The 55,642-nt window shown below is 66.1% G+C and carries 54 protein-coding genes (1 of these 54 cut by a window edge); 24 read left to right on the forward strand and 30 right to left on the reverse strand.

The annotated features are described in order from the left end of the window. Window positions 1-28 precede the first annotated feature (28 nt). Entirely contained in the window at window positions 29-916 is an 888-nt protein-coding gene (locus AC1VNY_RS29035) for a metallophosphoesterase family protein (protein ID WP_028338622.1), read from the reverse strand. A 147-nt stretch (window positions 917-1,063) separates the two neighbouring features. Between AC1VNY_RS29035 and AC1VNY_RS29040 the strand changes: the two genes are divergently transcribed. The 3 genes from AC1VNY_RS29040 (at window position 1,064) to AC1VNY_RS29050 (ending at window position 2,535) form a co-directional block, all read left to right on the forward strand. After that, window positions 1,064-1,552 (forward strand): NUDIX domain-containing protein, encoded by a 489-nt coding sequence (locus AC1VNY_RS29040; RefSeq protein WP_482407758.1) that lies wholly within the window; start codon window positions 1,064-1,066, stop codon window positions 1,550-1,552. Window positions 1,553-1,591: 39 nt separating this feature from the next. After that, window positions 1,592-2,104: a GNAT family N-acetyltransferase gene (locus AC1VNY_RS29045; RefSeq protein WP_028338623.1), complete on the forward strand. Its 513-nt coding sequence runs from the start codon at window positions 1,592-1,594 to the stop codon at window positions 2,102-2,104. A gap of 113 nt (window positions 2,105-2,217) precedes the next feature. Then, a complete protein-coding gene (locus tag AC1VNY_RS29050) occupies window positions 2,218-2,535 on the forward strand; it encodes an EthD family reductase (protein ID WP_038386021.1) in 318 nt (105 codons plus the stop codon). A 180-nt stretch (window positions 2,536-2,715) separates the two neighbouring features. Here AC1VNY_RS29050 and AC1VNY_RS29055 read toward each other — a convergent pair whose 3' ends face one another. The 6 genes from AC1VNY_RS29055 to AC1VNY_RS29080 form a co-directional block, all read right to left on the reverse strand. Next, window positions 2,716-5,082: a TonB-dependent receptor gene (locus AC1VNY_RS29055; protein WP_482407759.1), complete on the reverse strand. Its 2,367-nt coding sequence runs from the start codon at window positions 5,080-5,082 to the stop codon at window positions 2,716-2,718. Between the two features lie 111 nt (window positions 5,083-5,193). Beyond that, window positions 5,194-5,646 carry a DUF2946 family protein gene (locus AC1VNY_RS29060; protein WP_304494580.1) on the reverse strand — a complete coding sequence of 151 codons (453 nt, stop codon included), beginning with the start codon at window positions 5,644-5,646 and terminating at the stop codon, window positions 5,194-5,196. 131 nt (window positions 5,647-5,777) lie between these two features. Continuing rightward, complete coding sequence (locus AC1VNY_RS29065; protein WP_482407760.1) at window positions 5,778-7,841, reverse strand: hypothetical protein; 2,064 nt, start codon at window positions 7,839-7,841, stop codon at window positions 5,778-5,780. 1 nt (window position 7,842) lies between these two features. Then, the gene (locus AC1VNY_RS29070) at window positions 7,843-10,653 is read right to left on the reverse strand and encodes a DUF4159 domain-containing protein (protein ID WP_482407788.1); all 2,811 of its coding nucleotides are present in this window, start codon (window positions 10,651-10,653) and stop codon (window positions 7,843-7,845) included. Continuing rightward, on the reverse strand, window positions 10,653-11,594 hold the full coding sequence (locus tag AC1VNY_RS29075; RefSeq protein ID WP_482407761.1) for a DUF58 domain-containing protein: 942 nt from the start codon (window positions 11,592-11,594) through the stop codon (window positions 10,653-10,655). The genes AC1VNY_RS29070 and AC1VNY_RS29075 overlap by 1 nt, the downstream gene beginning before the upstream one ends. Beyond that, a complete protein-coding gene (locus tag AC1VNY_RS29080; protein WP_038386028.1) occupies window positions 11,594-12,598 on the reverse strand; it encodes an AAA family ATPase in 1,005 nt (334 codons plus the stop codon). Before AC1VNY_RS29080 ends, AC1VNY_RS29075 begins: the two co-directional genes overlap by 1 nt. A gap of 251 nt (window positions 12,599-12,849) precedes the next feature. Here AC1VNY_RS29080 and AC1VNY_RS29085 point away from each other — a divergent pair, with 251 nt between their 5' ends. Genes AC1VNY_RS29085 through AC1VNY_RS29105 form a run of 5 tightly spaced genes read left to right on the forward strand, consistent with a single transcriptional unit; the run spans window position 12,850 to window position 16,433 of the window. Continuing rightward, on the forward strand, window positions 12,850-13,491 hold the full coding sequence (locus tag AC1VNY_RS29085; RefSeq protein WP_016839726.1) for a DUF1285 domain-containing protein: 642 nt from the start codon (window positions 12,850-12,852) through the stop codon (window positions 13,489-13,491). A 32-nt stretch (window positions 13,492-13,523) separates the two neighbouring features. Then, on the forward strand, window positions 13,524-14,159 hold the full coding sequence (locus AC1VNY_RS29090; RefSeq protein WP_371852161.1) for a CoA pyrophosphatase: 636 nt from the start codon (window positions 13,524-13,526) through the stop codon (window positions 14,157-14,159). Then, window positions 14,156-14,419 (forward strand): DUF6111 family protein, encoded by a 264-nt coding sequence (locus AC1VNY_RS29095; protein WP_028338631.1) that lies wholly within the window; start codon window positions 14,156-14,158, stop codon window positions 14,417-14,419. The genes AC1VNY_RS29090 and AC1VNY_RS29095 overlap by 4 nt, the downstream gene beginning before the upstream one ends. Further along, on the forward strand, window positions 14,416-15,672 hold the full coding sequence (locus AC1VNY_RS29100; protein ID WP_482407762.1) for a CCA tRNA nucleotidyltransferase: 1,257 nt from the start codon (window positions 14,416-14,418) through the stop codon (window positions 15,670-15,672). Before AC1VNY_RS29095 ends, AC1VNY_RS29100 begins: the two co-directional genes overlap by 4 nt. Further along, window positions 15,669-16,433, forward strand: coding sequence for a TSUP family transporter (locus AC1VNY_RS29105; protein ID WP_482407763.1), 765 nt, complete (start codon window positions 15,669-15,671; stop codon window positions 16,431-16,433). Before AC1VNY_RS29100 ends, AC1VNY_RS29105 begins: the two co-directional genes overlap by 4 nt. 56 nt (window positions 16,434-16,489) lie before the next feature. On the opposite strand, the gene AC1VNY_RS29110 is transcribed toward AC1VNY_RS29105, so the two are convergent. The 6 genes from AC1VNY_RS29110 to AC1VNY_RS29135 all read right to left on the reverse strand — a co-directional run bounded on the left by AC1VNY_RS29110 (window position 16,490) and on the right by AC1VNY_RS29135 (window position 19,998). Beyond that, the gene (locus tag AC1VNY_RS29110) at window positions 16,490-16,747 is read right to left on the reverse strand and encodes a YodC family protein (protein ID WP_482407764.1); all 258 of its coding nucleotides are present in this window, start codon (window positions 16,745-16,747) and stop codon (window positions 16,490-16,492) included. Between the two features lie 114 nt (window positions 16,748-16,861). Then, window positions 16,862-17,602 carry an HAD family hydrolase gene (locus AC1VNY_RS29115; RefSeq protein WP_482407765.1) on the reverse strand — a complete coding sequence of 247 codons (741 nt, stop codon included), beginning with the start codon at window positions 17,600-17,602 and terminating at the stop codon, window positions 16,862-16,864. Then, window positions 17,593-18,489, reverse strand: a complete 897-nt coding sequence (gene hemF, locus AC1VNY_RS29120; RefSeq protein ID WP_482407766.1) for an oxygen-dependent coproporphyrinogen oxidase — start codon at window positions 18,487-18,489, stop codon at window positions 17,593-17,595. Before hemF ends, AC1VNY_RS29115 begins: the two co-directional genes overlap by 10 nt. Before the next feature lie 2 nt (window positions 18,490-18,491). Further along, window positions 18,492-18,857 (reverse strand): 6-pyruvoyl trahydropterin synthase family protein, encoded by a 366-nt coding sequence (locus tag AC1VNY_RS29125; RefSeq protein ID WP_028338637.1) that lies wholly within the window; start codon window positions 18,855-18,857, stop codon window positions 18,492-18,494. A 27-nt stretch (window positions 18,858-18,884) separates the two neighbouring features. Further along, the gene (gene queE / locus AC1VNY_RS29130) at window positions 18,885-19,517 is read right to left on the reverse strand and encodes a 7-carboxy-7-deazaguanine synthase (protein ID WP_482407767.1); all 633 of its coding nucleotides are present in this window, start codon (window positions 19,515-19,517) and stop codon (window positions 18,885-18,887) included. Between the two features lie 10 nt (window positions 19,518-19,527). After that, window positions 19,528-19,998 carry a tRNA (cytidine(34)-2'-O)-methyltransferase gene (locus AC1VNY_RS29135; RefSeq protein WP_482407768.1) on the reverse strand — a complete coding sequence of 157 codons (471 nt, stop codon included), beginning with the start codon at window positions 19,996-19,998 and terminating at the stop codon, window positions 19,528-19,530. Between the two features lie 277 nt (window positions 19,999-20,275). On the opposite strand from AC1VNY_RS29135, the gene petA reads away from it, so the two are divergent. The 3 genes from petA (at window position 20,276) to AC1VNY_RS29150 (ending at window position 23,809) form a co-directional block, all read left to right on the forward strand. Beyond that, window positions 20,276-20,806 (forward strand): ubiquinol-cytochrome c reductase iron-sulfur subunit, encoded by a 531-nt coding sequence (petA, locus tag AC1VNY_RS29140; RefSeq protein ID WP_016839713.1) that lies wholly within the window; start codon window positions 20,276-20,278, stop codon window positions 20,804-20,806. 72 nt (window positions 20,807-20,878) lie between these two features. Next, a complete protein-coding gene (locus AC1VNY_RS29145; RefSeq protein WP_026193258.1) occupies window positions 20,879-22,951 on the forward strand; it encodes a cytochrome c1 in 2,073 nt (690 codons plus the stop codon). 183 nt (window positions 22,952-23,134) lie between these two features. Beyond that, a complete protein-coding gene (locus tag AC1VNY_RS29150; protein WP_028333180.1) occupies window positions 23,135-23,809 on the forward strand; it encodes a dienelactone hydrolase family protein in 675 nt (224 codons plus the stop codon). 149 nt (window positions 23,810-23,958) lie between these two features. Here the strand turns inward: AC1VNY_RS29150 and AC1VNY_RS29155 are convergent, their stop codons facing one another. Then, the gene (locus AC1VNY_RS29155) at window positions 23,959-24,954 is read right to left on the reverse strand and encodes a VOC family protein (RefSeq protein WP_482407769.1); all 996 of its coding nucleotides are present in this window, start codon (window positions 24,952-24,954) and stop codon (window positions 23,959-23,961) included. A gap of 356 nt (window positions 24,955-25,310) precedes the next feature. Here AC1VNY_RS29155 and AC1VNY_RS29160 point away from each other — a divergent pair, with 356 nt between their 5' ends. Both AC1VNY_RS29160 and AC1VNY_RS29165 read left to right on the forward strand, forming a co-directional pair. Then, complete coding sequence (locus tag AC1VNY_RS29160) at window positions 25,311-27,476, forward strand: anthranilate synthase component I (protein WP_482407770.1); 2,166 nt, start codon at window positions 25,311-25,313, stop codon at window positions 27,474-27,476. A gap of 14 nt (window positions 27,477-27,490) precedes the next feature. After that, window positions 27,491-28,030 carry an adenine phosphoribosyltransferase gene (locus tag AC1VNY_RS29165; protein ID WP_018273383.1) on the forward strand — a complete coding sequence of 180 codons (540 nt, stop codon included), beginning with the start codon at window positions 27,491-27,493 and terminating at the stop codon, window positions 28,028-28,030. Window positions 28,031-28,188: 158 nt separating this feature from the next. Here the strand turns inward: AC1VNY_RS29165 and AC1VNY_RS29170 are convergent, their stop codons facing one another. From AC1VNY_RS29170 to AC1VNY_RS29205, 8 genes are all read right to left on the reverse strand, one after another. Next, on the reverse strand, window positions 28,189-28,857 hold the full coding sequence (locus tag AC1VNY_RS29170; RefSeq protein ID WP_038386040.1) for a P-loop NTPase family protein: 669 nt from the start codon (window positions 28,855-28,857) through the stop codon (window positions 28,189-28,191). A gap of 60 nt (window positions 28,858-28,917) precedes the next feature. Continuing rightward, the gene (locus AC1VNY_RS29175) at window positions 28,918-29,661 is read right to left on the reverse strand and encodes a P-loop NTPase family protein (protein ID WP_038386041.1); all 744 of its coding nucleotides are present in this window, start codon (window positions 29,659-29,661) and stop codon (window positions 28,918-28,920) included. A gap of 163 nt (window positions 29,662-29,824) precedes the next feature. Then, window positions 29,825-31,039 (reverse strand): M48 family metalloprotease, encoded by a 1,215-nt coding sequence (locus AC1VNY_RS29180; protein ID WP_482407771.1) that lies wholly within the window; start codon window positions 31,037-31,039, stop codon window positions 29,825-29,827. 32 nt (window positions 31,040-31,071) lie between these two features. After that, a complete protein-coding gene (locus AC1VNY_RS29185; RefSeq protein WP_016839704.1) occupies window positions 31,072-31,632 on the reverse strand; it encodes a LemA family protein in 561 nt (186 codons plus the stop codon). 215 nt (window positions 31,633-31,847) lie between these two features. Next, on the reverse strand, window positions 31,848-32,843 hold the full coding sequence (locus tag AC1VNY_RS29190; RefSeq protein ID WP_482407772.1) for a small ribosomal subunit Rsm22 family protein: 996 nt from the start codon (window positions 32,841-32,843) through the stop codon (window positions 31,848-31,850). Window positions 32,844-32,992: 149 nt separating this feature from the next. Further along, complete coding sequence (gene smc / locus AC1VNY_RS29195) at window positions 32,993-36,457, reverse strand: chromosome segregation protein SMC (protein WP_482407773.1); 3,465 nt, start codon at window positions 36,455-36,457, stop codon at window positions 32,993-32,995. A gap of 334 nt (window positions 36,458-36,791) precedes the next feature. Beyond that, window positions 36,792-37,448 (reverse strand): DsbA family protein, encoded by a 657-nt coding sequence (locus tag AC1VNY_RS29200; RefSeq protein ID WP_028338651.1) that lies wholly within the window; start codon window positions 37,446-37,448, stop codon window positions 36,792-36,794. A 123-nt stretch (window positions 37,449-37,571) separates the two neighbouring features. Then, window positions 37,572-38,051: a DUF721 domain-containing protein gene (locus AC1VNY_RS29205; RefSeq protein WP_038386045.1), complete on the reverse strand. Its 480-nt coding sequence runs from the start codon at window positions 38,049-38,051 to the stop codon at window positions 37,572-37,574. 101 nt (window positions 38,052-38,152) lie between these two features. On the opposite strand from AC1VNY_RS29205, the gene mutY reads away from it, so the two are divergent. Both mutY and AC1VNY_RS29215 read left to right on the forward strand, forming a co-directional pair. Next, on the forward strand, window positions 38,153-39,244 hold the full coding sequence (mutY, locus tag AC1VNY_RS29210) for an A/G-specific adenine glycosylase (protein ID WP_482407774.1): 1,092 nt from the start codon (window positions 38,153-38,155) through the stop codon (window positions 39,242-39,244). 69 nt (window positions 39,245-39,313) lie between these two features. Then, window positions 39,314-39,733 carry a PaaI family thioesterase gene (locus AC1VNY_RS29215; protein ID WP_482407775.1) on the forward strand — a complete coding sequence of 140 codons (420 nt, stop codon included), beginning with the start codon at window positions 39,314-39,316 and terminating at the stop codon, window positions 39,731-39,733. Window positions 39,734-40,034: 301 nt separating this feature from the next. Here the strand turns inward: AC1VNY_RS29215 and AC1VNY_RS29220 are convergent, their stop codons facing one another. Further along, complete coding sequence (locus AC1VNY_RS29220; RefSeq protein WP_482407776.1) at window positions 40,035-41,300, reverse strand: flavin-dependent oxidoreductase; 1,266 nt, start codon at window positions 41,298-41,300, stop codon at window positions 40,035-40,037. 170 nt (window positions 41,301-41,470) lie between these two features. On the opposite strand from AC1VNY_RS29220, the gene AC1VNY_RS29225 reads away from it, so the two are divergent. After that, window positions 41,471-42,088 (forward strand): glutathione S-transferase family protein, encoded by a 618-nt coding sequence (locus tag AC1VNY_RS29225; RefSeq protein ID WP_482407777.1) that lies wholly within the window; start codon window positions 41,471-41,473, stop codon window positions 42,086-42,088. 165 nt (window positions 42,089-42,253) lie between these two features. Here the strand turns inward: AC1VNY_RS29225 and AC1VNY_RS29230 are convergent, their stop codons facing one another. Beyond that, window positions 42,254-43,168 carry a LysR family transcriptional regulator gene (locus tag AC1VNY_RS29230; RefSeq protein WP_482407778.1) on the reverse strand — a complete coding sequence of 305 codons (915 nt, stop codon included), beginning with the start codon at window positions 43,166-43,168 and terminating at the stop codon, window positions 42,254-42,256. A gap of 150 nt (window positions 43,169-43,318) precedes the next feature. On the opposite strand from AC1VNY_RS29230, the gene AC1VNY_RS29235 reads away from it, so the two are divergent. After that, window positions 43,319-43,741 (forward strand): nuclear transport factor 2 family protein, encoded by a 423-nt coding sequence (locus tag AC1VNY_RS29235; RefSeq protein ID WP_038386050.1) that lies wholly within the window; start codon window positions 43,319-43,321, stop codon window positions 43,739-43,741. Window positions 43,742-43,819: 78 nt separating this feature from the next. On the opposite strand, the gene AC1VNY_RS29240 is transcribed toward AC1VNY_RS29235, so the two are convergent. From AC1VNY_RS29240 to AC1VNY_RS29250, 3 genes are all read right to left on the reverse strand, one after another. Continuing rightward, window positions 43,820-44,506 (reverse strand): glutathione S-transferase family protein, encoded by a 687-nt coding sequence (locus AC1VNY_RS29240; RefSeq protein WP_482407779.1) that lies wholly within the window; start codon window positions 44,504-44,506, stop codon window positions 43,820-43,822. Window positions 44,507-44,643: 137 nt separating this feature from the next. Beyond that, window positions 44,644-44,970: a hypothetical protein gene (locus AC1VNY_RS29245; protein ID WP_482407780.1), complete on the reverse strand. Its 327-nt coding sequence runs from the start codon at window positions 44,968-44,970 to the stop codon at window positions 44,644-44,646. A gap of 188 nt (window positions 44,971-45,158) precedes the next feature. After that, window positions 45,159-46,292, reverse strand: a complete 1,134-nt coding sequence (locus AC1VNY_RS29250) for a site-specific DNA-methyltransferase (protein ID WP_028342966.1) — start codon at window positions 46,290-46,292, stop codon at window positions 45,159-45,161. A 381-nt stretch (window positions 46,293-46,673) separates the two neighbouring features. Here AC1VNY_RS29250 and ypfJ point away from each other — a divergent pair, with 381 nt between their 5' ends. Then, a complete protein-coding gene (gene ypfJ, locus AC1VNY_RS29255; RefSeq protein ID WP_461191869.1) occupies window positions 46,674-47,612 on the forward strand; it encodes a KPN_02809 family neutral zinc metallopeptidase in 939 nt (312 codons plus the stop codon). A gap of 154 nt (window positions 47,613-47,766) precedes the next feature. Further along, complete coding sequence (gene moaB / locus AC1VNY_RS29260) at window positions 47,767-48,330, forward strand: molybdenum cofactor biosynthesis protein B (RefSeq protein ID WP_482407781.1); 564 nt, start codon at window positions 47,767-47,769, stop codon at window positions 48,328-48,330. A gap of 197 nt (window positions 48,331-48,527) precedes the next feature. On the opposite strand, the gene AC1VNY_RS29265 is transcribed toward moaB, so the two are convergent. Further along, entirely contained in the window at window positions 48,528-49,469 is a 942-nt protein-coding gene (locus tag AC1VNY_RS29265) for a bifunctional helix-turn-helix transcriptional regulator/GNAT family N-acetyltransferase (RefSeq protein WP_482407782.1), read from the reverse strand. 139 nt (window positions 49,470-49,608) lie between these two features. Next, a complete protein-coding gene (locus AC1VNY_RS29270; RefSeq protein ID WP_018273373.1) occupies window positions 49,609-50,178 on the reverse strand; it encodes a glycosyltransferase family protein in 570 nt (189 codons plus the stop codon). Between the two features lie 165 nt (window positions 50,179-50,343). Here AC1VNY_RS29270 and AC1VNY_RS29275 point away from each other — a divergent pair, with 165 nt between their 5' ends. From AC1VNY_RS29275 to AC1VNY_RS29295, 5 genes are all read left to right on the forward strand, one after another. Beyond that, window positions 50,344-51,522 carry a PA0069 family radical SAM protein gene (locus tag AC1VNY_RS29275; RefSeq protein WP_482407783.1) on the forward strand — a complete coding sequence of 393 codons (1,179 nt, stop codon included), beginning with the start codon at window positions 50,344-50,346 and terminating at the stop codon, window positions 51,520-51,522. Window positions 51,523-51,646: 124 nt separating this feature from the next. Next, window positions 51,647-52,093, forward strand: a complete 447-nt coding sequence (locus AC1VNY_RS29280) for a VOC family protein (RefSeq protein ID WP_038386063.1) — start codon at window positions 51,647-51,649, stop codon at window positions 52,091-52,093. A 94-nt stretch (window positions 52,094-52,187) separates the two neighbouring features. Further along, complete coding sequence (locus AC1VNY_RS29285; RefSeq protein ID WP_482407784.1) at window positions 52,188-52,955, forward strand: ribonuclease HII; 768 nt, start codon at window positions 52,188-52,190, stop codon at window positions 52,953-52,955. A gap of 276 nt (window positions 52,956-53,231) precedes the next feature. After that, a complete protein-coding gene (locus AC1VNY_RS29290; protein ID WP_482407785.1) occupies window positions 53,232-54,740 on the forward strand; it encodes a glycosyltransferase family 39 protein in 1,509 nt (502 codons plus the stop codon). A 101-nt stretch (window positions 54,741-54,841) separates the two neighbouring features. Continuing rightward, window positions 54,842-55,423, forward strand: a complete 582-nt coding sequence (locus tag AC1VNY_RS29295; RefSeq protein WP_482407786.1) for a hypothetical protein — start codon at window positions 54,842-54,844, stop codon at window positions 55,421-55,423. Between the two features lie 118 nt (window positions 55,424-55,541). Here AC1VNY_RS29295 and AC1VNY_RS29300 read toward each other — a convergent pair whose 3' ends face one another. Continuing rightward, window positions 55,542-55,642, reverse strand: the end of a protein-coding gene (locus AC1VNY_RS29300) for a uracil-DNA glycosylase (RefSeq protein WP_482407789.1). The gene runs 721 nt beyond the window's last position; 101 of the gene's 822 nt are visible here — the last part of the coding sequence; the start codon falls outside the window, past its right edge; its stop codon occupies window positions 55,542-55,544.

Genomic DNA, 55,642 nt, shown 5'->3' on the forward strand with positions numbered 1-55,642 from the left:
AAGAGACAGGCGGCGGCGGGGGCGGCGATTAGGACAGTCGTACTTGCTTCAATTCGCGAATGCCGTCGTGATCGCCGAGGCCGCGCACGGTCTGCTCGCAGCGCCAGGCATTGCCGTCACGCTCGATCGAGAACAAATTGTAGGCCGCCGCCGGATAGTGCTTGCGCGCCAGCGCCGATGCCGACGGCACGCCGATCGCCGGGATCTTCCGCTCCGGGCCGTCGAACCACATCGTCGAATGGATGTGGTCGTGGCCATGCAGCACCAGCTCGACGCCGTGGCGCCTGAGCAGCGCGAGCAGCTGATGCGAATCGGTCAGGCGCTTGGCGCGGCCGTCGGAGTGCAGCGGGTGATGCACCAGGAGGACGCGGAAGGCGTCCTCCCGCGACAGCTGCGCGAGGATCGCATCAAGCGCATCGAGCTGGGGATGGCCGAGCCAGCCGGTCGCCATCAGCGGTGGCGTCGGCACCGCCGAGGAGACGCCGATCAGCGCCAGCGGCCCGCGGCGGCGCACGAACGGAAAATGCGTTGCCGCGCCGTCGGCGTCGCCGCGCAGATAGTCGCCGAAGTGACTGACGAAGCGATGCCGGGTCGCGCGCACATAGGCGTCGTGGTTGCCGGGGATCACGGTGACGTCGGCAGGCGAACCCACGCCCTCCAGCCATTGCCGGGCCGGATTGAACTCGGCATCCAGCGCCAGATTGACGAGGTCGCCGGTCACGGCGATATGGTCCGGCTGCTGCGCCTGCATGTCCGACACCAGCGCGTCGAGCACGTCGCGGCGGTGATATTTGTGACGGTTGCGCGTCCAGTTCAGGTAGCCGAAGGCGCGCTTGCCGGCCAGATCGCGCAGCCGCGCCGCCGGGAGCGGCGGCAAATGCGGGTCCGACAGATGCGCGAGGCGGAACGCCGCCATCATGCGATTCCCTTCGGATTGTCCGCGAAAAGTGGCCGGCAGTCGGTCATGTCGTGCTATCCCGAACGTCCTGCCCTGTATTGGCAAGAGCTGCGCAGGCGCGCAAGGATCAAAGCACGGATCAAACACCATGATGTCGAGGGTTCAGTGACGGTCCTGCTCGATTTACGCAAGCGCTACGAGCCGCAGATCAGATGGGTGTTTCATTTCTACTGGCGGCTGGTCCGCAGCATGACGCTCGGGGTCCGTGCCGTCGTGCTCGATGCCGACAACAGGGTGTTCCTGGTCAAGCACAGCTACGTCCACGGCTGGTATCTGCCTGGCGGCGGAGTCGAGGTCGGCGAAAGCTTTATCGAGTCGCTGCGGCGCGAATTGGAGGAGGAGGGGCGGATCGAACTCAAGGGCGAGCCGGCGCTGCACGGCATCTTCCACAACAGCCACGTCTCGCCGCGCGATCATGTCGCGGTCTACGTCGTCAGGAACTACCGGCAGGACCGCCTGCCGGAGCCGAATCGCGAGATCGTGGCCTGCGGCTTCTTCGACCCGGCTGATCTGCCTGACGAGACCACCCCCGGTACGCGGCTGCGGATCGCGGAGGTGCTCGAAGGCAGGCCGCCGACGGCGACATGGCGGTGATGGACCGCGCCCGCGCCAGATGCTATCCCGCGCCCCACAATGACCGAATTGTCCCTGACCATCCTGCCCGAGACCCCGAAAGACGCCCAGGCGATCGAGCGCCTGCACGAGCGCACCTTCGGGCCCGGCCGCTTCGTGCTCAGCGCCTACCGGCTGCGTGAGCATGTCGATCATCTGCTCGATGTCTCCTTCACGGCGCGGATCGGCACGCTGCTGGTCGGCTCGGTGCGCCAGTTGCCGATCACGATCGGCGATACGCCGGCGCTGATGCTCGGGCCGCTAACGGTCGAGCCGCCGTTCCGCAGCCGCGGCGTCGGCCGTGCGCTGCTCGAGCGTGCGATCAACGACGCCCGCGCCAAGGGCCACCGGCTGATCGTGCTGGTCGGCGACGAGCCATACTACGCGCGGGTCGGCTTCAAGCCGGTCCCGAAGGGGCAAATGACCATGCCCGGTCCGGTCGATTACAGTCGCCTGCTTGTCATGGAACTGGTCGACGGCGCGGCCGAGGGCGTGTCCGGGCCGATCCAGCCGGACTGGAGCAAGGCGATCTGACGTTCTCGCGAGCGTCGCCGGAACTGTTGCGCGCTATCGGAAACTAAAGCACAGTTGAGGCAAGCGCCGGGACAAGACCGGCGCATGTCATATCAACAGGGAGAGTGCGCGCCATGATCAAAGTCAGTGTGATGTATCCGAACAATCCAGGCGCACGCTTTGATCACGACTATTATCGCGACAAGCACATGCCGCTGGTGAAGGCGCGCCTCGGCGACGCATGCAAATACTACACAGTCGACAAGGGCATCGCCGGCGGCGCGCCGGGGCAACCTGCAACCTATGTCGGAATGTGCCACATCTTCTGCGACTCGGTTGAGGCCTTCGCGGCCGGCATGGGCAAGCACGCCCAGGAGATCTTGGGCGACATCCCGAACTACACCGATCAGCAGCCGGTGATCCAGATCAGCGAAGTCGTCGTCGGCCACTGATCGTCCGGACCGAGCAGGTTACGCAGCTCCCCTCAGAGACGCTCGTAGCCCGGATGGAGCGAAGCGAAATCCGGGATCAGTCTCACCGCGGGAGCAGTCCCCCCGGATTGCGCTGCGCTCCATCCGGGCTACGCGATCGCAAAATCCCTCTGCCGCTGGCGGCAGAGGGATACGCTTGTCTCAGAACTTCAGGTTGGCGAACGCCCGTATGCCGAGGCCCGGCATCAGCACCTCGTCCTTGGTATAGGAGACGGAGTTGCGGATGTTCTGGTTGAGCAGATTGTTGCCGACCAGACCAAGCGTCATCTCCCGCGCGCCGATCCATGACGAATTCAGCTTGGTGTTGTAGGTGATCTCCGCGTTCAAGAGATTGTAGCCCGCCGTCGGGGTCTCGCCGATGACGGCGATGTCGTTCTGCGCGAAGGCGTGCACCAGATTGATGCGGGTCAGCCAGTTGCTGTCGCGCCAATAGAAGCCGCCGCCAAGCCGCACCGGTGGAATCCGCGGCACGTTGCTGCCGTCGGTGAAGGTGGCGCGCACCACGTCGAACTGGTTCTCGATGCCCCAGATGCCGCCGTTGAGCGGGCCGATGTCGAACTGGCTCTGGAATTCGGCGCCGCGGAAGATCGCGTCACGCTGCGAATAAACCGCCTGCCGCGCCTCATTGTTGGGATCGCCATTGCCGCAGGAGTCGAAATCGTCGCCGCACATCACCCCGGTCAGGCGGCGATAGATGAAGTTGCTGAAGCGGGTGTAGTAGGCGGTGGCCTCGAAGCGGAACGGCCCGGTCGCCTTGCGCAGGCCGATCTCGACCGATTTCGCGGTCTCGATGGTCAGGTTCGGATTGCCGATGTCGAAGGTCGCGGTCGCATCATGCGCGCCGCGCGAGAACAGCTCCGCAGGCTTCGGCGCGCGTTCGACATATTGCGCGGTGATGCTGCCGACGAGATCGCCGGGCAGGTTCTGCAGCAGCCCGATGCTGCCGCTGACCGGCGTGTAGGACGGATTGCGTGCGATCGAGCTCTGCGGTGCACCGTCAGGCAGATAGTCCGCCGGGAAATTCGGCATCGATCCGTGCAGGTCGACATGCTCGATGCGGCCGGCGATTTGCGCCTTGGTCGAATCCGTGAACTTGAACTCGTTGAACACGTAACCGGCGACGCGGTTGTTGTTGTTCGGACTCCAAAGGCCGTTGAACAGCGAGGTCGGATCGTCCGGGCTCGGCGCGGTCAGCTCCTGATGCCCGGCCTGCATGCCGAACGCGGTCGTCACCGTGGCGAAGCGCGCGTTGAACGGCATCATCTGGACCTCGACGCGGGCTTCCTGCTCCTTGTTGGTGAAGGTCTGCCGGACGCCGTCGCTGAACGGGTCGGTCGGATCGGCGAGGCCGAGCTCGTTGTGGCGATAGTCGGTCGCGCCGACCCAGAACCGCACCGCGTCGATCGCAGCAGCATCGGGCCGGTACTCGCCCTTGACCGCGATCTTGGTCTGGTGCGCGTCGATCCGGGTCTGGTGGTCGGCGCCGTCGATGCCGGGGATATGGTAGAGCGAGTCGTTCTGGGTGATCGCCGCGCCGATATAGCCGCCCTGGAAGAAATAGGAGGCGCCGACCGACGCGCCGTCCGACTGCGTCGCGGAGTTCGGCTGGCGGCCGTTCACCGGCCGGGTCTGGTCGAACAGATACGGATAGCTCGGGATGCTGTAGTCGCTGGTCGAGCGGCCATAGACGTCGGCATGCACGGCGACATTGTTGCCGCCGGCGTCCAGCAGCATGCCGCCCTCGACGCCGCGATTGACCGAACTGACCGACGTGCGGGTCTCGACATTGAGGCAACCCGGCGCGCCGGCGTCGGCCAGCGGAGCCTTCACCGGCAATCCGTAGCTCTGGAACGGCGCCGCCGCGCAGGTCGGCATCGCATCGGGAATCCGGTTGTTGGTGGCGCTGACGACGCCGCCGATCGAGGTCGAGCCGTAGCGCAGCGCGGCCGGGCCGCGCACCACTTCGATCTGGTTGGTCGAGAGCGGATCGATCGGGACGAAATGATCCTCGCCGAGATCCGACACGCCGCCGCCGCCGAGACCGTTTTCGACGATGCCGACGCGATTGACGTCGAGGCCGCGGATGACCGGCCGGCTCGACGCGCCGGGCGCGAAGCTCGAGCCGGTGATGCCGGGCTTGGAGAACAGTAGATCGCCGAGCGTGGCGGCGCCGGAGCGCCGCAGTTCCTCGTTGGGTATCACGGTGACGGTGGCGAACTGATCGGTAACCACGGGTAGCACGCCCTGCTGCGGTGCCGGCGCGGGTGCCGCAGGCGCCGGTTGCACGGCCGCGGCGCGTTCGCGGTTGCGGCTCGGCGCGGCCCGGACAACATGGCTCGGCGTGCGCGTTGGCGCGGTCCGGTGCCGTTGGATCGGGCTCGGTGCCGTCACGGTGATGTCAGGGAGTTGTGTCGGCGTGTCGTCGGCCAGCGCATTGTGGCTCATCGCGCCCAGCAATAGCCAGCTCACGCTCCCGATGTGGAGTGCTCGTTTCTTCTGAAGTGTCATTGTCCCGATCCAGGCCCGTCGAAATGACGGATCGATTCCGATTTGCCCCGCTGGCGCAGGCCGCAAATGTGACGCGGCCGTCTGCTCAGGGCGTGCAGCAATCAGTCGATGTCAGGACAGGGGAGGTGCGCGGGAGTGGAAGGCCGCCGGCGCCGATTTCAGATGGGCGAATTCGGCATTGGTGGTGCGGAACAGAAGCTCGATGGCTTCCGGCAGCAACAGCACCGGCGGCGCCGTGAACAGCATGCTGCTCGCGAGCGAGATGACGGCGCAGATCGCGCAATTGTCGGCCGGATGCCGGTCGTTGTCGTGATTGGCGGGCTGTGGCGTCCCAGTCACCTGGACCGCGAGGTCCGGCGTCGCGGAGGTCCCGATATAGGCGAGATCGACCAGCGACAGCCCGGTCTGAACCGCGGGCGCCGCTTGCGCGGCCGCGATCGGATGGAAATGCCCGAACGACAGCATGAACTGGACGGCGAGCGCGAACAGCGCCAGCCGCGAGCCAGTCTTGATGTGTCGCCGGAACCACTGCATGCCGATAACGCCCACCCGTCGGGAGCGCATCAACACCCCAGCGCCCGATGTTACATTATAACATCGGATGGCATGCGCGATGTCAACCGGCGTTCAGACGAACCGTGTCGATGCGGTGCCTGTGTGTGCTTGATGCAACGCAGACGCGAGCCCGGCCGGGCTCAGCGTCCCTCGCGCAGCCATGTTGCCGCGAATGCGCCGAGCAACAGCAGCAGGCCGACCAGGCCGGCGAACATCGGCAGCACGCCGACACCCTTGACGACGCTGGCGTCGCGCATCTTGACGCCGAGCCAGCCGTCGCCGCGGAAGATCGAGGAGGAGCGCACCGGCACGACGCGCGGCATGTCGAGGCTCGAACCGTCGACGATGCGCCGTGCGTCGCCGCCGGTCGCCTGCGCCAGCGGCTTCAGCATCTCCGTGGTCGAGGTGACCTCCGAGAATTCCTTCGGGTTGGTCGGGCCGACATTGATCAGCGCCTTCAGCGTGCCGTCGGTGGCCTGCCACAGGCCGAGCTCGTTGGCGGGCAGCGTCGCGCGCCACTCACCGGGATCGCCGGCGGTGAGCGTCAGTTCGCGCGTGGTGCCGCTCGGCGACGTCACGGTGACCGGCGAGACGGTGTCGGCCATGGTCTGGCGCACCACCATGAGATCCTTGCCCTGCACCTGCATGCGCAGCGCCTCTTCGTCGAGGTCGGGCTGCTTCATCAGCCAGTGCGACACCCGCCGCAACAAATCGAGATGCGGGCCGCCGCCCTCGTAGCCGCGCGCCCACAGCCAGATGTGGTCGGAGAGCAGCAGCGCGACGCGGCCTTCGCCGAAGCGCGACAGCAGCAGCAGCGGCTTGCCGTCGGCGCCGGTCATGACCGGCGGATTGATCGCGTTGCGGGTATCGACGGTGCGGAAGAACCGGCTCCAATGCGGCGGCTCGGCATTCGAGCCTTCCAGCCCGCGCGTCACCGGATGGCGCTTACCGGCATCGCTCAGATGCGCGTAGAACGGCTTCTCGGTCACCCCGACCGGTTCGGCCGGCAGCACCGAGTCCAGCGGCGTGCGCCAGATGCTGGTGGTCGAGGCGTAGTCGGGGCCGGCGGACACCAGCACCGCGCCGCCGGCGCGAACGTAGCGCGCGATGTTGTCGAAATAGGCGATCGGCAGCACGCCCTGGCGGGCGTAGCGGTCGAAGATGATCAGCTGAAATTCGTTGATCTTCTGCTGGAACAGCTCGCGGGTCGGAAATGCGATCAGCGACAGCTCGTTGATCGGCGTGCCGTCCTGTTTCTCCGGCGGACGCAGAATGGTGAAGTGCACGAGATCGACGCTGGGGTCGGACTTCAAGAGGTTGCGCCAGGTGCGTTCGCCGGAATGCGGCTCGCCGGAAACCAGCAGCACGCGCAGCTTGTCGCGGACGCCGTCGATCGCGACCACGGCGCGGTTGTTGACCGGCGTCAGCTCGTTCTCGAGCGGAGAGGCCTCGATCTCGACGATGTTGGGTCCGGCGTGCTTGATGTCGATGTCGACGCTCGAGGTCTGGCCGCTGGTCAGCGTGCGCTCGTTGATCACTTCGCCGTCGCGGCGGATCGTGACCTTGGCGCGCTCGCCGGTGACGCCCTGGTCGTCGAGCCGGAAGGTGATGGTCTGGATCTGGCCGACGATGCCGAAGCGCGGCGCGGCAGTGATCGCGATGCGGCGGTCGCGCTCGTCCTTGCGGCCGGTGATCAGCGCGTGGACCGGCGCCTGGAAGCCGAGCGCCTGGGCGTTGGCCGGAATGTCATGCACGCGGCCATCGGTGATCATGAACGCGCCGGCGACGCGCTCGACCGGAACGTCCGACAGCGCCGACGTCAGCGCGCCGAACAGTTTTGTGCCATCGGTCTCGCCATCGGCCTGACCGGCCTCGACGACGCGGACCTCGAGGCCCTTGATCTGCTTCAGGCTGTCGACCAGCGCCTGCCGCGCCTTGTCGGTCTCCTGGTTGCGCGTGCCGAAATTCTGGCTCGGGCTCTTGTCGACCACGACGGCAGCGACCGAGGACAGCGGCTCGCGGTCCTCGCGGGTGAAGGAGGGATTGGCCAGTGCCAGTAGGATCAGCGCCAGCGCCGCGACCCGCACCGCGGCGCCACGCGCGCGCGACACCAGCAGCAGCACGGCGATGACGACGATCGCGCCGAGCGCGAGCCACAGCACGAGCGAAGGAACCAGCGGTGTGAACGCGATGCCGTAGTTCATATCATTGTCCCAGCCGCTCGATCAAAGCAGGCGCGTGCACCTGGTCGGCCTTGTAGTTGCCGGTCAGCGTGTACATCACGATGTTGACGCCGGCGCGGAAGGCGAATTCACGCTGGCGCGGCTCGCCCGGCGTCAGCGGCAGCATCGGCTGGCCGTCGGGGCGGATCGCCCAGGCACCGGCGAGGTCGTTCGACGTGATGATGATCGGCGAGACGCCGTCGCCGCCGCGTGCCGGGCGCTGTGCAGCCTCGTCGTCGTCCTCGCGCGGCAATGCCTCGACCCAGGTCTGGCCTGAGTTGAAGCGGCCGGGGAAGTCGCGCAGCAGATAGAATGTCTTGGTCAACACGTGCTCGCGCGGCACCGGCTCGAGCTCGGGCACATCGAGGGTCGACAGCAATTCGCGCAGCGTCTGCATGCCGGGCGTTTGCGATGAGCCGTTGTCGCCCGGCGGCGCCTCGACGGCGTCACGGGTATCGAAGATGACGGTGCCGCCCTGCTTCATGTAGGCGTCGATCTTGTTGATGGCGTCCTGCGGCGGCTTCGGCGCGCCCGGCACGATCGGCCAGTAGATCAAGGGGAAGAACGCCAGCTCGTCGCGCGCGGGATCGATGCCGACGGGATCGCCGGCCTCCAGCGCGGTGCGCTGTCCGAGGAACAGCGTCAGTCCGGACATCCCCGCCTTGACGATGGAATCGACGTCGGCATTGCCGGTGACGACATAGGCCAGCCGCGTTTGCGACACCGCCTTGATGGCGAAGTCGTCGCTGCTGGCGTTCTGCGCGCGGCTCGGCGAGGGCACCATCGTGGTCGCAAGGATGAAGGCCAAAACGAGCACGGCCGGTGCCGCGCGCCGCCGGATCAGCGCGGCGAGGCCGCCGCCGAGCATGGCGACCACGATCGCATCGAGCAGGAACAGCGCCAGCGCCGTCGACAGCATGATGCCGCGCAGATCGCGCGGCTCGGCGTTGGTGTAGCTCGCACGCGTCGCGCGCAGGGCCGAGGTGTCGAGCGGCGCGATGCGATCGGCGGAGGCGAGCGTGTTGACCGCGATCGGGCTCTCGACCGTGCCGTAGAAGCCGGGCGGATGGTCGGCGGTCCCGCGATCGCGATAGTCTGCCGACATCGGCTTGGCGCTCGAGGGCGGCGGGCCGAAGACGCCGAAGCCGTCGAGCGTGCGCAGCGGCGCAACGGTCTCGGCATTGGGATCGCTGGCGACGCCGGGGCCGGGCTTCGAGGTATAGCCGGACATGTCGATCAGCCGGCGCAGCATCTCGACGAAGGTGCCGGACATCGGCAGATCCGACCAGCGCATGTCGGCGCCGACATGGAACAGGCTGACCACGCCCTTGCCGCGACGCTCGCCGGTGACGAGCGGCGTGCCGTCCTCCAGCGAGGCCCAGCTCTTGGTCGAGAGCACGGCGTCGGGCTCGGCCAGCACCTGGCGGTTGACGGTGATATCCTTCGGCACGGTGAGGCCCGAGAACGGGCCATCGGCGGCGAACGAGGCCATGTGCTGCGGCTTCTCCCAGGTCAGGCTGCCGCCGAGCGTGCGTCCGCCGCGGCGCAGCTTGACGGGAACGAGGTCGTCATCGGCCTGGGCGAGACGTGGACCTGCGAAGCGCACCAGCACGCCGCCTTGCTCGATCCAGGCATTGAGCCGGTCGCGGATCTCCGGCGACAGCGTGCCGACATCGGCCATCACGATCATCGGCAGCCGCTGGTCGAGGAATTGTCCGATCACCTGCTGCGGCGCACCGCGATCGCCGAGCCTGACATCGGCGAATGGCGACAGCGCGCGGGAGAGATAGAAGGTCGACGCCAGGAGCGGCTGCGCGGTGTCGTTGCTCGCACCCGAGACCACGCCGATGGCGCGGCGGCGCCAGCGCCGGTCGAGCAGCTGCACGGCGCCGGCCGAATGCTCGCCGGAGATTTCGAGTCGTGCGATGTCATTGCGCAACTCGACCGGAAGATCGAAGGCGGCTTCGGTCTCGCGATCCTGCGGTCCGAATGTGTAGCGGGCCTCGCCGATCGGCGAGCCCTTGGCGTCGACCGCGCGCACCGTTCCCGCCGCGATGCCGGTCTCGGTGCGCAGCACCTTCACCGTCATCTTGGCGGCGGCGTTCTCGGCCGCGACCAGCGCCTGCGCCGACTGCGCTCCGCCCGCATAGATCGTCAGATTGCGGCTCTCGATCACCTTGCCGAGCCCCTCGGTGAATTCGCTGCCGCGGCCGGTGTCGACACCGTCGGACAGCCAGGCGATGTCGCAGTCGCCGGTCGATTTGAGGAAACGTTCCAGCGCGCTGAGGGTTTCAACCCGATCGATCGAGTAGGGCTTTGGCGCGAGCTGGCGCAGCGCGACGCGCGCGGCGCCGGCCGGCATCAGCGTGATGTCGCGCGCGGGCTCGGACAGCGGCACCAGCGCGACACCGCGACGGTCGCTGTCGGCGTTGGCGACCAGTTCGTCCGCGGCCCTGATCCGCGCATCCCAGCTCGAGGCCGCGCTCCAGCCGTCGTCGAGCAGGATCACCAGCGGCAATTTACCGGCGGCGACGCCGGTCTGCGGATTCCAGATCGGGCCGGCGGCGGCGAAGATGACGAGCGCGGCGGCGGCGAGCCGCAGCAGCGTCAGCCACCACGGCGTGCGCGACGGCGTCTCCTCCTTGGGCGCGATGTCGAACAATAGCCGCGTCGGCGGGAATTCGATCCGGCGCGGCCGCGGCGGCATCACGCGCAAGAGCCACCACAGCACCGGCAGGCTGACCAGTCCCAGCAGCAGCAGCGGTTCGGCAAAGGAGAGGGGGAGGCCTGCGATCATGCGCTGCGTCCCGCCTTGACTGTTGAGCGACCACCGCCCTTGCTCACCATCATGCCGGCATGCAGGAACAACAGCAGCTCGGCCGCGGAGCGGCTGGTGGTGTGGGTCGAGAACAGCCAGTCGAGCCGGTTGGTCTCATTGCGGATCTGGTCGCGATGCAGCGCGACGCGCGCGACATAGTCGTTCGCCCAGCTTTCCGCGCGGCCTGCGGTGATGACGCTGCCGGCCTCCGGCTCGACAAATTCGACACGGCCGGAATAAGGGAAGGTCTCTTCGGCCGGATCGACGACCTGGATCGCGGCGCCGTGCGCGCCGGAGGAGGAAAGCCCGGCCAGCATCGCCGTGATTTCTGCTATCGGCGACCAGAAATCCGACAACACGACGACTTCGGCCAGCGACGACGGCACGAAGGACGGCGGCAGGCTCGCGCGCGTCTTCTCGTCGTGCAACATCGCTTCGGCCATCTTGTCGATCACGTTGAGGCTTGCGGTCGGGTTCATCAGGCCGGGAATGCCGACGCGTTCTCCGCCCGCAACGAGCAACTCGGCGAGCGCGAAGGCTACGATCAGTCCGCGCTCCAGCTTGCTGTCGCGCGCCTCGCGCGAGGCAAAGGCCATTGACGGCGAGCGGTCGGGCCAGATCCACACCGTGTGCGCGGCTTCCCACTCCTGCTCGCGGACATAGAGATGGTCGTCGCGTGCCGAGCGGCGCCAGTCGACGCGCTGCGACGGCTCGCCGGAGACGAAGCGGCGGTATTGCCAGAAATTCTCGCCCGAGCCGGCGCGGCGGCGGCCGTGCAGGCCATGGATGACGTTGGCGGCGACACGGCGGGCCTCAAGCACCAGACGCGGCAGCGACGCGGCGAGCGTTCGGCTTTCGCCATCGGCACGTCGAACCGCAAGGATCTCCTCGTTCTGGTGCCTGTTGTCTGCGGCCATCAACCGATCCGGGTCTTCAGTTGCTTGATCACGTCGGGAATGGTGCGGCCCTCGGCGCGCGCCGAGAAGGTCAGCGCCATGCGGTGCTTGAGCACGGGCTCGGCGAGATCGAGCACATCGTCGATCGACGGCGCGAGTCTTCCATCGAGCAATGCACGGGCACGCACCGCGAGCATCAAGGCCTGGCTGGCGCGGGGACCCGGTCCCCATGCGATCAGCTTGCCGGCCTCGCCGCCCTCGGTGCCGGGACGCGCGGCGCGGACCAGCGTCAGGATCGCCTCGACCACGGAATCGCCGACCGGCAGGCGGCGCACCAGGCGTTGCGCGGTGAGCAGCGTCTCGGCGTCCATCGACGGCTTGGCCGCCGCCTCTTCGGCGCCGGTGGTTTCGAACAGGATGCGCCGCTCGGCGTCGCGATCAGGATAGTCGACGTCGATTTCCATCAGGAAGCGGTCGAGCTGCGCTTCGGGCAGCGGGTAGGTGCCTTCCTGCTCGAGCGGGTTCTGCGTCGCGAGCACGTGGAATGGTTTTGGCAAATCATGCCGCGCGCCGGCAATGGTGATGTGCTGCTCCTGCATGGCTTGCAGCAGCGCCGACTGGGTGCGCGGGCTGGCGCGGTTGATCTCGTCGGCCATCAGCAGCTGCGCGAACACGGGACCTGCGATGAAGCGGAACGAACGCTTGCCGGCCGAGCTCTCGTCGAGCACTTCGGCGCCGAGAATATCCGACGGCATCAGGTCGGGGGTGAACTGAATGCGCTTGGCATCGAGGCCGAGCGTGACGCCAAGCGTTTCGACCAGCTTGGTCTTGGCGAGGCCGGGCACGCCGATCAACAGCGCGTGGCCGCCGGACAGGATCGTCACCAGGGTGTTTTCGATCACCTGCTCCTGGCCGAAGATGACGGTGGAGACCGCTTCCTTGGCGGCCTTGATCTGCCCCGCGACCTGCTCGGCCGAACGGACGATCACATCCTCCAGTTTCTCGACGCTGTCTGCACCAGCCATTCGATCCGCTCCTTCTTGACGATGCGCGCACATTGGCGCGGCGTCATCTGTCGCCATCATCTGTCGTCATCTTGGCCCTCATGCTAAACCTGAGCGAAGGCCATGTATTCGTTGAATTAAACTATCCCCACCTTATCGGTGTTTCAGGGTATGAACGGCATCACGATGTGGCGAGAATGACATCCCGACCACATCTCAGGATATGTGCACCAAACGTGCCAGATTGAAGGTAGGAAACCTTAAGGCAAACAATGGCGAAGCAAGGGCAGAGCGATTCCGGCAGGGAAACTACGGGCCTCGGGAGCAAGGGTCTCGAAGGGCTCACCACGGCCGCAAATCAAGCTGCGACATCGGGTCCGGCCGGACGCAAGGGCCTGCCGCCGGTTCACCTGTGGAATCCGCCATTCTGCGGCGATCTCGACATGCGAATCGCGCCTGACGGCACCTGGTTCTACATGGGAACGCCGATCGGCCGCCCCGCGCTGGTGCGGCTGTTCTCCACCATCCTGAAGCGTGAGGACGGCAAGCACTTTCTCGTGACACCGGTGGAGAAGGTCGGCATCCGCGTCGACGACGCGCCGTTCCTTGCCGTGGAAATGCAGACCGGGGAAGACGCGCGCGGCCGCCTGCTCAGGTTCCGCACCAATGTCGACGATTGGGTCGATTGCGAGAAAGGCCACGGCCTCAGATTCGAGGCGGCCGAGGATGGCGGATTGACGCCCTATCTGCACGTTCGCGCCGATTTGTGGGCCAAGGTCACCCGCGCGCTCTATTACGATCTGGTTGACATGGGCGAGCAGCGGATGGTCGATGGTCAAGAGATGTTCGGCATCGAGTCCGGCGGCGAGTTCTTCGCGATGGCCGATGCCAGTCAGGTGAGGGACGCACTTTGAACGAGCCGTTGCTGAAGGTGGAGCCGGCGACGATCAGCTCGACGGAATTCTTCGCGCGGGCCCGCACGCGGCTCACTTTCGATGTGCCGCCGGGCCTGGTCGATCCGCATATCATTCCGCGCACCGGAGACTCCGGCAACGACCGCATGCTCGAGATCGTGGCGCAGGAGCAGCCGGTGCGGCCGGCCGCGGTGCTGATCCCGGTGGTCGATCACCCCGAGCCGACCGTGCTGTTGACGCAGCGCTCGCCCAATCTGTCGAGCCATGCCGGCCAGATCTCGTTTCCCGGCGGCAAGATCGACGCCACCGACGCCTCGCCGCTCGATGCCGCGCTGCGCGAGGCCTGCGAGGAAGTCGGGCTGAAGCGGGAATTCATCGACCCGGTCGGCTATCTCGACCTTTATGGTACCGCGTTCGGCTTCCGCATCCTGCCGACGGTCGCCAAGGTGAAGCCGGGATTCACGCTTGCGATCAACGAGGCGGAGGTGGTCGATGCGTTCGAGGTGCCGCTCGCCTTCCTGATGAATCCCGAGAATCATCAGATCCACACCAAGGAATTCCGCGGCATGGACCGGTCCTATTACGCGATGCCGTTCGCCGAGCGCTACATCTGGGGCGCGACCGCGGGCATCCTGCGCGTGTTGTATGAGCGGATCTATCTGTCATGATCCGCACGGTATTGACCGAGATCGGAATCTTTCTGGTCCCGTTCGCGGTCTATGCCATCTTCCTCATCGCGACGCGGTCCGGCGTGACGCTGCCGGCGTCATGGCCGCTCGACATGCTGGCGAAGCTGACGCTGGTGGCGCTGGTGATGGTGATCGTGAGCTTCGTGCTGCTGGCCGAATTGACCGGCGCGCCGCCGAACTCGACCTACGTTCCCGCCCATATCGAGAACGGCAAGCTGGTGCCGGGAGTTGAGAAATGAGCGAGGTGCGCCTGTTGTCCGACGCGCCATGGCTCGCTTCCGGGCCCGCGGCGCACGTGCTCGGCCTGCTCAATGCCGACGGCGAGGAAGCGCGGGTGATCGGCGGGGCCGTGCGCAACGCCCTGATGCAGATTCCGCTCGCCGACATCGACATCGCCACCACGGCGCTGCCGGAGGAGGTGATCCGCCGCGCCAAGCGAGCGGGCATCAAGAGCGTGCCGACCGGCATCGAGCACGGCACGGTGACCCTGGTCGTCGACAGCCAGCCCTTCGAGGTGACGACGCTGCGCGAGGATACCGAGACCTATGGCCGCAAGGCCAGGGTGGCGTTCGGGCGCGACTGGGTGCGCGACGCCGAGCGGCGCGACTTCACCATCAACGGCCTGTCAGTCGACGCCTCGGGCGTCGTGCATGATCACGTCGGCGGTCTCGCCGACATCGAAGCGAGGTGCGTGCGCTTCATCGGCGATCCCGCGCAGCGGATTGCCGAGGACTATCTGCGCATCCTGCGCTTCTTCCGTTTCCATGCCGCCTATGGCGCGGGCGAGGTCGATCGCGCCGGCTATCTCGCCTGCGTCAGTGGGCGCGCCGGATTGGCCGGCCTCTCGGCCGAGCGGATTCGCATGGAGATGCTCAAGCTCGTGGTCGCGAACGGCGCCGCGAGTGCGGTGGTCGCGATGAGTGACGGCGGCTTGCTGCAGCCGCTGTTCGGCGGCGTCGCCTATACCGGCCCGTTCGCGGCGATGATCGAGATCGAGCAACTGATGAAGCTGGCGCCGAGCGCGATGCGAAGGCTGGCTGCGCTGACGGTCGCCGTCACCGAGGACGCGCGGCGTATCGCCAGCCGGCTGCGGCTCTCCAATGCCGAAGCCAAGGCGCTCGATTCGATGGGCCATCGCTGGTGGCGCTTGCCCGGCATGGACGAGGCCCATGCCAAGCGCAGGCTCTACCGGCTCGACGAGGAGCCCTATCGCGACCGGTTGCTGCTCGCCTGGGCGCGCACCGGCGCGGGCCAGGATGTCGATCAATGGCGCGCGCTCGCCACGCTGCCAGAGCGCTGGCGCGCGCCTCACTTTCCCTTGAGGGCGTCGGATTTCGTCGCGCGCGGCATTGCCGAGGGACCGGCACTGGGGCATGTACTGACCCTGGCCGAGGATGCTTGGCTAGCCGCGGATTTCCCGCTCGATCCGCAGGTGTTGTCTGGCATCGCCGACCAGACCGTTTCCCGCTTCACCCGCGATCATCGGCTTTGAATTTCCTCTCCGGCTTCGCAGATATCTCGCTCCTTCAAATTCTGCTTGTCGCAGCCGTTGCGCTGTTTGCTTCCGTGATCGGTGGTCTTGCCGGCTATGGCACCGGCGCCCTGATGCCGCTGGTGCTGGTGCCGATGGTCGGCGCCGAGCCGGTCGTGCCGATCATCGCGATCTCGTCGATCTTCACCAATTCCAGCCGCTTCGTCGCCTTTGTCAGGTTTGCCGACCGCCGCAAGGCATTCATCGTGATCGCGGCGGCGCTGTTCTCCACGGCGCTCGGCGCCTACGGCTATACAAGGCTGACCAGCGCCGGCGCGTCGCTCGTGATCGGGGGCATGCTGATCCTCAGCGTGCCGCTCAGGCGGCTGTTGCGCAAGCACAGCGTCAGGATCGGTGAGCGGGGCCTTGCGGCCGGTGCCGTCGGTTATGGCGTCGTGGTCGGCGGCACCGCGGGCTCGGGCGTCATCCTGCTGTCGCTGCTGATGGCGGCGGGGCTCGAAGGCGCCGCCGTGGTTGCGACCGATGCGGTGATTTCGCTGACAAGTGCCGCGGTCAAGATTTCGGTGTTCGGCTTGACCGGCGTCATTACCGCGCAGGTACTGGCGCTTGCGCTGCTGATCGGCCTGGTCGCCATTCCCGGCGCGTTCCTGGCCAAGGCCTTTGTCGAGCGGATGCCGGTGCATATCCACACCGCGATCCTCGATGCCGCCGTGGTCACCGGCGGCGTGGTGATGATTGCATGCGCGCTGCGCGTACTCTGACGGGAAGCGGAGGCGATGCTGCCGGCACCTGCCAGTCAGCATCGCGCCAACGGATCTCACGCCGCCTTGCGCTTCTTCTTGCGGTCGCCGTCGTCGTCTTCTTCCTCGTCGTCCTCGTCTTCGTCGTCTTCCTCTTCATCGTCCTCCGGATCGAGCTCGGTCGATTCGAGTGCGACGAGCGGCAAGGTTTCGCGAAACAGGTCGCCGTCCGTGCCCATCCACAGACACGCGACCTTGTCCTCGTCGATTTCGACGACCGTGATCGGATGGCCGCCGGACTTCAGCATGACGACATCGCCTGGTTTCAGTTCCATGATTTTCCCTCCGCGCTGGATGACGCGGGCAGCAGGCTAGCGACCGGTGATGACAGTCAAATCACGGCCGGCGCCAGCTTGAATGGAATTGACGTGGAAAACGGCCGCGATGCGCTATCTGCGCGCGGCAGGAACCAGTTCGCTCAGCGAGCGGATGATGCGGTCGGGCTTGATGGTCGATCCCGGCGGCAGCCCGACACCGTGCACGTCCATCCAGATCGCATAGATGCCAAGCCGCTGCGGCGCCACGACTTCCCACTCGAGATTGTCGCCGATCATCCAGGTGTCGGATGCGGTGACGCCGAGCGCTTCCATCGCGTGCAGGTAGGCGCGCTCCTCCGGCTTGCCGAAGCCGTGCTCGCCCTCGATCTGGATGTGATCGAAGCGATGGCCGAGCGCGAAGCGCTCGACCTTGGCGCGCTGCATGTCCGCGGCGCCGTTGGTGACCAGCGCGAGCTTGATGCCGAGCGCCTTCAACGCATCGATCGCTTCATGCGCGCCGGGGAAGACGAACATCTCCTCCTCGCGATAGGCGGTGAAGCGATCGGCGATGCGGTCCGCGAGATCGTCCGGCAGCGCGCGGTGACCGGCTGCCACGAGCGCCGCGAAACCGCCCTTCACGGTCAGCCGCCGCGCCTCGCCGAGCTTGATCCGCCAGATCGGCTCGGCGGTCGACCAGAATTGCCGCGCATAGGCCAACAGCGCCGTCGCGACCTGATCCGGGGGCAGGGGCGCCAGCTCCGCGGCGAACTCCGTGGTGATCGTGTTCCAGGCGATCTCGGGGCGTCCATAGGCCGACAGGATGGTGTCGTCCATGTCGATCAGCATCGCGCGCGGCAGGTTCATCAGGGCCATTTCACCTCCGGCGGCAGCGACGACAGGATTGAATCCACATTGCCGCCGGTCTTCAGGCCGAAGATGGTGCCGCGATCATAGAGCAGGTTGAACTCGACATAGCGACCGCGGCGGACCAGCTGCTCGTCGCGGTCCTCCGCGCTCCAGGCGGCCGCGAAATTGCGCCGCACCAGGTCGGGATAGATCTTCAGGAAGCTGCGCCCGACGTCCTGGGTGAAGGCGAGATCGGCCTCCCAGTCGCCGCTGTCGTGCCAGTCATAGAAGATGCCGCCGATGCCGCGCGCTTCCTTGCGGTGCGGCAGGTAGAAATAGGCGTCGCACCATTTCTTGTACTTGTCGTAGTCGGCGACGCCGTTCGGCCTACTGCACGCCTCCTTCATCGCGGCGTGGAAGGCGACCGTGTCGGGGTCCTCCTGGGTGCGCCGGCGGTTCAGCACCGGCGTCAGGTCGGCGCCGCCGCCGAACCAGGCCTTGGTGGTGACGACGAAGCGGGTGTTCATGTGCACGGCGGGCACGTTCGGATTGCGCAGATGCGCGATCAGCGAAATGCCCGAGGCCCAAAAGCGTGGGTCATCGGCGGCACCGGGAATCTGCGCGCGGAATTCGGGAGCGAACTCGCCGTGCACGGTCGAGCAGTGCACGCCGACCTTTTCGAACAGCCGGCCCTTCATGATCGACATCACGCCGCCGCCGCCCGGCTTGCCGGTGTGGTCGGTGCGGTCCCAGGGGGTCCGCGCGAACCGGCCGGCGGCGCCGGGATAAAGCCTGGATGGGGCGTCATCCTCGAGCTTCTCGAAGGCCGCGCAGATGTCGTTGCGCAGCGCCTCGAACCAGCCGCGCGCACGCGCCTTGCGGTCCTCGATGATGGCGGGGTCTGTTGGCAGCATGACTAACCTTGCGGGCCGAAGTATGTGCAGCTCTCGTTGCAGCTGTCGCGATGGACGCTGACGCGGCTCAGCTTGCCTGCGTGTTGCAGCCGCTCCCAGATGAAGCGCGACAGATTCTCCAGTGTCGGCACGCCGATCGCCTCGATCTTGTTGAGGAACTTATGGTCGAGCGTCTTCTGCACCTCGGCCATCGCGCGTTCGAGCAGGCCGAGATCGATCACCATGCCGGTTTTCGGGTCGGGCGTGCCGCGCACCGTGACTTCGGCGCGGAAGGAGTGGCCGTGAATCTCCTCGCTGGCGGTGCCAAATGTCGTTCCGGACAGCGCATGCGCAGCCTCGAACCGAAACGCTTTCGTCAATTCCCACATCTCGTTCAACAATCCGATTCTGTTAGTTCATCTAATCCCGAGCGTCTTGTGCGTCTGCACGCTAAGGCGCCATTGCGGGTGCTTCAGGCAATAGGCGATTGCCCGCTCGGTATTCTCGATCACATCGGGGCCGTCCATCGGCTGCAGCGAGAAGCGCTCGAAGGCGAGGCCGGCGAAATCCTCCGGAGCGTTCTCCACCTGCGGATAGACAAGTTTGAGCTCGTGCCCCTTGCGGATCACGAGCTCGGCTGCAGCCTTGGGACTGACGCAGATCCAGTCGAGCCCGTCGGGCGGGGCGATGGTGCCGTTGGTCTCGATCGCGATCGCAAAGCCGTGGCCGTGCAGGGCCTCGATCAGGGCCGCGTCGACCTGCAGCAGCGGCTCGCCGCCGGTCAGGACGACGTAGCGGTCGGCTTCGCCTCCTGTCCATTGCGCGGCAATGGTGCCGGCAAGCTTGTCCGCGGTTGCATAACGGCCGCCCAGCGTGCCGTCGGTGCCGACGAAATCGGTGTCGCAGAATTTGCAGACGGCGCCGGCGCGGTCCTGCTCGCGGCCGCTCCAGAGGTTGCAGCCGGCGAAGCGGCAGAACACGGAGGCCCGGCCCGCATGGGCGCCTTCGCCCTGCAGGGTGAGAAAGATCTCCTTGACCGCGTAGCTCACCAAAAATCCCTTAAGTTGCCGTACCGGCGATTCTTGAACCGGTCTGCCGCAGCGCCTCGCCGACGGCCATGGCCGCCGTGACGGCCACATTGAGCGAACGCATGGTCGGCCGGATCGGAATCACCAGCCGCGCATCCGCTGCGGCCACCACCGCGTCGGTCACCCCTGCCGTCTCGCGCCCGAACAGCAGGACATCGGAGGCCGTATACGCGAAATCAAGGTAGGATTTCGCCGCCCTGGTCGTGAACAGCACCAGCCGGCATCCGGCCTCGGCCCGCCATTCCTCGAATTTCGACCATGAGTCGTGACGCTTCAACCGCACATGGTCGAGATAGTCCATACCCGCCCGGCGGAAATTCCGATCCGAGGTGTCGAATCCCGCCGGTTCGATGATATGGGCTGACACGTCCAGGCAGGCGCAGAGGCGCAGAATCGTCCCTGTATTCTGGGGGATGTCGGGCTGGAACAGCGCGATCTGCATGGTGCGGGCGGCCTGTGAAATCCGGATGAAATTGTCTCAATAAAACATCGCTCGGCGCGGATTTCGTGCATTGCACGTGTGCGAGCCGATAGCGGGCTTGCGCTCGTCCGGCAAGGGTGCCAATAGAACGATTCTGGACTGCTGTTCCGCCATTTGGGGTGGGGAATAGCGGTTTTCTGCCGCCGCGGGGGCCGCGGGCGCCGGCAGCCTTTCTTGGGGCGCGTCCTGCGTCTCCAGGGCGGTTCCACCGGCTGCAGAAAAGAAAGGGCTAGGAATCGTGACGACAGCGTCTTCGGCGGACCATCCGACACGCCGTGATTTTCTCTTTGTTGCAACCGGAGCTGCCGCCGCGGTCGGCGCAGCCGCCACCGTCTGGCCGCTGGTTGCCCAGATGAACCCGGATGCCGCGACGATCGCGGCCGGCGCGCCGATCGAGGTCGATCTGACGCCGATCGCCGAGGGCCAGGACATCAAGGTCTTCTGGCGCGGCAAGCCGATCTACATCAGCCATCGCACCAAGAAGCAGATCCAGGAGGCCCAAAGCGTGGCGCTCTCGAGCCTGCCCGATCCGCAGCCCGACTCGGCCCGCGTCAAGGCCGGCCACGACCAGTGGCTGGTTGTGATTGGCATCTGCACCCATCTCGGCTGCATCCCGATCGCCCATGAAGGCAATTACGACGGCTTCTTCTGCCCCTGCCACGGCTCGCAGTACGACTCCTCCGGTCGTATCCGCCAGGGGCCCGCGCCCGCCAACCTGGCGGTGCCGCCCTACGCCTTCCTTTCCGACACCAAAATCCAGATCGGCTAAGTCCCGGCCCCTCCGGGATTTCGGCTTCCACTTGGACCCATCGCGTCGTTTTTCTTCTTCAGGATCGCATCAATGAGCGGACCATCTGATTTCCAACCGAGCAACCCCGCCTTGAAGTGGATCGAACGGCGCCTTCCGATCTTCGGCCTGATCCACTCCTCGTTCGTGGCCTATCCGACGCCGCGCAACCTGAACTACTGGTGGACCTTCGGCGCCATCCTTTCGATGATGCTGGCGCTGCAGATCCTGACCGGCGTGATCCTGGCGATGCACTACACGCCGCACGCCGACCTCGCCTTCAAGTCGGTCGAACTGATCGTCCGCGACGTCAATTACGGTTGGCTGCTGCGCAACATGCATGCGTGCGGCGCGTCGATGTTCTTCTTCGCCGTCTACATCCATATGTTCCGCGGCCTCTATTACGGGTCGTACAAGGAGCCGCGTGAGGTGCTGTGGATTCTCGGCGTCATCATCTACCTCCTGATGATGGCGACGGGCTTCATGGGCTACGTGCTGCCGTGGGGCCAGATGAGCTTCTGGGGCGCCACCGTCATCACCAATCTGTTCTCGGCCGTGCCCTATTTCGGCGAGAGCATCGTGACCCTGCTGTGGGGCGGCTATTCGGTCGGCAACCCGACACTGAACCGCTTCTTCTCGCTGCACTATCTGCTCCCGTTCGTGATCGCCGGCGTGGTCGTGCTGCACGTCTGGGCGCTGCACGTCGCAGGTCAGAACAACCCGGCCGGCGTCGAGGCCAAGACCGAGAAGGACACCGTTGCCTTCACGCCGTATGCGACGATCAAGGACATGTTCGGCGTGTCCTGCTTCCTGATCTTCTTCGCCTGGTTCATCTTCTACATGCCGAACTATCTCGGCGACGCCGACAACTACATCCCGGCGAACCCGGGCGTGACGCCGGCGCACATCGTGCCTGAATGGTACTACCTGCCGTTCTACGCGATCCTGCGTTCGATCCCGAACAAGCTCGCCGGCGTCGTGGCGATGTTCTCGGCGATCATCATCCTGTGCTTCCTGCCCTGGCTCGACAGCGCACGGACCCGTTCGTCGAAGTATCGCCCGCTGGCCAAGCAGTTCTTCTGGATCTTCGTGGTGGTCTGCATCCTGCTCGGCTACCTCGGCTCGCAGCCGCCGGAAGGCATCTATGTGATCGCCGGCCGCATCCTGACGGTCTGCTACTTCGCTTACTTCCTGATCGTGCTGCCGCTGCTCGCCCGCATCGAGACGCCGCGTCCGGTGCCGAACTCGATCGCCGACGACGTGCTGGCGAAGAGCAAGGGCAGGGCCGCGACCGCGGCCTCTGTGATGCTCGCGATGGTGGTGGCCGGCAGCTTGCTCGTCGGCGGCACCCAGAACGCCAAGGCCGAGGAGGGTGGCAACGCGCCGCCGGCCCAGAAGTGGTCGTTCTCCGGTCCTTTCGGCACCTATGACCGTGGCTCGCTGCAGCGCGGCCTGAAGGTCTACAAGGAAGTCTGTGCCGCCTGTCACGGCCTGTCCTATGTCGCGTTCCGCAACCTCGCCGATCCCGGCGGTCCCGGCTATTCGCCAGCGCAGGCGGCGGCGTTCGCGTCCGAGTACAAGATCAAGGACGGTCCGAACGACCAGGGCGAGATGTTCGAGCGTCCGGGCCGCCCGGCGGACTACTTCCCGTCGCCGTTCCCGAACGAGCAGGCCGCGCGCGCGGCCAATGGCGGCGCGGCGCCGCCCGACCTCTCGCTGATCACCAAGGCGCGGTCCTACAAGCGCGGCTTCCCGCAGTTCGCGATCGACTTCTTCACCCAGTACCAGGAGCAGGGACCCGACTACGTCGACGCCATCCTGCAGGGCTTCGAGGACAAGGCTCCGGCGGGCGTCACGATCCCGGAGGGCTCGTACTACAACAAGTACTTCCCCGGCCACGCCATCAAGATGCCGAAGCCGCTGTCCGATGGTCAGGTGACCTTCGACGACGGTTCGCCGGCGACGGTCAAGCAGTACGCGCATGACGTCACCACGTTCCTGATGTGGGCCGCCGAGCCGCATATGGAGGAGCGCAAGCGGATCGGCATGCAGGTGTTCTTCTTCCTGGTCGTCTTCGCCTTCCTGATGTACTTCACCAAGCGCAAGGTCTGGGCCAACGCCCACTGATCTCGGGTACGGCATAGCGAGTTTGAAAAAGCCCCTTCGGGGGCTTTTTTGTTTGCAATCTCTCCGTCATTCCGGGGTGACGCGGTAGCATCGAACCCGGAATGACAGTGTCGTCAATTGCGTCGGCCGCCGAGTGCGGACAAGATGCCGGCCAATCAGCCGGCAAACATTGCGGAGGAACTCATGGGTACCAGCATCAGCTTCAAGCGTCCGGACGGCAAGGAAGCGTCGGGCTATCTCGCCAATGCGGCGCGCGGCAACGCACCCGGCGTCGTCGTGATCCAGGAATGGTGGGGCCTGTCGGACCAGATCAAGGGCCTGTGCGACCGCTTCGCGGTGGCCGGCTTCGATGCGCTGGCGCCCGATCTCTACAAGGGCAAGGTGGTGCCGTATCACGACACCGATGCCGCGGGCAAAGAGATGAACTCGCTCGACTTCATGGACGCCACCACGCAGACGGTGCGCGGCGCCGCGCAGTATCTCGCCAAGAACGGCGCCAAGGTCGGCCTGACCGGCTTCTGCCTCGGCGGCGCGGTGACCATCATCGGTTCGGTGCATGTGCCGGAATTGACCGCGGGCGTCGTGTTCTACGGCATTCCGCCGGAGCAGGCCGCCAAGCCCGCCGACGTCAGGATTCCGCTGCAGGCGCATTTCGCCAACAAGGACGACTGGTGCACGCCCGAGCTCGTCGGCAATTTCGAGAAGGCGATGAAGGCCGCCGGCAAGTCGCTCGAGCTGTTCCGCTATGACGCCGAGCACGCCTTCGTCAACGAGCAGCGCCAGTCGGTGCACGACCGCGAGGCCGCCGAACTCGCCTGGGGCCGCGCCACGGACTTCTTCAAGAAGCATCTGGGGTAGAGGTACGACGCGCGGACGTTGTGTCGTCCCTGCGAAAGCAGGGACCCATACGCCGCGGCCGTCGTAATAGGCACTCGGACAGTCATCTCCCCAAAATAACTACGCCGTCTGGTTATGGGTCCCTGCTTTCGCAGGGACGACGGCGAGACTTAACTTTCCTTCACCCCGTCCCACCACGGGCAGGTCCCCGACATCAGCCTGAAATTGCCTTCCATCACCTGCACCGGCGCGCGCTTGCCCTCGGCGGCGGCGCGCATCCGCATCTCGCGCGCGACGGCGCGGTCCTCCAGCGACAGCCAGACCCGCTCGTGGCCCCACAGGCTCGGGCCGTCATGCATCTCGAACGGCGTCCAGTTCACCGGATCGATCTCGCGGCCGCCCCAGCCGCACTCGACCATGAAGGCGGACGGCGACCTGGCGTAGAACGACGTCATCAGATCATTGGTGTGACGGCCGAGCGTGACGTTGACCCGGTCTTCCTGCTGGGCGACGTCATAGGCCTGGCCGACATCGTCGAGCGAGAACAACTCGACCATCAGATGATGCATGCCGTTCGTGCCGGTCTCGATCAGCGCCAGCGAGTGGTGGCGGGCGTTGACGTGGAAGAAATAGGCGCGGAACGGTTTTTCGATGTAGTCGCTTAAACCGAAGCCGAGCACGTCGACGTAGAAGCTCATCACCGGGGCGATGTGCTCGACCGTCAGCACCGCGTGGCCGAGGCCAAGCGGCCCGGTGCGGAAGCCGGAGATCGAGCGCCCCGGCCTGAACGGCGTGTCGTCGATCTCGGCGCCATGAAACGCCTCGAGACGGTTGCCGGCGGGATCCCGAAACGAGATCAGGCCGCGCACCCGCCTCGCGTCAGCGAGCGCCTGCGGCTCCGCGGTCACGGCGACGCCGGCACGTTCCAGCCGTGCGGCCAGCGCGTCGAGGGCCGCACGGTCAGCCACCTCCCAGCCGAAGAACCGGGTGCCTTCGCCCTGGGCGCGGTCGATCACGATGCGCTGCTTGCGGTCATCCATCCGGAACGCGAGCAACGAGTTGCCGCGCTCGACCGCCTGCAGCCCGACGAGGCCAGTGCCGAACTGCCGCCAGTCGTCGAGCGCGTCGGAGCCGAAGCCGGCATATCCGAGACCCAAAATCGCCATCTGCGCCTCCGCCATTTGTCTGTTTTTGGGCGGCCGGCCGGCCGCCATTTCGGCAAATGCTACGCGGTTTCTTGCCCCTTCAAACCCCGAAAATGCCGTCCAGGGGGCGTCCCGCCTTGGGGCAGGGCTGCCGGGCCATCTCTTGACACGGCCCGCGCCCGGTGGTGAGTAACGGGCCATGAGCACCGTTGCCAGCCCATCCCGTCGTTGGTGGCCCACCTTCTCATAGGTGGCCGGTGCGTTTTCTTTTTTCACAAACGTCGAAGGTCGCCATCGCAGTGCGACCGATGGTTAGTTTATTTGCCCTTCGTTTGTCCTGTGTGGCGCTCTCTCGGCAAGTCTCGTAAGAGGATCACATGAACAGGACAGTCTTCTCCCTGCCGGCCAAGAGCGAATACCTGACCAATGGCGGCCTTGCGGTCGCGCGCGTGGTCGAGCAGTTCACCGGCGGCGCCAACCGCCTCGACGATTTGATCGCGCTGCTGGACCGCCGCCGCGGCGTGGTGCTGTCCTCGGGCACGACGGTACCGGGCCGCTACGAGAGCTTTGACCTCGGCTTTGCCGATCCGCCGCTGGTGCTGGAGACGTCAGGTACCAACTTCTCGTTGCAGGCGCTGAACCCGCGCGGCGAGGTCCTGATCGCCTTCCTCGGCGACGTGCTGCGCGAGCCCTGCGTCGTGATATCGGAGCGGACCGCAACGCGGCTCGCCGGCCATATCATTCGCGGCGCCGCGCCGGTCGAGGAAGACCAGCGCACCCGCCGCGCCAGCGTGATGTCGCTGGTGCGCGACATGGTGGCGGCGTTCACCTCCAATGCCGATCCGCTGCTCGGCCTGTTCGGCGCCTTCGCCTACGACCTCGTGTTCCAGATCGAGGACCTCGTGCAGAAGCGCGCCCGCGAGGCCGACCAGCGCGACATCGTGCTCTATGTGCCGGACCGGCTGCTGGCCTATGACCGCGCCACCGGCCGCGGCGTGGCGCTCACTTACGAGTTCGCGTGGAAGGGCAAATCCACCGCCGGCCTGCCGCAGGAGACCGCGCCGAGCCTCTACGCCAGGAACGGCCGGCAAGGCTTTGCCGATCACGCGCCCGGCGAATATCAGGCGACTGTCGAGGTCGCGCGCGCGGCGTTTGCCCGCGGCGACCTGTTCGAGGCGGTGCCCGGGCAGCTGTTTGCCGAGCCCTGCGAGCGCTCGCCGGCTGAAGTGTTCCAGCGGCTTTGCCGCATCAACCCGTCGCCCTATGGCGCGCTGATGAATCTCGGCGACGGCGAATTCCTGGTCTCCGCGTCGCCGGAGATGTTCGTGCGCTCCGACGGCCGCCGGGTCGAGACCTGCCCGATCTCGGGCACCATCGCGCGCGGCTCGGACTCGATCGGCGATGCCGAGCAGATCCGCAAGCTGTTGAACTCGGAGAAGGACGAGTTCGAGCTCAATATGTGCACCGACGTCGACCGCAACGACAAGGCGCGCGTCTGCGTGCCCGGCACCATCAAGGTGCTGGCGCGGCGTCAGATCGAGACCTACTCAAAGCTGTTCCACACCGTTGACCATGTCGAAGGCATGCTGCGGCCGGGCTTCGACTCGCTCGACGCCTTCCTGACCCATGCCTGGGCGGTCACCGTGACCGGCGCGCCGAAACTGTGGGCGATGCAGTTCGTCGAGGATCACGAGCGGTCGCCGCGGCGCTGGTATGCCGGCGCGATCGGCTGCGTCAATTTCGACGGCAGCATCAACACCGGCCTGACCATCCGCACCATCCGCATGAAGGACGGTCTCGCCGAGGTGCGCGTCGGCGCGACCTGCCTGTTCGATTCCGATCCCGCCGCCGAAGACCGCGAGTGCCAGGTCAAGGCCGCGGCGCTGTTCCAGGCGCTGCGCGGCGATCCGCCGAAGCCGCTGTCCGATTTCGCACCCGATGCCACCGGCTCCGGCAAGAACGTGCTCTTGATCGATCACGACGACAGCTTCGTGCACATGCTGGCCGATTACTTCCGCCAGGTCGGCGCCAACGTCACCGTGGTCAGGCACATCCATGCCCAGGACATGCTCAAGAAGAAGGGCTGGGACCTCCTGGTGCTGTCGCCCGGGCCGGGTCGGCCGGAGGATTTCGGCATCGCGAAAACCATCGATACCGCGCTCGAGAAGCAGCTGCCGATCTTCGGCGTCTGCCTCGGTGTGCAGGCGATCGGCGAGTATTTCGGCGGCCAGCTCGGCCAGCTCGGTCAGCCCGCGCATGGCCGTCCGTCGCGCGTCCAGGTGCGCGGTGGCCGGCTGATGCGGAACCTGCCCAATGAGATCGTGATCGGCCGCTACCACTCGCTGTTTGTCGAGCGCGACAGCGTGCCCGAGGTGCTGGCGGTGACCGCGACCACCGAAGACGGCGTCGCGATGGTGATCGAGCACAAGACCCTGCCGGTCGGCGGCGTGCAATTCCATCCGGAATCGCTGATGTCGCTCGGCAACGAGGTCGGCCTGCGCATTGTCGAGAATGCATTCCGGCTTAATCCGCCGGCCAATTGAGGATTGCGAGACCAATGACCTTCGACCACGACATCAAGGCGACTGTTCGCACCATCCCGGACTACCCGAAGAAGGGCATCCTGTTTCGCGACATCACGACGCTGCTCGCGGATGCAAGGGCCTTCCGCCGCGCCGTCGACGAGCTGGTGCATCCCTGGGCGGGGGCGAAGGTCGACAAGGTCGCGGGCATCGAGGCCCGCGGCTTCATCCTCGGCGGCGCGGTGGCGCATCAGCTGTCCGCCGGCTTCGTGCCGATCCGCAAGAAGGGCAAGCTTCCGCACACCACGGTGCGGATCGCCTACTCGCTGGAATACGGCATCGATGAGATGGAGATGCATGCCGACGCCGTGCAGCCCGGCGAGCGCGTGATCCTGGTCGACGATCTGATCGCGACCGGCGGCACTGCGGAGGGCGCGGTGAAGCTGCTGCGCCAGATCGGCGCCAATGTGGTCGCGGCCTGCTTCATCGTCGACCTCCCCGATCTCGGCGGCGCCGCCAAGCTGCGCGCGATGGACGTTCCGGTGCGCACGCTGATGGCGTTCGAGGGGCATTGATCTCTTAGCCTCGCCCCGCGTGCGGGGAGAGGCCGGATCGCATCGAAGATGCGATCCGGGTGAGTGGGACTCTCCGCGCACTTCAATCTCGGTCGAATCTGCGGAACCAGCCCCTCACCCCGACCCTCTCCCCGCAAGAGCGGGGCGAGGGAGTAGAGTCATCCCCGCTGCAACAGCACGCTCATTTCAAGATCGCGGAACGTCGTGTAGTTCCGCCGGATCCATTGATGCAGCTCGGTCGATGAATCCTTTTCCTGGCGCAGATAGCCGGTGAAGGAGAAGTTCAGCCGGTCGATATAGGTTTTCAGGAATACCGGCAGCGCGCGGAAGCGCAGCACCCGGCTGGCGGTCATGGCAGGCGGCAGCTCGCCGCGCACCACGAACTCGTTGTCGATGACGATCAGCGCATTCGGCGGGATCATGCCGCGCAGTGTCTGGTAGGCGCGCACCGAGGCGCGGTCGGTATCGGCGACGTACAGAATGACCGGCGCGACGCGGCGGCGCAGCGCCTCCTTCATCAGCCCGATCTCGCCGCACATTTTGAAGAATTCGTCGAAGGCGTGGTAGCCGAGGTCGATCACCTTGCCGATGCCGTCATTGGCGATGACGCGGTCCATCAGCTGCATCTTGCCGTAGGTGTCGATCACGTCAGCGGTTTCGGTGATCCGCGGCAGGTAGTCGAGCAGCGACGGCTCCTTCAGATTGATGTCGTAGCAGACCACGTCGCCGTTCTTGAGCAGCAGGAATTCTCCGAGCAGCCGCGCGATCAGCGTCTTGCCGACCTGCGGGCGGGGCGAGCAGATGATGTAAACGGGCGTGGACGACATCGCCCGCTATATCAGGCCAAATTTTCGCCTAATCCAGCCCCATCAAGGTCGAAGGTCCGACTATTTTTCGCCTTTGGCCGACTTGGCGCCGACCAGGTCGGTCAGCTTGATCCGGTCGAACTCGCTCCAGACATTGGCGAGCCAATGCCGGACATAGCCGCGCAGCACGAAGGAGTAGTTGGCGGCGTCGTCGTTGATGCCCTTGTTGGCGACGAATTTCAGGAACGGAACCGAGGAAACCTCAACCTGCTCATAGGCCATTTCGTTGAGCTTCGGGATCGTGAGGTCGGTCGCATCCTTGATGCGGTGGAAGTAGGAGTTGTAGGTCGCCTGGTCCCACTGGAAGAACTGGGTGTCGTTGATGAAGTTCTTCACCAGGAAATACTTCGCGCCGCTCATGAAGTTGGCGGTTTCGGCGATCTCGTCCAGCGAGGCGATCGACGGGCCGAGGATATGGAACACGGCGAAGGTGATCTGGCCGGAGCGCGCCGCGTCGAGGAAGCCGATATCGCGCAGCGAGGCCAGCGCGGGCGACAACAGGCCGGCGCGGACGTCGATCACGGTGACCGAGGGCCCCGAGTTCAGCGTATCGAAGATCTTCATCTGGTCCGCGGTCGTCGTCATGTCGACGATCTCGGTGATGTCAGGATGGAAGCGCTTCAGCGTGCCGCGCGGCGATTCGGTGTCGAACGCCCGGGTCTGCACGTTATTGGCACTGAAATAGTCCAGGAGCGTCCGCGAGACGGTGGTCTTGCCGACCCCGCCCTTGTCGGCGCCCACCACGATCACAACCGGCTTTGCCATGGAAGTCCCTTAAAGCGCGCTCCCGACCGCGATGGCGATCGGCAAGTCCCCACACTGCTTTGGGCGCGAACATGGCAGAAACGAGGGAGAATTCAATTCCTTAAGGCGTCCACGATGGGTTTGGTGGGAATTTCCTTAATGGACTGAGTAGGCTAGGGCGCGATTAGCGGTGTCGTCCCCAAGGGCCCTGGAGAGGACCCAATGGTCCCTGCGTGGGGTTGTTGCCCGGCAGCGCTGGCGGATTGTTCGCCGGTGCACGCGGCTTGTCGCCCCACGGGCCATGGGGCGCCGGCGAAGGCTGGTCGCCCGCCGCGGATGGCTCATCCTGCGGCTCCGTCTCGTCCGGCAGCGCCAGCGGTCCGGGATCGTGGCCGCCGGCGTATTTCACCAGGGCATCGACCCGGGACTTCACCGAGGGATGGGTGGCGAACAGGTCGGCAAAACCCTCGCGCGGATTGTCGACGCAGAGTTCCATCACGGCCGAGGTGGCGTCCGGCAGCTCGCCGCGGTTCTCGATCTTGCGCAGCGCCGAGATCATCGCGTCGGGGTTCTTGGTCAGCTCGACCGATCCGGCATCGGCGAGAAATTCGCGCGAGCGCGACAGTGCGAGCTTGACCACCTGCGACAGCAGCCAGGCCAGCACGATCAACGCGACCGCGATGATGATCACGATGATCGCGCCGCCGCCCGAGCCCTTGCTGTCCCGGTCCGAGGAGGATGACGACGATCGTGAGGATGACGACCAGCCGCCACCGCCGCCGCTCGAATTCCACGACAGGTTCGTGAACAGGCGGAAGAACAGCTCGCCGAAGAAGCCGACCACGCCGGCGATGATCACGGCGATCACCATCAGCTGCACGTCGCCGTTCCTGATATGGGTGAGCTCGTGGCCGAGCACGGCCTCGATCTCCTTATCGTTCAGCGCGTTCAACAGGCCGGTGGTGACCGTGATGGCGTATTGGCTCCGGTTCAGTCCGGTCGCGAACGCATTCAGCGCCGGGCTGTCCATCACCTTCAGCTTCGGCATCGGGATGCCGCGCGAGATGCAGAGATTTTCCAGCAGGTTGTAGAGCCGCGGCTCTTGCTGGCGCGTGACGCTCTCGCCGCCGGTGACGGCGTCGATCATCTTCTGGTGGAAGAAATAGGCGATCACGATCCAGGCCACCGCCGCGATCGTCGCCCACGGCAAGGCCGAGACCAGGTCGCGCAAGGCCAGCGTCAGGTAATAGTCGACGGTGCGGCCGCTATCGATCATCACCTCCGCGACCAGCGCGCCGGCATAGACCAGCACGTAGATCAGCAGGAACAGGCCGGCAAGCAGCAGCATCGAACGAAACTTGTTCGATGCGATATGCGTGTAGAGACCATAGGCGGCCATGACGGAGCAGCCTCTCGCCGGCGCGTTGCGCCTCAGAACTTCACGCTGGGCGCCGCCTCGACCTCCGTGCGGCTGGCGCCGAGGTCGAAGAAATCCTTGCGGGTGAAGCCGAACATGCCGGCGAACAGCGCGGCCGGCATCTGCTGGATGCCGGTGTTGTATTCCTGGACTGCGTTGTTGAAGAAGCGGCGGCTGGCGGCGATCTTGTTCTCGAGATCGGAAAGCTCGGAGGCGAGCTGCTGGAAATTGGCGTTGGCCTTGAGGTCCGGATAGGCCTCCGACAGCGCGATCAGCCGGCCGAGCGCGCCGGAGAGCTGGTTCTCCGCCGCCGAGACCTGGGCTGGGCCCTGCGCCGACATTGCCGAATTGCGCGCCTTGATGACGTCGTCGAGCGTGCCGCGCTCATGCGCCGCATAGCCCTTCACGGTCTCGACCAGATTCGGGATCAGGTCGTGGCGCTGCTTGAGTTGCACGTCGATGTCGGCAAAGGCCTGTCCGACCCGCTGGCTGAGCGCCACGAGGCGGTTGTAGGCGCCGAACGCAAACAGCACGAGAAGCACGATGACGCCGATAACGATCCAGCTGGTCGACATGACGGGGCAGCTCCTGATGGACGAGACGGCGGCACCGTAGCCCAAGATCGGGGCGCAGGGCAGCCCGCCGCGGAAAGGTGGGCAAGCGTTAGTCGAAGGTTGGCCGACATCGGTTCAACATATTCCGTCGTCCCGGCGAAGGCCGGGACCCATTCGCCGCGGCCCGCGGAAGGGGCACAAGCGGCGACGGCTTCACTCACAACAAACCTCGGTGGTTATGGGTCCCGGCTTTCGCCGGGACGACGAGATACCGCATCGCCCCAGCGCCAGCGCCGGGCGCTTGCGTATTCGGCTCTGGCGCGACGCGGGATCCGCGCAACCGACACGCCCTCGGGCGTGCACAGTTTCGCCGCGATCTCGACCTTGCCGACGTCCGGCTGCGCCAGCACGCGCGATGGCCTGTTCTCAACGCGCGTGCGGCTCAGCGCGACATAGGCGAAGCGCTCGTCCTCGAAGGGTAGCTCCGCGCCCTTGACCTGCATGTGCGCGCGCGAGCGTTGCAGGCGCTGCGAGAAGTGGCACCAGTCGGGCGCGACCAGCGGACAGCCGCCGTCATGCGGGCAGGGGGCCACGACATGCGCCCCGGCGGCGATCAATCGTGCGCGCAATGCGATGATCCGCGCATAGCCGGCGGGCGTGCCGGGCTCGACGACCAGCACCGTGTCGCTGGTTTTCGACCACAGCGCGTCGGCCAGTGCCCCGCGCTCCGCGTCGCCGAGCTCGCCGATCATGTAGCTGGCGACGACGAGGTCGGCAGCTTCGGCCTTGTCGAGCAGCGCACGCGCCTGGCCGAGTTGATAGCTGGCGTCGTGCAGGCGAATGCTGCCGTGAAACAGCTCCTCGGCCAATGACCGCAGCGCACCGTTGGCGTCGAGCAGGCTGAAGTCCCGCAGCGACGTGAACGCTTCCGCGGCGGCCCAGGTCGCGGTGCCCGGACCGGCACCGACATCGAGCAGGCGCGCCGGCGCGAAGTCCGGCCTGATCTCCGTCAGCGCGTTGAGGCTCGCTGCGACGGCGGCATAGGTCGCCGGCATCCGCGCCAGCGCATAGGCCAGCGCATCGGTCTCGGTCCTGATCGTCGAGGAGCCGCCGCCCTCGCGGTAGGTCTGCGAGATCACCGCCGCGCGGCCGGCGGCGTCGCTGCGCGACAGGCCTTCGAGCCTGACGTTGAGGGCCGCGCGCAGTTCGGCGGGAAGGTCGGGTGAGGTCATCGTCTGCCGTCATCCTGAGGTGCGAGCGCTTGCGAGCCTCGAAGGATGACGATCACGAGTCGTGACCCATCCTTCGAGACGCCGCGCGAATGCGCGGCTCCTCCAGCGACAAAGGCGAAGCCTTTGCGCGGGGATGACGCCTGAGTGCGTTACGCCACGTTCTGGTCGAGGATGTCGACCGCGCCCTGCAGGTCGACCGACACCAGCTGCGACACGCCGCGCTCGGCCATGGTGACGCCGAACAGCCGGTTCATCCGCGCCATGGTGATCGGATTGTGCGTGATGATGATGAAGCGCGTCTCGGTCGAGCCGGTCATCTCGTTCAGCAGGGTGCAGAACCGTTCGACGTTGTGGTCGTCGAGCGGCGCGTCGACCTCGTCCAGCACGCAGATCGGCGACGGGTTGGTCAGGAACACCGCGAAGATCAGCGCGAGCGCCGTCAGCGCCTGCTCACCGCCCGAGAGCAGCGAGAGCGTCTGCGGCTTCTTGCCGGGCGGCTTGGCGATGATCTCAAGGCCGGCCTCGAGCGGATCGTCGCTCTCGATCAGATGCAGCGCGGCCTCGCCGCCGCCGAACAGCTCGGTGAACAGCCGCTTGAAGTGGTTGTTGACGGTCTCGAACGACGTCAGCAGGCGCTCACGGGCTTCGCGGTTGAGGCTCTGGATGCCCTGCCGCAGCCGCTTGATCGCTTCGACGAGATCGTCGCGTTCGGTCGTCAGCGCGGTGTGCTGGGTCTCGACCTCCTTGAGCTCTTCCTCGGCGCGCAAATTGACGGCGCCAAGCCGCTCGCGATCCCGGCGCAGCTTTTCGAGCTCTTCCTCGACCTGCGCGACCGGCGGCAGCTCCTGGCCGGGTTCGATCTCGGCCATGCCGACGACCGCGCTGGGCTCGACCTCAAGCATGTCGTGGATCTCGCGCTCGATGTCGGAGAGGCGGCGGCGGGTGCCTTCCATGCGCTCCTCGGCGCGCGCGGTGGCTTCGCGGGACGAGGAGAGTGCTTCGAGCGAGGCCTTGGCGAGGCGATCGGTTTCCGCCATCGCGGCTTCCGCGGTCGCCAGCGCGTCGGCGGCGATGCGGCGATCGCCCTCGGCGTGCTCGATCTCCGTGATCAGCGCGCTGCGCTTCTCGGCAAAGACTTCCGGCGCATTGGCGAGTTCCTCGCGCTCGGCCGACACCTCGGCGATGCGCGCCTCGACGGTCTCGACCTGCGAGGCGGCGCTGGTCTTGCGGTTCTGCCACTCATTGCGCTCGGCAACGATCGCCTGCACGCGGCGGTCGGCGAGCTCGGCCTCGCGGGCGAGCGCCTGCGCCTCGGCGCGGACTTGCGCCGCGGCACGGCGCTGATTGTCGATCTCGGCGCGAACCGCGGCGAGCTGGGCCTCGGTCTCGACACCCGGCGGCAGTTCGGCGAGCGCGGCAGCCGCGCTCTCATGCGCGGCTTCGGCCTCGGCGCGGTCGGCGGCGACGCGGCTGTGCGCCTCGGTCAGCGCCGATTTGCGCGCGGCGTGGCGGTTGATCTCGCGCTCGGTGGCGGCATGGCGTTCGCGCGCGGCGTCGGCCTCGCGGCGGGCGGCGCGGACGGCTTCGCGCGAGGCGCCCTCGGCGGCGGACGCCGAGCGCAATTCTTCTTCGGCCGTCTCCAGCGCCTGGCGCTTCGCGGCGGCGTCGACGCGGGCCTGTTCCAGCTCGTGCTCGATGTCGACCAGACGGGCGCGCTCGGCGAGACGGCGGGCGGCGCCGGTCGGGGCATGCGCGTCGGCGACAAAGCCGTCCCAGCGCCAGACGTCGCCTTCGAGCGACACCAGCCGCTGGCCGGTCTTCAGCTGCGACACCAGCGCGGCACCGCGTTCTTTGGCGACGACGCCGATCTGGGCCAGACGGCGCGCCAGTTCCGGCGGCGCCTGGACATGGTCGGCCAGCCGCTCGACGCCATCGGGCAGCGCCGGATCTTCGCCGGCCACGCCGATATTGGTCCAGCGCATCGGCGCGGAGGAATCCACCGGCGCATCGAGGTCGTCGCCGAGCACCGCGCCGATTGCCTTCTCATAGCCCTTGGCGACGGTGATGCCGTCGATGATCGGCGGCCACAGATTCTTGGTCTCGCTGGTGACGAGCTTGGAGATGGTGCGGGCTTCGGTCTCCAGCCGCTGCACGCGCTTCTCGGCTTCGGTGAGCGGATTGCGCGAGGCTTCCAGCGTCTGCCGCGCGGCGGCGTGATGCGCCTCGCTGGTCTGCACGGCGGCCTCGGACTCGGCGAGCGTCTGCTGCGCCATCTCCATGGCGGCGGCCAGCGCGTCGATGTCGCCGAGATTGCCGGTCTCCTGCGCGAGCTTGGTTTCCTCGGCCTGGACGTTGGCGATCTCCTGATCGAGCCGGGCCAGCCGCTCGCGATGCGTACGCACGCCGGCTTCGAGCTGATTGCGCTTGGCGGTGAGATCGGCGAGCTGCGTGGTCAGCTCGGAGAACTGACGCTCGGTCGCCGCCAGGATCTCCTCGGCCTCGGCGACGCGCTCGTCGACGCCGGAGCGCTTCTCGACGCGCGACTTGATCTCTTCCTTGAGCTCCGCGTCTTCGGTGTCGAGCCGCTGCAGCGCGATGTCGGCATCCGAGGTCTGCTGCTGCTCGCGCGCGATGTCCTGGGCGAACTGGGTAAGGCGGCGATCGAGCTCGCCGACGCGCTCCTTGGCGCGCTGCTCCTCGCGGTCGAGCATCTCGCGCGTGTTGGTCAGTCGCTGCAGGCCGGCGGCGGCGCGCGCTTCGGCATCGCGCAGCGCCGGCAATTCGGCGGCGCGGATCGCCTGGATGCGGGCGGATTCGGCCTGCTCGCGGGTGCGCTCGGCCATCTCGCGCACGGAGATGTCATGGGTCTGCGCGGCGTCGTTGACGTCGGCATTGGCCTCGATCCAGCGCAGATGGAACAGCATCGCCTCGGACTTACGCACCTTGGCCGCGACCTCGCGGTAGCGGATCGCCTGGCGCGCCTGCTTCTTCAGGCCTTCCATCTGGCCGGTGAGCTGGCCGATCACGTCCTCGACGCGGGTGAGGTTGGTTTCGGCCGCCTTCAGCCGCAGTTCCGCCTCGTGACGGCGGGCATGCAGGCCCGCCACGCCGGCGGCGTCTTCCAGCACGCGGCGGCGCTGCTCGGGCTTGGCCTGGATGATCTCGCCGATCTTGCCCTGGTGGACCAGCGCCGGCGAACGCGCGCCGGTGGCGGCGTCGGCGAACAGGATCTGCACGTCGCGGGCGCGCACGTCGCGGCCGTTGATGCGGTAGACCGAGCCGGCCTCGCGCTCGATGCGGCGGGAGATTTCCAAGAGCTGGCTGTCGTTCACCGCGGCCGGCGCCGAGCGATCGGAATTGTCGATCGTCATCACGACTTCGGCGTGGTTGCGCGCCGGACGGTTGCCCGAACCGGCGAAGATCACCGCATCCATGTCGGCGGCACGCAGCGACTTGTGCGAGGTCTCGCCCATCGCCCAGCGCAGCGCTTCGACGAGATTGGATTTGCCGCAGCCGTTCGGTCCGACGACGCCGGTCAGGCCCGGCTCGATCATGAAATCGGTGGGTTCAACGAACGACTTGAAACCGTGCAGGCGGAGGCGCGTGAGCTTCATGTACACAAATCTCGTTTGGCCGGGCGCGAATCTCCCTGCCGTGACAATACCATGGAAGGCAATGTCGGTGTGTGGGTGAGTTGCTGCGTGCAGCTCTCATGAGCGGCGACAATGGCGATGCCCGTGCGTCAGGGCAACCGCTTGAGCAAGCTTTTCCCAAGGGATTTGCAGGGTTTTATGGCCCTTGCATGTCCTCGACGATTCGCATCGTGCGAATCAGGTTTTCAACAACCAAATGATGCGACGGCCGCGTGCCGCGATAGCAAATCATCCACAATTATCGTGCCTCGACTCGAAAGCGAGGCACGAAGACGCCAGGTTCGCGGGCTCCCGATCAGCTCTTCAGCAGCGGATCGATGTGCTTGCTGAACTCCTCGAACGAGGTCTCGCCCTTTAGCATCTCGCCGTTGACGAAGAAGGTCGGCGTCGAGTTCACCTTCAGCACCTCGTTGGCGTATTTCTGGTCGGCCGCGATCTTGTCGAGCAGCTTCTGATCCTTCAGGCAGTCCTCGACCTGCTGCTGGGTGAGGCCGGCCTGCTTGCCGATCCGCGTCAGCGTCTCGGTGGTGTTCTTCACCACCCAGTCGTTCTGCTGGCGGAACAGCAGGTCGATCACGGCAAAATACTTCGGCGCGTCGTCCTTGGCGATGCAGCGCGCCAGCATCGAGCCGGCGGCGGCCTTGATGTCGAGCGGGAATTCGCGGAACACGTAGCGGACCTTGCCGGGGTCGATGTAGGTCGACTTGATCTTCGGGAACACGGTCTCGTTGAAATTGGCGCAGTGCGGGCAGGTCATCGAGGCGTATTCGACGATCGTCACCTTGGCGTCCTGCGGGCCGAGCCCCATGTCCGGTAGCGACTGCGGCTTGGCGACCTCGGCGGCAGTCTGCGCGAACGCGTCCGTGATCAGGCGCAGCGGCGACAGGCCGGCGAGGGCGGCGAGCCCGGTCAGCGAGAGAGCGGTGGTGAAAGCGCGGCGCGTGATGATCAAGGTCAGCTCCCGGATTGGCGCATTCACGCCACAATGAAGGGGGGTCCCGAAAAGAAGCCTTCGCTAGCTTGAAACGGCCATTGTGGCAATGCTGCGGTCTCGCGGCCGGCCTGCCGAAAAGCGTCAATTTCGCTTGATCGAGGCACCCAAACGGGCCAGCGCCGCGCGCAGGTCGTCGTCCTCGACGGCCGCAAGGTTGGCCGCCTCCCGAGCCACGGTTTTGGCGTCCGGCGGGCGCGGCCGGACCGGCCGGCTGCGGCGCGAGAGCGGCGCCTGCCGGATGGTCAGGCGGCCGACCGCATGCCAGCCGAAGAAGCGGTTCACCCGCTCCAGGATGACGTCGGAGGAGTGCTGGATCTCCAGCGCCATCGGCCCTTCGACCCGCAGCACCAGCGTCGCCGGCTCCTGCGGCTGTCCCTCCACCGGCCGCGGCCACTGCATCTTCAGCGGCTCGCAATAGGCAGCAATCCGCTCGCCCGCGATCTCGGTCCAGCGCGTCACCAGTTCGCGCGCGGCAAAGCCCTGTTTGGCATAGGCGTCGGTGAAGACGTCGCTGAGCAGGATCGACAGGGGCTTTGCGCTGATCGGACCGGGTTTGGACATCAGGGGGTTATAGGGCAGGCGTCGGTCCTGGACAAAGAAAGACGTGGATGCCCGGGTCAAGCCCGGGCATGACGCGATGGGATTTGCCTTAAGATACGTCCATGAGTTCTCGTGCAGCCGCCAAAGCCAAGCCGACCGAAGACGCCGCCGACCGCCCGGCGCGGCTGCTCGCCTGGTATGACCGGCATCGCCGGACGCTGCCGTGGCGCGCGGCGGCGGGGGAGCGGGCCGATCCGTACCGTGTGTGGTTGTCGGAGATCATGCTGCAGCAGACCACGGTCAGGGCGGTCGGGCCTTATTTCGAGAAATTCGTGTCGCGCTGGCCCGACGTGACCGCGCTCGGGCGTGCCTCGCTCGACAACGTCTTAAGGATGTGGGCCGGGCTCGGCTATTATTCGCGGGCGCGCAATTTGCACGCCTGCGCGGTCGCGGTGATGGGCGACCACAGCGGGGTGTTTCCGGACACCGAGGACGGCCTGCGCACGCTGCCCGGCATCGGGCCGTACACCGCGGCCGCGATCGCAGCCATCGCCTTCGACCGCCGCACCATGCCGGTGGACGGCAATATCGAGCGCGTGGTCAGCCGGCTCTACGCCATCGAGGAGGCGCTGCCGCAGGCCAAGCCGCTGATCAAGGAGATGGCGGCGACATTGCTCGGCCCGTCCCGCGCCGGCGACAGTGCTCAGGCGCTGATGGATTTGGGCGCCACGATCTGCACGCCGAAGAAGCCGGCCTGCGCATTGTGTCCGCTGAATGACGACTGCGCGGCGCGCACGCGCGGCGATCAGGAAACGTTCCCGCGCAAGGCACCGAAGAAGAGCGGCATCTTGCGCCGCGGCGCGGCCTTCGTGGTGACGCGGGGCGGCGAGCTCCTGGTGCGCTCGCGCGCGGAGAAAGGCCTGCTCGGCGGCATGACCGAGGTGCCGGGATCGCAATGGCTTGCCGGGCAGGAGGACGCGGCGGCACTGGCACAGGCGCCGGAACTGAAGGGCGTCACGCGCTGGCACCGCAAGGCGGGCGTCGTCAGCCACGTGTTCACGCACTTCCCGCTTGAGCTCGTCGTCTACACCGCCAGCGTTCCGCCGCGGAGCCGCGCGCCGGATGGCATGCGCTGGGTGCCGGTGGCGACGCTGGACGGCGAGGCGTTTCCGAACGTGATGCGCAAGGTTGTCGCGCATGGGCTCGATCTCTGACGATGACGGCCTGCTGACACCATGTTGGCAGCAGGGCTTCGCTATCACTTCCGGAAACCGGAGGCCGCCATGATCGCAACCGCACTCGACCGCATTCCGATGCCGCCCGTCGCAAAACTACTGGGGTGGCGCGTGGTCGACGCACGTCCGCAGGAGGGCTGGATCAAAATGGCCTTCGACGGCAAGCAGGAGTTTTGCAATCCGGCCGGCTTCATCCAGGGCGGCATGCTCTCGGCGATGCTCGACGACACGATGGGGCCGGCGGTGTTCGTGATGACCGAGGGCCGGCTCTTCACCACGACCATCACGATGACCGTGAATTTCCTCGCACCGGCAAAACCCGGGCCGATCACCGGCGAGGCGACGGTGACGCAACTCGGCAAGACCATCGCCTTTGTCGAGGGAAGGCTGACCGCCGCGGACGGCACGCTGCTCGCGACCGCGAGCAGCAGCATCCGCCTGGTGGAAGCTGCGCGGGCGTTGCGATAGCGCGGCTTGCGCACCAACCCGATCCGTCACCCTGAGGTACGAGCGGAGCGAGCCTCGAAGGGGCGACGGCCACTATCCAGGCCGTCCATGCTTCGAGACGCGCGTTCCGCGCTCCTCAGCATGACGGGAATAGATCCTCGCTTAGTCCATGCCGCGCTCGCTTTGGCAAATCCGTCATGCTGAGATGCTCGCGTAGCGAGCCTCGAAGCATGCACGGCCACCGGCCGGGCCGTGCACCCTTCGAGACGCCGCTTCGCGGCTCCTCAGGGTGACGGTGATAGATCATGCGCCGCGCTACAACTCAGCCTGTCCGCTGCACGATCGGCGGCTTGGCGTTCAGTCCCTCGACGTGGAAACCGGCGACGCGTTTGTAGTTGGCGGCGATGTCTTCCAGCTCCTGCTGCGACAGCACGTCGGTGACGACCTTGAAGCCATCAGGTGCTCGCTCCTCGACCAGCTGCATCACCTGCTCCGGGCCGTTGCGGCGGTTCAGCATCACGAGGTCCGTGGTCGCGGGCCGCCGTTCGGCCTCATAGGCCGCGAGCGCCGCCTGCGTCGGGCCATGCGCCAAAATCTCACGCGTCAGCACGCGCGCATCCAAAATCGCCTGCGAGGCGCCGTTGGAGCCGATCGGATACATCGGATGCGCGGCGTCGCCCATGAGCGTGACGCGGCCGAACGTCCATTGCGGGATCGGATCGCGATCGACCAGCGGATATTCGTAGGCATGCGGGCAGTTCCGGATCAGGCCGGGGACATCGAGCCAGTCGAAATTCCAGCTCTCGAACCACGGCAGGAACTCGTCGAGTTTTGCCGTCCGGTTGTAGTCCTCGCGGCGCCATTGATAGGTCGGCGGCATGTGCCGCTCGGCGACCCAGTTGATGTCGAACTTGCCGTCGGGGCCTGCCTCCTTCGAGATCGGGTAGCAGACGAATTTCAAGATCTCGTGGCCGGCCATGATCATGGTGCGGCCGGTCAGGAAGGCATCGCCGCGGGTGATGCCGCGCCACAGGATGCGGCCGTTCCAGATTGGCGGCCCTTCCTGCGGATAGAGCTTCTCGCGCACCGCCGAATGGATGCCGTCGGCGGCGATCAGGACCGCGCCGTCATAGCTGCCGGCGGGCTTGCCGGTGGCGCGGTCGATGAAATCGGCGCGGACGCCGTCGGCGGTCTCGGCCCAGCCCGTGAGGTGATGGCTGGTGAGGATGTTCGCAGCTCCCAGCCGTTCGGTCGCGGCGTCGAGCAGCAGCTGTTGCAGCCGGCCGCGATGGATCGAGAACTGCGGCCATTTGTAGCCGGCCTCGAGCCCGCGCGGCTCGCTCCAGATCGGCTTGCCGTGCTTGGAGAAATAGGCGAGCTCGCGGGTGCGCACCGCTGAAGCGTCGAGCACATCGTGCAGGCCGAGCTCGATCAGTTCGCGCACCGCATGCGGCAGCACGTTGATGCCGACGCCGAGCGGCCTCAACTCGGGCACGCTCTCGAAGACGCGGGCCGGCACGCCGATCTGGTGCAGGCTGAGCGCCAGCGTCAGCCCGCCAATTCCGCCACCTGCAATGAGCACAGTCATGAAAAATCCCTCAATTGGCATGGTCATCGCACGACGGCACCGCCGTGGGCAAGGTCCGCGGCACGCGCGGGGTGGACGGCCGATGGCGCTGCCGTTAACCTCCGCGCCGTCAAAACAAGAACCAGAGCCGGGTTCGCAACGAACCGACAACGCTCGGAGAGGACTGCAACATGCTCAAGCTCTATTTTGCCCCCGGCACCTGCGCGCTCGCGTCCCACATCGCGCTGGCCGAGGCCGGCGCGCCCTACACGACCGAGAAGATCGACTTCAAGACCAACCAGCAAAACAGCCCGGAATACCTGAAGATCAATCCGAAGGGCCGCGTGCCGACGCTGGTGACCGATCGCGGCGTGCTGACCGAGACGCCGGCGATGCTGGCCTACATCGCGCAGAGCTTTCCGCAGGCGAAGCTCGCGCCCGACGACGCCTTCGAATTCGCCACGCTGCAGGCCTTCAACTCCTATCTGTGCTCGACGGTGCATATCTGCCACGCCCACAAGATGCGCGGTGCGCGCTGGGCGACGCAGGAGACTTCGTTCGCCGACATGAAGGCGATGATCCCGAAGACCATGGGCGCCTGCTTCAACCTGATCGAGCGCGACATGCTGAAGGGCCCGTGGGTGATGGGTGAGAACTACACCGTCGGCGATGCCTATCTCTACACGCTGACCTTGTGGCTCGACGGCGACGGGGTCGACATCGCAACGCTGCCCAAGGTGAAGGCGCATCGCGCGGCGATGGAGAGCCGCCCGGCGGTGCAGAAGGTGCTGGCCGAGCAGAAGGCGTAAGGCCAAAAAATTCGGTGTCGTCCCGGGCAAGCGCAGCGCGACCCGGGACCCATAACCACCAACGATCGTTGTTACGCGACGTTGGGGCCGCAGCTCACTCTCACAACGCAACCCTGTGGTTATGGGTCCCGGCTTTCGCCGGGACGACGTGTGGATAGAGCTGGGCTACACCTTCCTTCCCTCCAGCTCGCGTCCCGTTTCCAGCATCAGCTGGCGCAGCCAGATCGAACCGGGATCCATCTGCGCCCGCGTCGGATAGAACATGTGCTGCTCGTCGATCCCTGGATCGAGCGGCGGCGTCACCGTCATCAGCGACAATTGCTTCGACAGCGCCGAGATCAGCCGGCGCGGCACGAAGGCGACGAGGTCGGTGCGCGCAGTGACGTGCAGCGCCTCGATATAGCCCGGCACCACCAGCGCGATCCGCCGCTCGATGCCCTTGGCGCGCAGCCAGGTGTCGATCAGATCCTCGTTCTGGCCGCGGATGATCACGGCGACGTGGCGCGCGGCGAGGAATGCTTCGCGCTTCTTCAGCTTCGTGCCGGCGGGGTGGCCGCGCCGCACCGCGAGCGCATCGCTGTCGGTGTAGAGCCGCTGGCGGTGAAAGCCCTTGAAGGAGTCGCCGATCGAGATCACGAGATCGATGGTGCGGGCGAATTCGGGCGTGAAGATCGCAGGTCCCCGCCACAGCACCACGTCGATGGTGACGTTCGGCGCGATCAGCGTCACCTTCTCCATCAGCGGCGGCATCAGGAGCTCGACCGCGAGGTCGGGCATCATCAGGCGAAAGTGCCGGTCGCTGCGCGCGGCGTCGAAATCGTCGGAGACGAACAGCGCGCGCACCTGGTCGAGCGCGTGGGCCAGCGGCGAGCGCAATGCCTGCGCCCGCGGCGTCAGCTCCATCCGCGCGCCGTTGCGCACCAAAAGCGGATCGCCGATCAGGTCGCGCAGCCGCTGCAGCGCGTGGCTGGTCGCCGGCTGCGACAGATTGAGCCGCATCGCGGCGCGGCTGACATTAGCTTCGCGCAGCAGGGCGTCGAGCGCGACCAGCAGATTGAGGTCAAGCGAATTCAAATTCATTGGGTGAATATATATCATACCACCTATCGATTGGAAGAATGCGTAGCCAGGCCGCAGGATTGGGGCCAAGGCGTTTTCACGCGAGCCGAAGACCGCATCGCGCGAGGAAGCGCCTGAAATCAGGCTCTATCAATCGCAAGGAGACGCGCCATGAGCGCAGCCGACAACAAGAAACTGGTGCAGGAGATGTTCGTGATCGCGGGCAGTCCCGATCCTGCGGTGCGCGAGAACTCGCTGTTCATGGCAACGCTTGCCGACGACGCGATCTGGACCGTGACCGGGCAATATTCCTGGTCGCGCACCTTCACCGGCAAGCAATCGATCATCAACGATCTGCACGGCCATGTCCGCTCGAAGCTGGCCGAGCGCGGTCGCACCGTCGCCCATCGCATCCTCGCCGACGGTGACATCGTCGTGGTCGAGGCCAAGGGCGACAACCTCACCAAGCAAGGCCAGCGCTACGACAACGACTATTGCCTGGTGTTCCGCTTCGACGGCGGCCGGATCAAGGAGGTGCGGGAATATTGCGACTCGGTCCTGACCGAGAAGGCGCTCGGCGCGTTTCCCGCGTAGCGGTGCCCCGCTAACGGGCGGTACAAACGAAGACGGCGCCCATATGGGCGCCGTCGTCTTGCCGTCGTGTGGATCGGCTTACGCCACCTTGGACTTGAGGTGGCCGAACATGATGTCGCGGGCCGCGTCGTCCATCTCGGCCTTGAAGGTGTGCTTGTCCTTCAGCGCGACCGCGCGTGCCGCCGCCGGCCGCGCCGAGATCTCGTCGACCAGCCGTTTGACGTTCGGATATTTGGCGTAGCCTTCCTCGCCGAGGACGAACGGCGCCATCCGCGCCCAGCCCCAGAACGCCATGTCGACGATCGTGTAGCTGTCGCCGACCATGTAGCGCTGTTTCGCCAAATGATCGTCGAGGATCTTGTAATGGCGGTGCGCCTCGTACTGGTAGCGGTTGTTGGCGTAGTCGAGATCCTTCGGCGCGAAGTGCTTGAAGTGCACGGCCTGGCCGGAATAGGGGCCGAGGCCGGTCGCGATGAACATCAGCCAGGACAGCGTCGCGGCGCGGTTGGCCGGCGTATTGGCGGGCAGGAACTTGCCGTGCTCCTCGGCGAGGTAGAGCAGGATCGCGTTCGAATCGAACACCAGCACGCCGTCATCGTCGATCGCCGGCACCTTGCCGTTCGGGTTGACCTTCAGGAATTCTGGCGCGAACTGCTCGCCCTTGCGGGTGTCGACCGGGATCGCCTCGAACGGCAGGCCGGACTCTTCCAGGAACAGCGCGACCTTGTTCGGGTTCGGCGCACCGTTGAAATAGAATTTGATCATGAAGGGACTCCCTTGGTTCTTGTAACCGGCGAGATCGGGACGCGGCGGGGGAAGGCCGCAGACGATCCCCTCATGCGCAAATTTCGCTGCGCTGCGCAAGCGACGAGTTTGTGAATCAGGGTCGCGTGGCGCGCTGGTCAGACGGCCCAGAAGAAGCCCAGGATACCCGCGACGACCAGCGCGATGCCCGCGACGTCCAGCATGGCGGCGGAGCGGATCGCAGCACGCAAATGGGAGGCCTGCGTCGCGCGTTCTGATTCCCGCGCGTAGCCATGGACGATGATCTCTTCATTGAACTCGCCATGCGCCTCGAGCGCGAGCGTCAGCCCGACGCAGACGAGCAGGATGCCGAAGATGATCAGGCCGAAGAATCCGAGCAGGCCGATCAGCAGCATCGGAAACATGCCGAGCAGGAAGATCGGCAGCAGCGGCACCAGCAGCAGGGTCTCGGATTGTCTTCGCATCGGGCGACCAATCGAAACGGGCAAGTGACGGGGCCAAATCTAGTCCCGACGTCGCAGCGCAACAAGGCGGCCCGCGTTCAAGACGGCGTCAACTTTCCCGACGTGTCATTCCCCGACGCGCAATTGCGCATCTGAGGGCGCCGCGAAGCGGCGAGCCCGGAATGACGAGGAAGATTGGTCGGCCTGCCTCAGCCCGCCGCCATCTCGGAGCGGATCTCGGCGCGCAGCTCGTCGATCAGCCGCAGGCCGGTCTTGGTCTCGACGTGCCAGAAGGTCCAGCCGTTGCAGGCGCCCGAGCCCTGCGCGACCGCGCCGATGCGGTGGATCGAGCCGACCTTGTCGCCGAGCATGATGGCGCCGTCGGCGCGCACCAGGGCGCCGTGGCGCTTCTTGGCGTCGACCAGCCTGGCGCCCGGCACGATCATGCCGCGCTCGATCAGTTCGGAGAACGCAACGCGGGGCGCCTCGCGCGCGGTCATGAATGGCGCCAGCGTTGCGTCCGGCAGCGGCTCGATCGCGGCGATGCGCGCCTCGGCGGCAGCCGCATAGGTCCTGTCGCGCTCGAAGCCGATATAGCTGCGGCCGAGGCGCTTGGCGACGGCGCCGGTGGTGCCGGTGCCGTTGAACGGATCGATCACGAGATCGCCGGGCTTCGACGACGACAGCAGCACGCGGGCGAGCAGCTGCTCGGGCTTCTGCGTCGGATGCACCTTCTTGCCGTCGCCGTCCTTGAGGCGCTCCTCGCCGGTGCACAGCGGGATCAGCCAGTCGGAGCGTGCCTGCACGTCCTCATTGGACGCCTTCAGCGCTTCGTAATTGAAGGTGTAGCCCTTGGCCTTCTCGTCGCGCGCGGCCCAGATCATGGTCTCGTGCGCGTTGGTGAAGCGACGGCCGCGGAAGTTCGGCATCGGATTGGACTTGCGCCACACGATGTCGTTCAGGAGCCAGAAGCCGAGGTCCTGCATGATGGCGCCGACGCGGAAGATATTGTGATAGGAGCCGATCACCCACAGCGTTGCCGACGGCTTCATTACGCGGCGGCAGGCCAGCAGCCAGGCGCGGGTGAAATCGTCATAGGCTGCGAACGACGAGAACTTGTCCCAGTCGTCGTTGACGGCATCGACATGCGACTCATCGGGGCGCTTGAGGTCGCCCTTGAGCTGCAGATTGTAGGGAGGATCCGCGAAGACCAGGTCGACCGAGCCGGCCTGAAGCTTCGACAATTCGGCCACGCAATCGCCAATGACGATGTGGCTCGATGGGGCACTCTCAAATTTAGTGCGGGGCGCCCTTGCAGACGCCCCGCGACGCGACACTACCATGACTCAAGAACTCTGACTCAGGCGACGCTGTCGGCGACGCGGGACTAAACAACCGACTGGCGCCACATTGACCCGGCAAAGTAAAAATCGACTTAATTGGAAATCTTCATGCTAAAGATTGCAGCATCTTTTGCGCGGCATGGCGCGGTGCCGTCGGCGTTGTGCTGCAACATCAGCGCGTTCGGCGAAAAAATTTGCGGATCATCAAACCGGCACGATTCGCGCGGTAGATTCGCCCTCATTCGCAGCCGTTTGCACCGCAAAGGTGCGCGCCTTCCGGACTAGGCAATTATTGCCGGGCAGGATATTGATTAACAGAATGGAAATTTTAAGTTGGAGTGTCCCGCGTTGGGTCGCCGACTGGAATGAAGGGAAACCGCCATGCGCTATGATGATTTCCGCCGCAGCGACGACGTCGAAGACCGTCGCGATGAAGGCGGGATGGGCGGAGGTGGCGGTGGCGGCTTCGGCATTCCGATGGGCGGTGGCGGGCTCGGCATCGGCACCATCATCGTGCTCGGCCTGCTCGGCTATGCCTTCGGCATCGACCCGCGCATTCTGATCGGCGGCGCCGAGATTCTCACCGGCGGCGGCCAGGCGCCGACCTACCAGACCGACCGGCAGTCGTCGGGCGGGCAGGCCAAGCGCGGCGCGCCGACCGACGAGATGGGCAGCATGATCGCCGGCATCCTGGGCGAGATCGACGATCGCTGGAGCGAGATCTTCAAGGCCAGCGGCCAGACCTACACAGGTCCGAAGATCGTGCTGTTCCGCAACGCCACCAATGGCGGCCGCTGCGGCATGGCGCAGTCGGCGATGGGACCGTTCTACTGCCCGCCGGACAAGACCATCTTCCTCGATACCGGCTTCTTCCGCGAGGTCGAGACGCGCTTCCGCGGCTGCTCGGGCAACGCCTGCAAGTTCACCGCGGCCTATATCATCGCGCATGAAGCCGGCCATCACATCCAGAACCTGCTCGGCATCATTCCGCGCGTGAACCGGCTGCAGCAGCAGGCCGGCAGCAAGGCCGAGGCCAACGCGCTGCAGGTCAAGGTCGAGCTGCAGGCCGATTGCCTCTCCGGCGTCTGGGTCAATCGCGAGGAGAAGAAGCGGCCGGGCTTCCTCGAGGCCGGCGACATCGACGCCGCGCTGACAACGGCGAACGCGATCGGCGACGACACGCTGCAACGGCAGGCCACGGGCAGGGTGGTGCCTGATTCCTTCACCCACGGCTCCGCCGCGCAGCGCAAGGAGTGGTTCATGAGAGGCTACCAGCAGGGCACAGTGCAAGCCTGCAACACGTTCGGCGGTAGCTTATAGCTCTAGACCGCGTCATCCCCGGATGAGCGCACTCGCGCTCACTCGGGAGGTGCTCGCCTCTTCGGCGAGCCTCGAAGGATGAAGCGCCCGTGGCCCATCCTTCGAGGCTCGCTTCGCGAGCACCTCAGGATGACGTCAGTGTGTGAGGTACACGATGCCTTCGATCGACGAATCCAAATCATTCATCCCGCTCAACATCGCGGTACTTGCGATTTCCGACACCCGCTCGCTGGCGGATGACAAGTCGGGCACCACGCTCGCCGACCGTCTCACCGCGGCCGGCCACAAGCTCGCGGCGCGCGAGATCGTCACCGACGATGTCGAGGCGATCAGAGCCGTGATCCGGCGCTGGATCGCCGATCCCGCCGTCGACGCCGTCATCACCACCGGCGGCACCGGCTTTACCGGCCGCGACGTGACGCCGGAGGCGGTCGAGCCGTTGTTCGAGAAGCGGATGGACGGCTTTTCGATCGCCTTCCACATGCTGAGCCACGCAAAGATCGGGGCGTCGACGATCCAGAGCCGCGCCACCGCCGGCGTTGCGGGCGCGACCTTCATCTTCTGCCTGCCCGGTTCGCCCGGCGCCTGCCGCGACGGCTGGGACGGCATTTTGGCCGCACAGCTCGACTACCGCACGCGCCCCTGCAATTTCGTCGAGATCATGCCGCGGCTGGATGAACATCTGCGCCGCCCGAAGGCGAAGGGCGCGAGCGCGTAGCAGCCGTCATTCCCCGATGCGCAATTGCGCATCTGAGGGCATCGCGCAGTGATGAGCCCGGAATCTCAAGGGTGAGCTGCCGTAGCCCGGATGGAGCGGAGCGAAATCCGGGGCAGTCTCTTCCGCGGCCGCATCGTTCCCGGATTGCGCTGCGCTCCATCCGGGCTACGCAGTCCAGACTTCTCGGCGCTGCGGCTTCACAACTCCAGCTCCCAGGTCTCGCCGACCAGATCGACCCCAAAGCTGTGATGCTTCTCTTCCTTGACGCGCTGAAAACCGGCGCGGGCGTAGATGCCGCGCGCGGCGACCAGGATGCTCTGGGTCCACAGCGTCATCTTTTTGTAGCCCTTCTCGCGCGCGGCGCGGATGCATTGCTCGACCAGGGCGCGGCCGACGCCGAGCCCGCGTGCCTTCTCCTCCACCAGCAAAAGGCGCAGCTTGGCGACCCCGTCGCCGCCGTCGACCAGGAAGATCGAGCCGACCGGCTCGCCGTCGACCTCCGCGATCCAGCAATGCTCGCGGGCGGGATCGAACGATCGCAGAAACTGCGCGCAGATCTCGGCCACCAACGCCTCGTAGCTGATGTCCCAGCCATATTCCTCCGCGTAGGCTTGTCCCTGCCGCGAGACGACCCAGCCCATGTCGCCGACGCGATGGCTGCGCAGCAGGAAGCCGACCGGTTTCCCGGCGGGCGGCTCCAGCGATAGCTCGATCGTGCTCATGGCGCGCACCACCGCGGCGCGACGGTCGCTGTCCATCTGCCGCAACAGCGCGCCGACCTCGCTGCGCGAGCGGCGGTCGAGATCGGCGGCAGCAGTGCGGCCCTTGGCGGTGAGGGCCACCTCGTTGACGCGCTTGTCGGCCTTCGACGGCTTGCGGGTCACGATCTGGCGCTTTTGCAGCGCCGCCAGCGTGCGGCTGACGAAGCCGGCATCGAGGTCGAGGTCGCGCACCAGGTCGGTGGCGGTGCAATTTTCGCGATGCGCGAGCTCGTAGATGATCCGCGCTTCCTGCAGCGTGAATGTGGAGTGCAGCAGCTTCGGCTCGATGATGCCGAGCTTGCGGGTATAGAACCGGCTGAAGCCGCGAACCGCGGCAACCTGGCTCTCGAGGGCAGTGTCATGGGAATTTGATTTCATCAAATATATTATTTGACGGAATCAAATAATCCGCAAGCGGTTTGTTCAAGCTTAGGTTCTGAAGATAGAACTTAAGCTTCAGGCTTGTTTTGACGCGTTTTCTTTACGCGAACCGGTGCCCACTTCGCTTGAAAACGCTTCAGGCCACCATGATCCTGCTGCGCAGCATGGTGCGGGAGGAGCGGCCGAGCCGGCGCAGCAGGCGCGCCTCGGAGCGGCGGGCATCGGGCCGGTAGCCGCCGATCCGCTCGTAATGTTCGCGCGCGATCAAAAGGCCTTGTTCGGCCGAGGGACCCGTGATCATCCGGGCGACGAATTTGAGGCCGTCGCGCAGGCCGGGGTCGGTGTAGGGCGCGCGGGCGTAGCGGAAGATGCCGGCGCGGTCCTTGCCGCTGGCCGCCACCATCTGGATGAACTGGGTGGTTTCCTCGATCCAGCCGGCATCGAGCACCGCTCCCGGATGCAGGAACATCAGCCAGGGCGACCGCGCCTGCCGCGCGCCTGCCGCAAGCGCCGCGGCGCGCGTGCCCTCGAAGCGCAGGAAGCGGCAACCGGCGACGTCGGCGACGCGCTCCATCACATCGCTGTTGCTGCGGTCGACCAGCAGCACTTCGCGGATGACGCCCGCGGCCGCGCCCGGCACCAGCGCCGCCAGGGTTGCGACCGCGGTGCGCTCGACGCCGTCGGTTGGAATGATCACGCTCAGCATGATTTTGAGGCTTCGATGGCTCAAACGATGGAGAAACTCCGGCCGTGTTATCACCTTGTCATATTCAAAGCAGCCTGTTCGCCTGCAGAATTTTTGTAGCAAGGTTCTGTGGAATTTCTCCGTTCACGTTCTTGATTTGTTCTCGTGCTGTGTTAGCTTCAGAACATGAGCCGAGCATCCTCTCATGCCCTCAAGCACCCGCCGGTAACGGCGCCCTCCGATAACCCGGCGGGTGCACCTTCACCTGTTCCTGCTCCTTTTCCCGAGCTTGCGGTCGCGATCGAGCGCGAGCGGCGGCGCGGCCGCGGCGCGCAGTCCAACGCCAGCGGCCGCTACGAGGCCGAGGCGCGCGTTGCCTTCGACGACGGCTGGCAGAGCCTCGAAGATTTGCCGCCGTTCACGACCAGCGTGGCGTTCGACACCTCACGCAAGGTGATCACCCGCAACGACTCGCCCGACATCGGCTTCGACCGTTCGATCAATCCCTATCGTGGCTGTGAGCACGGCTGCGTCTATTGCTTCGCGCGGCCGACCCACGCCTATCTCGGCCTGTCGCCGGGGCTGGACTTCGAATCGAAGCTGTTCGCCAAGCCGGACGCACCCGCGCTGCTCGAGAAGGAACTGGCGGCGCCGGACTACGAGGCGCGGATGATCGCGATCGGCACCAACACCGATCCCTATCAGCCGATCGAACGCGACCGGAAGATCATGCGCGGCATTCTCGAGGTGCTCGAGCGCGCCGGCCATCCGGTCGGCATCGTCACCAAGTCGGCGCTGGTCGTGCGCGACATCGACATCCTGGCGCGGATGGCCAAGCGCAATCTCGCCAAGGTCGCGCTCTCGGTGACGACGCTCGACCCGAAGCTCGCCCGCACCATGGAGCCGCGGGCCTCGACCCCGCCGAAGCGGCTCGAGGCGATCAAGCGGCTCGCCGACGCCGGCATCCCGACCACGGTGATGGTCGCGCCCGTGATCCCGGCGCTGAACGACTCCGAGATCGAGCGTATCCTCGATGCCGCCGCGCATGCCGGCGCCAGGGAGGCGAGCTACGTGCTGCTGCGCCTGCCGCTCGAGGTCCGCGATCTGTTCCGCGAATGGCTGATGGCGAACCATCCCGACCGCTACCGTCACGTCTTCACGCTGATCCGCGACATGCGCGGCGGCCGCGACTACGACTCGCAATGGGGCACCAGGATGAAGGGCACCGGCCCGATGGCCTGGATGATCGGCCGCCGCTTCGAGATCGCCTGCGAGAAGCTCGGCCTCAACAAGCGGCGGACCAAGCTGACTACCGATCACTTCGCCAAGCCGAAGCGCAACGGACAGCAACTCAGTCTATTCTAGGTGAGGGCGCGTAGCCCGGATGCAGCGCAGCGAAATCCGGGGCTCGTCGACCCCTGGCCAAAGACTTCCCGGATTGCGCTTCGCTCCATCCGGGCTACGAAGACGTCAAACAGTGAGTGCAACAATGAGTAACACCCCGACCGCACGCTTCACCGTCCTCACGCTCGGCGTCAGCGACATGCGCGCCAGCATCGACTTTTATGAATCGCTGGGCTTCACCAGGAAGATGCGCGCGACCGGCGAGGAGGTTGCCTTCTTCGAGACCGGCGGCACCGTGCTCGGCCTGTTCCCGTGGCATCTGCTCGCCGCCGATGCCGGGCTGCCGGATCAGCCGCGGCCGTCGGCGTTCCGCGGCGTCGCGATCGCCTGGAACTGCAACGACGACGCCGAGGTCGATCGTGTGATGGCGTTCGCGCTGTCGAAGGGCGCCAGGCTGCTGAAGCCCGCGCAGCCCACCAGCTATGGCGGCTATTGCGGTTATTTCGGCGATCCCGACGGCCACGCCTGGGAAGTGGTACGCGCGCCGGGCTTTGAGGTTCGCGACGACCGCCGGGTGTCAATTCCCGATTAGAGCGCCGATCCCGATTAAAGCGGCGAATTGAATAACGGGGAAGGGCGCCAGGTTCCAGGTTGCGCCGCGGGCCGGGCTTGATCACGATCCCCGCATGATTCGGGACAAGTCCAACAGCACGTCTAAGATCGCGTCGAAGAAGAAACCGGCCGGGCCGGACAAGCGCGTCATCGTGGTGACGCGGCCGAGCTTTCGGCGCGAGCGCGCGCTGATCAAGCGCGGCGTCTGGCCGGTCGCCGGCTGCGACGAGGCCGGGCGCGGGCCGCTGGCGGGTCCCGTGGTCGCCGCCGCCGTGGTGCTGGACCCAAATCGGATTCCCAAGGGCCTCGATGATTCGAAGCGGCTGACCGTCGAGCGCCGCGAGGAACTGTTCGAGGAGATCTGCGCCACATCGGCGTTCTCGGTCGCGGTGGCGTCGCGGGCGCGGATCGATCGCGACAACATCCTGCGCGCCTCGCTGTGGGCGCTCGCGCGCGCCGTGCACGCGCTGCCGGAAATGCCGAAGCACGTCTTCGTCGACGGCCGCGACAAGCTCGCCACGCCCTGCGACTGCGACGCCGTGATCGGCGGCGACGGCATCGTGGCCTCGATCGCGGCGGCCTCGATCATCGCCAAGGTGACGCGCGATCGCCTGATGTGCGCGCTGGCGCTGGATTGTCCCGGCTACGGCTTCGAGCAGCACAAGGGCTATGCGGTCCCCGAGCACCTCGAGGCGCTCGACCGGCTCGGCCCCAGCAGCCATCACCGCACCTTCTTCGCGCCCGTCGTCGCCGCACGGCTGAAGCATTTCCCCGTCCCGGCGGAGCCGGATCTGTTCACGATCGACGCGGAAAGCGAAGCCGCGGCATCCGAAGCGGCGTAAGCGCACCGTCTCCAACCACGCAACGCCGTCATCGCCCGCGAAAGCGGGCGATCCAGTATTCCAGAGGCAGTCGTTTTTGATCGAGAGGCCGCGGCGTACTGGATCACCCGCTTTCGCGGGTGATGACAGCGGAAGCGGGGGGATGACAGCGGAGACTGACTTTACAGTGCAGTCTGGCGCGACACCGTTGCCTCCACCGCCGCCGCCGTTTATCAAAAACCCTCGGGATCAGATGGCGCCGCTTGATAGGGGTGGCTGGGGCATTTCAGGCGTTTCATGCGGTTTACCTCCCTGGTTGTCGAACTGATCCGCGCCCGGCCGCGCCTCGTGGTCTGGATCGTGGTGCTGGCGCAGGCCGCGATCTGGCTGTTCCTGCCGGCCATCTTCTACGGCAGCCCGCCCGGCAACCTCGCCGCCATCCTCGCCTTCGGCCGCGAATATCAGGTCGGCACCGACATGGGGCCGCCGCTCGCGTTCTGGCTCGCCGACATCGCCTTCCGCGCCGTCGGCAATCACGTGTTCGGCGTCTATCTCCTGGCGCAGGTCTGCGAAATCGTCACCTTCATCGCCTTCTACGCCCTGGCGCGCGCCATCGTCGGCGGCCCGCAGGGCGTGCTGGCGGTGCTGCTGTCGATGACGGTGGTGGTGTTCTCCTCGCCAAGCGTCGAGTTCGGCCCGCTGATCCTGGCGCGCCCGCTCTGGGCGCTGCTGCTGCTGCATTCCTGGCAATTGATCGGGCAGAACCGGCGCAGCGCCTGGTTCGCCTGGTCGATCGATTGCGGCCTGCTGCTGCTGACGACGCCGGCGGCGATCGGCATGATCCTGCTCGTGACGGGCTTTGCGCTCGCAACCGAGCGCGGGCGGCGCATGCTCAAATCGGTCGATCCGATCTACGCGCTGCTGGTCATCATCGTGCTGGCGCTGCCCTACCTGATCTGGCTGCTCCGCGCCGACGTGCTGGCGCTGCCGGCCTTGCCTGCACTCGCCGATCTCAAGGCGCGCGCGCTGCGCTGGGGCGTGGTGCTCGGCGGGCTGGTCGTGGCGACCGCCGCGATCGCGCTGCTGGCGATCTTCAATTCGCGCTGGTTCGCCGGCAAGACTGAGGATGCCCCGATCATCTACCGTCCGCCGGTCAGTCCGCTGGCGCGGCAATTCGTGTATTTCTTCGCGTTCGCGCCGGCGATCGCGAGCAGCTTCGTCTCCGGGCTGTTCAATCTCGATCGCGCGTTCGGCGGCGCCGGCGTGGCGCTGTTGATGTCCGGGCTCGCCGTCGTCGTCGCGACCGGCGATATGATTCCGCTCAGGCGGCAGCGGCTGCTGCGTTCGGTCTGGGCCCTGGCGGTCGCGGCGCCCGCCGCGCTGGCGCTGGCGGCGACGCTGTTCCTGCCCTGGACCAGCACCACGGAAGCGTCCACCTCGCTGCCGGCAGCCGCGTTGGGCCGCTTCTTCGATGACAGCTATGAGCGCCGCACCAACCAGCGCCTGCGCGCGGTGGCGGGCGATCCCGAACTTGCCAGCCTGATTGCGATGAACCGCCGCCGCCCCCATCTCTTGCTCGACGCCACGCCGCAGCGGACGCCGTGGCTGTCGGTCGCAAAATTCAACGAGACCGGCGGCGTCGTGGTGTGGCGCGCACAGGACACCGCCGGCACGCCGCCGCCCGACATCGCGCAGCGCTTCCCCGGCCTCGTGCCGGAAGTGCCGCGTTCGTTCGACCGGCTGGTCAACGGACGGCAGCCGGTGCTGCGGATCGGCTGGGCGATCGTGCGGCCGAAGGGGACGTGATTTGACGTGGAGCCGTAGCCCGGATGAAGCGCAGCGAAATCTGGGGCCGCTCTAGCCACCCTACGATCGACTACCCGTCCTGCGACTGGGCGAGGCACAAAATGGACTTCAATCCGCCTGCAGGCTCAAAAATTTCCGTCGTCACGGAAGGCTCCGCCCCAGTAATTGTCATCCCCCAGCCGGACAATCCGATGGCCCTCTTGGTGGGGCTTCTCATGGTATTCCTTCTCTTCTTCGGGGCGATCGCCTTGATCCATACAGCTTCAATGGTTCTATCCGGACAGGGAAACGTGTCCCTCGTGATTTGGATGGGACTATGGACGCCCGGCCTGGCACTCACTGCTTGCGTAGTTTATCGCCTGCTCCGCCGCCGCGGCGCGGTACCGGAAACGCTTACGCTGGACCGTGATAGCGTTGGCTATGACTCCGGCCTGGTTCCGCTGCTGCTGAAAGGCAGGGCTATCAGCTTCCCCAAGCAGGTACATGTCGATCTTGACCGCCAGCAACTTCAGTCCCTTCGCTTGCGTGGGAACGTCGTTGGCCAATGGCGTTTGACAATTGACGTCGGTGCCGATCGGATAGACATCGCACCGAATGCAAGCGGGGTTGAGCGCGAATGGATCGCCTGTCTCCTGGCGAAGCATTACGGGTTGACGCAAGTCCGATCGGAAGCGGCTGCGTAGGATGGGTAGAGCCAGCGGGTCCGCGCAAAGCGCGGCCCGATAATAAACTTCGCGGAACCCAACTCGTATCCGCGGCGCGCAATGATGGGTTTCGCTGCGCTCTACCCATCCTACGAAGCTACGCCGTCCCCGCTTGCAGCACCTTTGCGATCGCGCGGAGATCCTGCCACGACAGCCGCTTGTACGACGGCGAGCGCAGCAGATAGGCCGGATGGAAGG

The sequence above is a fragment of the Bradyrhizobium ferriligni genome (assembly GCF_056837965.1).

Excerpts from the sequence above, each read along its gene's own strand:
- AC1VNY_RS29035 (WP_028338622.1), bottom strand. The coding sequence starts at position 916 with ATGGCGGCGTTCCGCCTCGCGCATCTGTCGGACCCGCATTTGCCGCCG.
- AC1VNY_RS29045 (WP_028338623.1), top strand. The coding sequence starts at position 1,592 with ATGACCGAATTGTCCCTGACCATCCTGCCCGAGACCCCGAAAGACGCC.
- AC1VNY_RS29050 (WP_038386021.1), top strand. The coding sequence starts at position 2,218 with ATGATCAAAGTCAGTGTGATGTATCCGAACAATCCAGGCGCACGCTTT.
- AC1VNY_RS29055 (WP_482407759.1), bottom strand. The coding sequence starts at position 5,082 with ATGACACTTCAGAAGAAACGAGCACTCCACATCGGGAGCGTGAGCTGG.
- AC1VNY_RS29060 (WP_304494580.1), bottom strand. The coding sequence starts at position 5,646 with ATGCGCTCCCGACGGGTGGGCGTTATCGGCATGCAGTGGTTCCGGCGA.
- AC1VNY_RS29065 (WP_482407760.1), bottom strand. The coding sequence starts at position 7,841 with ATGAACTACGGCATCGCGTTCACACCGCTGGTTCCTTCGCTCGTGCTG.
- AC1VNY_RS29075 (WP_482407761.1), bottom strand. The coding sequence starts at position 11,594 with ATGGCCGCAGACAACAGGCACCAGAACGAGGAGATCCTTGCGGTTCGA.
- AC1VNY_RS29080 (WP_038386028.1), bottom strand. The coding sequence starts at position 12,598 with ATGGCTGGTGCAGACAGCGTCGAGAAACTGGAGGATGTGATCGTCCGT.
- AC1VNY_RS29085 (WP_016839726.1), top strand. The coding sequence starts at position 12,850 with ATGGCGAAGCAAGGGCAGAGCGATTCCGGCAGGGAAACTACGGGCCTC.
- AC1VNY_RS29095 (WP_028338631.1), top strand. The coding sequence starts at position 14,156 with ATGATCCGCACGGTATTGACCGAGATCGGAATCTTTCTGGTCCCGTTC.
- AC1VNY_RS29100 (WP_482407762.1), top strand. The coding sequence starts at position 14,416 with ATGAGCGAGGTGCGCCTGTTGTCCGACGCGCCATGGCTCGCTTCCGGG.
- AC1VNY_RS29110 (WP_482407764.1), bottom strand. The coding sequence starts at position 16,747 with ATGGAACTGAAACCAGGCGATGTCGTCATGCTGAAGTCCGGCGGCCAT.
- AC1VNY_RS29115 (WP_482407765.1), bottom strand. The coding sequence starts at position 17,602 with ATGGCCCTGATGAACCTGCCGCGCGCGATGCTGATCGACATGGACGAC.
- hemF (WP_482407766.1), bottom strand. The coding sequence starts at position 18,489 with ATGCTGCCAACAGACCCCGCCATCATCGAGGACCGCAAGGCGCGTGCG.
- AC1VNY_RS29125 (WP_028338637.1), bottom strand. The coding sequence starts at position 18,857 with ATGTGGGAATTGACGAAAGCGTTTCGGTTCGAGGCTGCGCATGCGCTG.
- AC1VNY_RS29135 (WP_482407768.1), bottom strand. The coding sequence starts at position 19,998 with ATGCAGATCGCGCTGTTCCAGCCCGACATCCCCCAGAATACAGGGACG.
- AC1VNY_RS29145 (WP_026193258.1), top strand. The coding sequence starts at position 20,879 with ATGAGCGGACCATCTGATTTCCAACCGAGCAACCCCGCCTTGAAGTGG.
- AC1VNY_RS29150 (WP_028333180.1), top strand. The coding sequence starts at position 23,135 with ATGGGTACCAGCATCAGCTTCAAGCGTCCGGACGGCAAGGAAGCGTCG.
- AC1VNY_RS29155 (WP_482407769.1), bottom strand. The coding sequence starts at position 24,954 with ATGGCGATTTTGGGTCTCGGATATGCCGGCTTCGGCTCCGACGCGCTC.
- AC1VNY_RS29160 (WP_482407770.1), top strand. The coding sequence starts at position 25,311 with ATGAACAGGACAGTCTTCTCCCTGCCGGCCAAGAGCGAATACCTGACC.
- AC1VNY_RS29165 (WP_018273383.1), top strand. The coding sequence starts at position 27,491 with ATGACCTTCGACCACGACATCAAGGCGACTGTTCGCACCATCCCGGAC.
- AC1VNY_RS29170 (WP_038386040.1), bottom strand. The coding sequence starts at position 28,857 with ATGTCGTCCACGCCCGTTTACATCATCTGCTCGCCCCGCCCGCAGGTC.
- AC1VNY_RS29175 (WP_038386041.1), bottom strand. The coding sequence starts at position 29,661 with ATGGCAAAGCCGGTTGTGATCGTGGTGGGCGCCGACAAGGGCGGGGTC.
- AC1VNY_RS29180 (WP_482407771.1), bottom strand. The coding sequence starts at position 31,039 with ATGGCCGCCTATGGTCTCTACACGCATATCGCATCGAACAAGTTTCGT.
- AC1VNY_RS29185 (WP_016839704.1), bottom strand. The coding sequence starts at position 31,632 with ATGTCGACCAGCTGGATCGTTATCGGCGTCATCGTGCTTCTCGTGCTG.
- AC1VNY_RS29190 (WP_482407772.1), bottom strand. The coding sequence starts at position 32,843 with ATGACCTCACCCGACCTTCCCGCCGAACTGCGCGCGGCCCTCAACGTC.
- smc (WP_482407773.1), bottom strand. The coding sequence starts at position 36,457 with ATGAAGCTCACGCGCCTCCGCCTGCACGGTTTCAAGTCGTTCGTTGAA.
- AC1VNY_RS29205 (WP_038386045.1), bottom strand. The coding sequence starts at position 38,051 with ATGTCCAAACCCGGTCCGATCAGCGCAAAGCCCCTGTCGATCCTGCTC.
- mutY (WP_482407774.1), top strand. The coding sequence starts at position 38,153 with ATGAGTTCTCGTGCAGCCGCCAAAGCCAAGCCGACCGAAGACGCCGCC.
- AC1VNY_RS29215 (WP_482407775.1), top strand. The coding sequence starts at position 39,314 with ATGATCGCAACCGCACTCGACCGCATTCCGATGCCGCCCGTCGCAAAA.
- AC1VNY_RS29220 (WP_482407776.1), bottom strand. The coding sequence starts at position 41,300 with ATGACTGTGCTCATTGCAGGTGGCGGAATTGGCGGGCTGACGCTGGCG.
- AC1VNY_RS29225 (WP_482407777.1), top strand. The coding sequence starts at position 41,471 with ATGCTCAAGCTCTATTTTGCCCCCGGCACCTGCGCGCTCGCGTCCCAC.
- AC1VNY_RS29230 (WP_482407778.1), bottom strand. The coding sequence starts at position 43,168 with ATGAATTTGAATTCGCTTGACCTCAATCTGCTGGTCGCGCTCGACGCC.
- AC1VNY_RS29235 (WP_038386050.1), top strand. The coding sequence starts at position 43,319 with ATGAGCGCAGCCGACAACAAGAAACTGGTGCAGGAGATGTTCGTGATC.
- AC1VNY_RS29240 (WP_482407779.1), bottom strand. The coding sequence starts at position 44,506 with ATGATCAAATTCTATTTCAACGGTGCGCCGAACCCGAACAAGGTCGCG.
- AC1VNY_RS29245 (WP_482407780.1), bottom strand. The coding sequence starts at position 44,970 with ATGCGAAGACAATCCGAGACCCTGCTGCTGGTGCCGCTGCTGCCGATC.
- AC1VNY_RS29250 (WP_028342966.1), bottom strand. The coding sequence starts at position 46,292 with ATGGTAGTGTCGCGTCGCGGGGCGTCTGCAAGGGCGCCCCGCACTAAA.
- ypfJ (WP_461191869.1), top strand. The coding sequence starts at position 46,674 with ATGCGCTATGATGATTTCCGCCGCAGCGACGACGTCGAAGACCGTCGC.
- moaB (WP_482407781.1), top strand. The coding sequence starts at position 47,767 with ATGCCTTCGATCGACGAATCCAAATCATTCATCCCGCTCAACATCGCG.
- AC1VNY_RS29265 (WP_482407782.1), bottom strand. The coding sequence starts at position 49,469 with ATGAAATCAAATTCCCATGACACTGCCCTCGAGAGCCAGGTTGCCGCG.
- AC1VNY_RS29270 (WP_018273373.1), bottom strand. The coding sequence starts at position 50,178 with ATGCTGAGCGTGATCATTCCAACCGACGGCGTCGAGCGCACCGCGGTC.
- AC1VNY_RS29275 (WP_482407783.1), top strand. The coding sequence starts at position 50,344 with ATGAGCCGAGCATCCTCTCATGCCCTCAAGCACCCGCCGGTAACGGCG.
- AC1VNY_RS29280 (WP_038386063.1), top strand. The coding sequence starts at position 51,647 with ATGAGTAACACCCCGACCGCACGCTTCACCGTCCTCACGCTCGGCGTC.
- AC1VNY_RS29285 (WP_482407784.1), top strand. The coding sequence starts at position 52,188 with ATGATTCGGGACAAGTCCAACAGCACGTCTAAGATCGCGTCGAAGAAG.
- AC1VNY_RS29290 (WP_482407785.1), top strand. The coding sequence starts at position 53,232 with ATGCGGTTTACCTCCCTGGTTGTCGAACTGATCCGCGCCCGGCCGCGC.
- AC1VNY_RS29295 (WP_482407786.1), top strand. The coding sequence starts at position 54,842 with ATGGACTTCAATCCGCCTGCAGGCTCAAAAATTTCCGTCGTCACGGAA.